Source organism: Butyricimonas sp. BSD2780061689_150309_C8 (assembly GCF_015560935.1).
GTDB classification, from domain to species: Bacteria; Bacteroidota; Bacteroidia; order Bacteroidales; family Marinifilaceae; genus Butyricimonas; species Butyricimonas paravirosa.
On sequence record NZ_JADMSV010000020.1, the window covers coordinates 57,672 to 101,480 of the forward strand.

The 43,809-nt window shown below is 41.0% G+C and carries 28 protein-coding genes and 1 tRNA gene; 26 read left to right on the forward strand and 3 right to left on the reverse strand.

The features are described 5' to 3' along the window. Nucleotides 1–3 precede the first annotated feature (3 nt). The 4 genes from I2I33_RS14440 to I2I33_RS14455 all read left to right on the forward strand — a co-directional run bounded on the left by I2I33_RS14440 (nucleotide 4) and on the right by I2I33_RS14455 (nucleotide 5,906). A complete protein-coding gene (locus I2I33_RS14440; RefSeq protein ID WP_087419413.1) occupies nucleotides 4–993 on the forward strand; it encodes a hypothetical protein in 990 nt (329 codons plus the stop codon). Nucleotides 994–1,335: 342 nt separating this feature from the next. Continuing rightward, nucleotides 1,336–2,259, forward strand: a complete 924-nt coding sequence (locus I2I33_RS14445) for an ABC transporter ATP-binding protein (RefSeq protein ID WP_087419414.1) — start codon at nucleotides 1,336–1,338, stop codon at nucleotides 2,257–2,259. 26 nt (nucleotides 2,260–2,285) lie between these two features. After that, a complete protein-coding gene (locus I2I33_RS14450; RefSeq protein WP_087419415.1) occupies nucleotides 2,286–4,700 on the forward strand; it encodes a Gldg family protein in 2,415 nt (804 codons plus the stop codon). 117 nt (nucleotides 4,701–4,817) lie between these two features. Then, nucleotides 4,818–5,906 (forward strand): TlpA family protein disulfide reductase, encoded by a 1,089-nt coding sequence (locus I2I33_RS14455; protein WP_229128311.1) that lies wholly within the window; start codon nucleotides 4,818–4,820, stop codon nucleotides 5,904–5,906. A gap of 270 nt (nucleotides 5,907–6,176) precedes the next feature. Here the strand turns inward: I2I33_RS14455 and I2I33_RS14460 are convergent, their stop codons facing one another. Then, nucleotides 6,177–6,842 carry a recombinase family protein gene (locus tag I2I33_RS14460; protein ID WP_087419416.1) on the reverse strand — a complete coding sequence of 222 codons (666 nt, stop codon included), beginning with the start codon at nucleotides 6,840–6,842 and terminating at the stop codon, nucleotides 6,177–6,179. Between the two features lie 383 nt (nucleotides 6,843–7,225). Here I2I33_RS14460 and I2I33_RS14465 point away from each other — a divergent pair, with 383 nt between their 5' ends. From I2I33_RS14465 to I2I33_RS14555, 19 genes are all read left to right on the forward strand, one after another. Continuing rightward, complete coding sequence (locus I2I33_RS14465; RefSeq protein ID WP_087419417.1) at nucleotides 7,226–7,810, forward strand: DUF3575 domain-containing protein; 585 nt, start codon at nucleotides 7,226–7,228, stop codon at nucleotides 7,808–7,810. An 11-nt stretch (nucleotides 7,811–7,821) separates the two neighbouring features. Next, nucleotides 7,822–9,099 carry a hypothetical protein gene (locus tag I2I33_RS14470; protein ID WP_087419418.1) on the forward strand — a complete coding sequence of 426 codons (1,278 nt, stop codon included), beginning with the start codon at nucleotides 7,822–7,824 and terminating at the stop codon, nucleotides 9,097–9,099. A 55-nt stretch (nucleotides 9,100–9,154) separates the two neighbouring features. After that, on the forward strand, nucleotides 9,155–10,267 hold the full coding sequence (locus I2I33_RS14475; protein WP_087419419.1) for a hypothetical protein: 1,113 nt from the start codon (nucleotides 9,155–9,157) through the stop codon (nucleotides 10,265–10,267). Between the two features lie 23 nt (nucleotides 10,268–10,290). Further along, on the forward strand, nucleotides 10,291–11,241 hold the full coding sequence (locus tag I2I33_RS14480; protein ID WP_087419420.1) for a FimB/Mfa2 family fimbrial subunit: 951 nt from the start codon (nucleotides 10,291–10,293) through the stop codon (nucleotides 11,239–11,241). Nucleotides 11,242–11,261: 20 nt separating this feature from the next. Further along, the gene (locus I2I33_RS14485; RefSeq protein ID WP_140402532.1) at nucleotides 11,262–12,737 is read left to right on the forward strand and encodes a hypothetical protein; all 1,476 of its coding nucleotides are present in this window, start codon (nucleotides 11,262–11,264) and stop codon (nucleotides 12,735–12,737) included. A 25-nt stretch (nucleotides 12,738–12,762) separates the two neighbouring features. After that, the gene (locus I2I33_RS14490; protein WP_087419422.1) at nucleotides 12,763–15,048 is read left to right on the forward strand and encodes a fimbrial protein; all 2,286 of its coding nucleotides are present in this window, start codon (nucleotides 12,763–12,765) and stop codon (nucleotides 15,046–15,048) included. A gap of 6 nt (nucleotides 15,049–15,054) precedes the next feature. Further along, the gene (locus tag I2I33_RS14495; protein WP_140402533.1) at nucleotides 15,055–18,093 is read left to right on the forward strand and encodes a hypothetical protein; all 3,039 of its coding nucleotides are present in this window, start codon (nucleotides 15,055–15,057) and stop codon (nucleotides 18,091–18,093) included. Nucleotides 18,094–18,584: 491 nt separating this feature from the next. Beyond that, a complete protein-coding gene (locus I2I33_RS14500) occupies nucleotides 18,585–18,971 on the forward strand; it encodes a S46 family peptidase (RefSeq protein WP_087419424.1) in 387 nt (128 codons plus the stop codon). A 262-nt stretch (nucleotides 18,972–19,233) separates the two neighbouring features. Continuing rightward, nucleotides 19,234–19,809, forward strand: a complete 576-nt coding sequence (locus I2I33_RS14505) for an RNA polymerase sigma-70 factor (RefSeq protein ID WP_087419425.1) — start codon at nucleotides 19,234–19,236, stop codon at nucleotides 19,807–19,809. Between the two features lie 75 nt (nucleotides 19,810–19,884). Continuing rightward, nucleotides 19,885–21,069 (forward strand): FecR family protein, encoded by a 1,185-nt coding sequence (locus tag I2I33_RS14510; protein WP_087419426.1) that lies wholly within the window; start codon nucleotides 19,885–19,887, stop codon nucleotides 21,067–21,069. A 158-nt stretch (nucleotides 21,070–21,227) separates the two neighbouring features. Continuing rightward, entirely contained in the window at nucleotides 21,228–24,623 is a 3,396-nt protein-coding gene (locus tag I2I33_RS14515; protein WP_195666836.1) for a SusC/RagA family TonB-linked outer membrane protein, read from the forward strand. Nucleotides 24,624–24,635: 12 nt separating this feature from the next. Next, on the forward strand, nucleotides 24,636–26,171 hold the full coding sequence (locus I2I33_RS14520) for a RagB/SusD family nutrient uptake outer membrane protein (RefSeq protein WP_087419428.1): 1,536 nt from the start codon (nucleotides 24,636–24,638) through the stop codon (nucleotides 26,169–26,171). A 5-nt stretch (nucleotides 26,172–26,176) separates the two neighbouring features. Then, nucleotides 26,177–26,938 (forward strand): DUF4843 domain-containing protein, encoded by a 762-nt coding sequence (locus tag I2I33_RS14525; protein ID WP_162613687.1) that lies wholly within the window; start codon nucleotides 26,177–26,179, stop codon nucleotides 26,936–26,938. Between the two features lie 13 nt (nucleotides 26,939–26,951). Then, nucleotides 26,952–28,580 (forward strand): PKD-like family lipoprotein, encoded by a 1,629-nt coding sequence (locus I2I33_RS14530; protein ID WP_087419430.1) that lies wholly within the window; start codon nucleotides 26,952–26,954, stop codon nucleotides 28,578–28,580. Nucleotides 28,581–28,696: 116 nt separating this feature from the next. Further along, a complete protein-coding gene (locus I2I33_RS14535; protein ID WP_087419431.1) occupies nucleotides 28,697–31,021 on the forward strand; it encodes a S9 family peptidase in 2,325 nt (774 codons plus the stop codon). Nucleotide 31,022: 1 nt separating this feature from the next. Then, nucleotides 31,023–33,332: a S9 family peptidase gene (locus I2I33_RS14540; RefSeq protein ID WP_087419432.1), complete on the forward strand. Its 2,310-nt coding sequence runs from the start codon at nucleotides 31,023–31,025 to the stop codon at nucleotides 33,330–33,332. Between the two features lie 10 nt (nucleotides 33,333–33,342). Continuing rightward, nucleotides 33,343–35,661 carry a S9 family peptidase gene (locus I2I33_RS14545; protein ID WP_087419433.1) on the forward strand — a complete coding sequence of 773 codons (2,319 nt, stop codon included), beginning with the start codon at nucleotides 33,343–33,345 and terminating at the stop codon, nucleotides 35,659–35,661. Between the two features lie 188 nt (nucleotides 35,662–35,849). Further along, nucleotides 35,850–38,537, forward strand: a complete 2,688-nt coding sequence (locus tag I2I33_RS14550) for a S9 family peptidase (protein WP_229128312.1) — start codon at nucleotides 35,850–35,852, stop codon at nucleotides 38,535–38,537. A 32-nt stretch (nucleotides 38,538–38,569) separates the two neighbouring features. Beyond that, nucleotides 38,570–38,986, forward strand: a complete 417-nt coding sequence (locus I2I33_RS14555; RefSeq protein WP_087419435.1) for a lipocalin family protein — start codon at nucleotides 38,570–38,572, stop codon at nucleotides 38,984–38,986. An 11-nt stretch (nucleotides 38,987–38,997) separates the two neighbouring features. On the opposite strand, the gene I2I33_RS20345 is transcribed toward I2I33_RS14555, so the two are convergent. Then, nucleotides 38,998–39,321 (reverse strand): hypothetical protein, encoded by a 324-nt coding sequence (locus I2I33_RS20345; protein WP_229128313.1) that lies wholly within the window; start codon nucleotides 39,319–39,321, stop codon nucleotides 38,998–39,000. 264 nt (nucleotides 39,322–39,585) lie between these two features. Next, nucleotides 39,586–39,660: transfer RNA gene (locus tag I2I33_RS14565), tRNA-Val, on the reverse strand. A 281-nt stretch (nucleotides 39,661–39,941) separates the two neighbouring features. Between I2I33_RS14565 and I2I33_RS14570 the strand changes: the two genes are divergently transcribed. From I2I33_RS14570 to I2I33_RS14580, 3 genes are all read left to right on the forward strand, one after another. Then, nucleotides 39,942–40,418 (forward strand): Dps family protein, encoded by a 477-nt coding sequence (locus tag I2I33_RS14570; RefSeq protein ID WP_087419436.1) that lies wholly within the window; start codon nucleotides 39,942–39,944, stop codon nucleotides 40,416–40,418. Nucleotides 40,419–40,562: 144 nt separating this feature from the next. Next, on the forward strand, nucleotides 40,563–42,887 hold the full coding sequence (locus tag I2I33_RS14575; protein ID WP_087419437.1) for a PAS domain-containing sensor histidine kinase: 2,325 nt from the start codon (nucleotides 40,563–40,565) through the stop codon (nucleotides 42,885–42,887). Between the two features lie 206 nt (nucleotides 42,888–43,093). Further along, nucleotides 43,094–43,666, forward strand: a complete 573-nt coding sequence (locus I2I33_RS14580) for an RNA polymerase sigma factor (protein WP_195666834.1) — start codon at nucleotides 43,094–43,096, stop codon at nucleotides 43,664–43,666. Nucleotides 43,667–43,809: the final 143 nt, after the last annotated feature.

Here is a 43,809-nt window from a genome sequence, read left to right on the forward strand (position 1 = left end):
ATTATGAGATATTTTTTGATAATAATATTAGGATTGTTTTTGTGGACGGGATGTAATGACGATGACGAGAAGTTAACACCTTCGACGGAACCGGAGTTTCGTTATGTCCTTCCGCAAGGGAATCACGATTATGACACGAAGATCGTGAGCTGGTATGAAGACTGCGGGATTTATTTTCTGTATAAGTTCGAGGATAAGGATGTGTATTATAACGAGAATGACCGATGGGCGGGGTTTGTGGATGATACGATGCAAATTAATGATGGTGAGCTAGCGTTTTATAATGCCGGTTTGCGTGTGGAGTTGCCGGACGAGGAATATGTCGGTAAGCAATTGGAGTGGATCGAGAAGTTGTTTTTGAATCATTATTCCAAGGAACTTCTGAAGAAGAAGATGGTGAAAAAGGTGATTCTTGCCAAGAATGTGACTTACTGTTATCGTTTGGGAAATAAGGATCTGGCAGAACAGGAACGGGATTATTTCAGTAATATCGCCAATACACTGATATTTAGTCATGGGGATGCGTCCGTGGAGAATATGACGAATGAAGATTTGCTGGAGATGAAGAATGAGTTGCACACGTGGATGTTGACGGAGAAGTTGGTGGATGATTACCCGATGGCGGAGTTGGAGGATTTCCTTTCCGTGACGGATTATTCTAAAACCTTGTCCGCGGATTATTACGAGGAGTGGATGGCTGAAGGTTGGTTGGGACGGTTGGCAAACTCCGAGGAAGTGGCAAAGAGCGAGGATATTCGGAATTACGTGGAGATGATCATTACGACACCGAAGGAGATGCTGGAAATAGATGTGAATTCAATCTCGTATCCTGACCCGTTGTTTTGGGTAATCGGGGATTATGATTATGCCGGTTTTTTACATCCGTCGATGGACGTGGCGGGGAACATTAAGAAGAAATACGATCTTATTGTTGCTGCGTTTAAAGACTGGGGGGTAGATTTGCCGGTTATTGGTGAGTTGTATTACGAGTAGTTGAGTGGCAATAGAGAGGGAGCTGGAATATTCCCTGTTTCGGGGAGAAGTTACCAGCTGAGGCTGTACAAAAAGTCATTTTTAAACAACTACCCCCACTAACTCCCCCTTACACAGGGGGAGAAACCGCTTGGTAATTAGCTCTCCCCCTGTGTAAGGGGGAGCTGGAGGGGGTAGTTTGTAGATACTGGATAAGACTTTTTGGACAACCCCTGGCAACGAAGCTGGCGGAGGAGTTTGTAAACGAAAGTAAAACCTTGTGTTCTTGGGGAATAAAAAATGATGGCAACTTGCTGTCATGGGAGAACTATGTCTAGAATTTTATAATAATAAATCGTTTGTATGGAAAATCCAATTGTAAAAGTTGAACATTTGTATCATCGGTATACTTCCAGTCGCTGGGCGATAGAGGATATTAATTTCCAGATCGATGAAGCCGGGGTGGTCGGTCTTTTAGGATCGAACGGGGCTGGTAAGTCTACCACGATGAACATTATTTGTGGTGTGATGAGACAGACCACGGGAGAGGTGTATATCGACGGGATAAACACGTTGAAAGAACCCGTGAAGGCTCGTAAGTTAATTGGTTTCTTGCCACAGAAACCGCCTTTGTACCCGGATCTGACGATCGACGAGTATTTACGTTTTTGTGCCGAAATACAGTGGATGGATAAGAAAAAGATTAAATCGGCGATCGCTGTTGCCGAGGAACGTTGCGGCATTACTCACATGAAAGATCGGTTATTGCGTAATCTTTCGGGTGGATACCAGCAACGCGTCGGGCTGGCTCAGGCCATCCTGCATGATCCGAAGTTCGTGGTTCTTGATGAACCGACGAACGGGTTGGATCCGAACCAGATACTGGAAGTTCGCCAGTTAATCAAGGATATTGCCGAGGATCGGACTGTGATGCTTTCAACGCATATCTTGTCGGAAGTGCAGGCCACCTGTTCTTCTATCAAAATGATTGAACACGGGAGAGTGGTTTTTTCCGGTAGCACGGAAGATTTTGATAATTATATCGAACCGAACACGCTTTATTTAGAATTTGATCAGCTTCCGGTCGTGGATGAATTGATGAAATTACCCGGTATCAAACGGGCGGAAGTGTTGGACAATCATGGCGTTCGCTTGTGGTATGACGGGGAGCGGGGAACGATCAAGCAAGTGATGCGGGAGGCGGTTTCTCGGGGATGGGATATGACAGAATTGCGAAAGGAGAAGAGTTCCATGGAGGCTGTGTTCGCTAAATTGTCCGGTAAATAATCAATTAATTCTAAGAAGTAAATGTTATGAGAGCAATATACAGAATAGCTCGTTTGGAGTTATCAAATCTTTTTTACTCGCCGATTGCGTGGTTGATCCTGATCCTTTTTGTCTTTATGACTGCGATGAACTTTACGGATGTACTTTGGGCGTATGCTAGAAGTCAGGAATTCCGGGGCGGAGGGTTGTCTGATTTGTCCCGGGCGTTGTTTTTCGATGTAACGGGACGGGGGTTGTGGCCCAAGATTAGTAATTTGTTGTACATGATCATGCCTTTGTTGACGATGGGATTAATCAGTCAGGAGTTCAGCCGGGGATCGATCAAGCTGTTATTCGTGGCTCCGATTACCAGTCGTCATATCGTGCTGGGAAAGTTTCTGGGAATGATGATGTACGGGTTGTTAATGTTTAGCGTGTTGCTGGTGTACGTTATCCTTGGCGGATGTTGGATTGAATCCTTTGACTGGGCGGCCGTATTGACCGGGTTGTTGGGGTTGTACCTTCTTTTCGGAACTTACGCGGCAATCGGTCTGTTCATGTCCACGCTGACGACTTACCCGATCGTGGCGGCTATTTATATGCTGGCTTTGTTGACTTTCCTGCGTTTCGTGTCCGGGCTGTGGCAGGAATATACTTTTGTCCGGGACATCACGTATTGGCTGGCCTTGGACCGACGGGCCGGTACGTTTATTAACGGGATGATTTGCAGCGAGGATTTCCTTTATTTCGTTATCATGACGGCCATGTTCCTCGGGTTTGCGATTTTGAAATTGCAGTTTATCCGGGAGCGCCGTTCCATGTTGAGTAAAGTCGGGCGATTCTTGGGTGTGTTTATCGTGGCGATGTTACTGGGGTACGTGACTTCCCGGCCCATGCTACGATTGTATCACGATTCGACGCATACCAAGACAAACACGTTGACCGAGGCCAGCCAGGAGATCGTGTCCAAGCTGGACGGGGGATTGAAGATGACGACTTACGTGAATCTGTTCGGTAGTATTTACAATATTACTCCTGCCAAGGTGATGGCCGATATAGCACGCTATAATTCTTATATCCGGTTCAAGCCGGAGACGAAGATGGATTACGTGTTTTATTACTACACGGACACGACGGACGGGTTCTTTGCCCATCGTTTTGCCGGGAAAACGTTGAGCGAGGCCGCGAAAGAGATGGCAAAGTTTCAAGGTGTTAATGCTAAAAAATATGTTCCCTTGTCTAAAGTTGACCCGGACGTGGATTTGAGAGACGAGGGGTATCGTTTCGTGGTATTGCTGGAACGTGAAAACGGGGAAAAGACTTTTCTGCGGGTGTTCAACGACGCTCAAAGGGTTCCTTTTGAGACGGAGATTTCTGCCGCGTTAAAACGGATTGGCATGAAATTACCAAGTGTGGGTTTCCTCTCGGATCACTATGCCCGCACGATTACCGGGGATCGAAACCGGGATTATTCCTACATGGTGTCGGAAAAGCTGTATCGTTCGGCCTTGATTAATCAAGGTTTTGATGTGGCAGACGTGAAATTGAGCCGTAATCCTCAATTGCTTGATAGTTTGGACGTGCTGGTCGTTTCTGAACCGAGGGAACCCTTCTCGGAAGAGGAGTTGGATAAATTATATCGTTACGTGGAAAGCGGGAAGAACTTGATTATTGCGGGAAAACCGAGGACGAACAGTTATTTGGCCCCGTTGATGGAGAAACTGGGATTGCGTTTTGAACCGGGGATTCTGGTGCAGAAACAGGATCAGATAGCGGATAAAAATGCTGCCAGTATGCCTTCTGCCAGAGGTGCGGGTGGTGGCCCCGGAGCTTTGGGGCAGGCCGAGGAAAGGGAATATCCGGTTAGCCTGTTTCTTTGTAGAGCTACCGATGAAGCCAAGGGATTATCTAAACTTTGGGACGATTTGTACATAAAAACCAATCATCCTGAATGGCCTTACTCGATCGTGATGCCGGAGGCTTCAGCGGTTTTGCAAGTGGAAGATAAAGGTTTTAGGGTGACCCCGTTACTGGTTGGGCGTGATCCTTCGAGCTGGAACGAGTTGGAGACGATTGATTTTGTGAATGAAACACCCCTGTTGAATCTTAATGCCGGGGAGCAAGCCGGGACGAAGACCACGATGATAGCTTTGGAGCGTCAACAGGCAGGAAAGGAACAGCGAATTGTGGTTATCGGGGATGCGGATGCTTTCAGTATGGGAGAGGTGATGGCGAATCGTAGGGGGATACTTTCTATAAACGGGGGGCTGATCATGTCGATGTTTGAATGGTTGTCTTACGGGGAACTCCCGGTGGATACTTCCCGTCCCGAACCGGTTGACAATAACCTGACGATTGGTGCGGAGGCCGCCGGAAACGTGAAGACGATGTTGCAATGGATTCTACCGGTGTTGATTTTGCTGGGTGGTGTGTTATTGCTGTTCAGGAGAAAGGGAAAATAGAGAATGTATTTTGGTGCTGTTTTAATACAGTGTTTTGTGCAATAATTTTCGTGTCACAGGGCCGTGGCGGGAGTGTCTCTTTTGACATGGCTCTGTGATTTAACTAATTTGAGAATGATGATGAAGAAATTGATTTACATGGCTGTATTATTGTTTGCAGTTATTTCTGTTAAGGCTCAGGATTACGAGGCTTTTAACAAGTTTATGAGAGATTATTCCAAAGGTTGGATGACAGATTACAGGAAACCGGCAGGCAACACGATGGAGATGACTAAACAAGTGGGTGAGCCTGCCCCGGAATTTTATTTTGATAAAAAGTTAAATAGCAAGGCGTTAAAAGGGAAGTTTATCGTGATAAATTTCTGGTCCACGTGGTGTGGTAGTTGTATCAATCTGGTTCACGATTTGGACACCGTGCTGTTCCGGAATATGCAGCCTTACGAGGGAGTGCAGTTTATCGGGGTGGATTCACACGAGACGGTCTCGGAGCGTGAAGCCCAAAAATGGTGGGAAGATCGCGGGCTTCATTATCCTTGCGGTTACGGGAAAGGAGCAGATGCTTGTGCGGAGGCGTTTCATGGCAATCATCCGTCGGCTATAATTATTGATGATCAAGGGATCATTCGAGGACGTTGGGATGGGTGGAGTCCGAGGTTAGCGGAAATCATTCGAATGGCCATCTGGGCGCTTAAAATTGTCCCGGAACAGGGAATCCAGGCCGATCTGGCAACAGTCAAGGGGCTTGTAGAAGAAAAGGAGTATCTTAAAGCGCTCTATTTACTCGAAATTATGCAGGAAAATATAGAGAGCGCTGCTTTGAAATACCAGTGTAAACTGGAGGTTTCCGAAAATAGTGCTATCCGGTATTTTGATGTAATACAGGAAAAATACAGGGGAGACGAGCAATATCCTGCTGTTATGGAGAGTGTCATGCATTTGGTGCTGGCCTCTGATTCGAGAACGGATGCCGTTATCAAGAATGGTTTAGATGCGGCGGAGAGGTTATTGAGAAGTGGAAGAAACGGGGACTACCGTGTTCATGAAGCGATGGGTATTTTGTGTTACAGGTATGGCGAAAGTTTCAGACGTAAAGGTGTTCAGGCTTTGGAAAATAGTATTCCGGCAGCCAAGATGAATCGTGTGGGGGATGATGTTATCAAGCATCTGGAAGAGCAGGTGAAGATTTATCGGGAGAAATTAGATTGATTGTCGTCGATAGATGTGAGAAAATCACAACGTTCCTCCACGATTGCTCTGGGGTAGAGCTGGGGATGGGCTAGGACAAGTACCCAATAATTACACGGCACAAACATAGCAAGAACACTGGAGATTGTTCTTGCTATGTTTATGCTATGAAGATGCTGTTTTCTTGTCCTAGCCCATCGGCAGACAAAGGGATAACCATGGGCGGACAAATGGCGAATGTTTGGGATTTGTTCACGTATGTAAAGTTTGGCAGTTAGTTGTTGGGGTATTTTATGTATTAGTTTTATGATTGAGTGTCTCCGTTTTTCTATCTTTTGCTTTTTCTGCTAAAATACCGGAAATATCCGGGCATTTCTTTTTGAATTTTTCGAACGTGTCACGGGAAAGCTCGTAGTGACGGCATATCGTGATAATTGATTTCCCTTCTTTTAACATTTTAATGATCGTGTGACGATTGTCCATCAATATCTTCAATTTTGTATAACTTCCCTTTTTACGTCCGAGTGTAACTCCTTCTGCTCGCCTTAAAGCTAGGGCTTCTTTGGTCCGCATGGAGATCAGGTTACGTTCTATTTCAGCCACAAGTCCGAAAGCGAAGCATAACACTTTACTGTTGATGGAGTCATCGAAAGTATAGCCGTCCTTGACGCTGTGGAGAACAATTCCTTTTTCCAGGCATTTACCCATGATGCTCATGATGTCTGTCAGGGTTCGACTTAAACGTGAAATTTCGGTAACGATTAGGGTGTCTCCTTTTTTGAGTTTCTTCAGCAGACTTCCTAATTGACGCTCTTTGCCTGCTTTTTTTCCGCTCGCAATTTCCATGATAAAACGATCAATATTGATGTTCTTTTGTAGTGCAAAGCGTTCAATCTCAGATCTTTGATTGAGTAAATTCTGTTTTTCTGTACTGACTCTCAGATAGGCAATAATCATAATAATTTGTATTAAATAATGGCAACCAAAAGTACAACTATTTAGGTATCGTTTTATACAAATTATATGAATATTTCGTAAGTAAAATTGTTGGTTAAAACGTTGGTTTTCTGATACAAAGGTATGGATGATATATTAAAAAACAAAATATTATTGTAAAATAATGATACTTAATAGAAAACGTTTGCAATGTAGTGGATAACTGGATTGTTGTTTTTTAGCCTTTTAAGTATCTGTTTTAAACGAACGATTAAATCGGCCATTTTGGGTGTTAATCGTTTCAATATCAGATAAAAATATGATGTTGTCAATCTCTCGGCGTGTCAGATTGGGTTTTCGGTGTAGTAGAAGGATAATTATACTATAATTAAAAAGAAGGTGACATGAAGAAATCGTGTGTACTGGCCTTGCTGATACTTTTATTGTTCGGTGGGGGCCGTGTTTTTGCACAGAAAGTCGCGGTTAAGACCAATGTGTTATACTGGGCAACAACAACTCCAAATCTTGGTTTCGAGTTTGGCTTGGGTAAGAAAACCTCGTTAGAATTTTTCGGCGGGTACAACCCCTGGAACCTGGACAAGGGTGAGAACAAAAAGATGAAACATTATTTAATCCAGCCGGAATTTCGTTACTGGTTATGCGAACGTTTTCAAGGGCATTTTTTCGGGCTCCATGCCGGGTTCTCTGAATACAACGTGAGCGGCGTGCGCTTGCCCCTACCGCAGTTCCCAAAACGAATGAAGGATCACCGTTACGAGGGCTGGGGGATGCTGTTCGGTGTCTCTTACGGTTACTCCTGGATACTGGGGCGGCGTTGGAACCTGGAGGCCACGATCGGTGGCGGTTACCTCTACGGTAAATACGACGTTTACGATTGCGTGAAGTGCGGTGATTTCCGGGGTTCGAACAAGAAGAGCCGTTTCGGGATCACGAAGGCCGGCTTGACTTTAGTTTACTTGATAAAATAGGATAGATTATTATGAAAGCGAGAAATATATTGCTGGCTTGCTCGGTGGCGTTCTTGTCGGGCGAGTTAGGAGCCCAGGTACAGGTGGAAAACCCGTCGGTGAAGAAGGACCGTCGGGAGGTGGAGGTGCGTTTTGACATTCGTGATATGCCAGAGTATGCCCGTAGTCGTCAGAAGGTGGTTCTTCGTCCTTACCTTCACTCGGGGACAGACACGTTATGGCTGGAACCGGCGCAATTATACGGTAAAAACCGTTTCCGCAGGGAACGCCAAGAACATTTTTTGGCGGGTAACAAGGAATGGACTTTAACAGGCTATAACGTTTTCTTGAAAGGGGGGACGCTTGAATACTCCGAGCGAGTTCCTTACGAGCTCTGGATGAAAGAGGCTGGCTTGGGGATCGCTTATCACACGGAAGGTTGTGGCTGCGAGTGTTGTGGTGGTGATCAAGGTGTCCCGGTGGGTCCTGTTTACGTGGCGCCCGTGCCAGAAGTGACCCCGGTAGAACCGTCCGCGAAGAATTTCGAGGTGGTCGAGGCACGCAAGCGTTGGGTGTTCAAGGAAAAGGACATGAAAGTCTTCTTCCCGGTGTCGAAAACGGTGTTGAATCCCGATGCCTATAATAACAAGGTAACTCTTGACGAGATCATGGCGGGAATCCGCAAGATCGGGGACATGGAAAAATTGCGTCTGCAAGGAGTCGAGATTACAGGATTTGCCTCTCCTGAAGGAGGGTTGTCCTTGAACACTCGTTTAGGCGCGGGACGTGCCGCTGCTTTGAAAGAGTATATTCGAGGCGAGATGCCTGAATTACGTGACGAGGATTTTGTCCTGGTGAACGGGGTGGAAAACTGGGATGGTTTGCGCGCGTTGGTCGCGGCTTCAAACATGGAGTATAAAGATGAAGTGTTGGCCATTCTTGATGATAGCACGCTGGGTTCGGGGCGTAAAGCCGCATTGATGAACTTGAAGAATGGTAAACCTTATCGCTACATGTTGAAGGAGTTTTACCCGGAATTACGTAATGCGTGTTACGTTTCTGTCTTCTACGATGTACTGGCGGACAAGGTGGCCGATGCCGTGAACGCCGCGAACGAGTTGATTCGTGCCGGGAAGTATGCGGAGGCGTTGAAGTCCTTGGAGGCTTACAAAAACGACGACCGGGTGTTCAATTCCATCGGTGTTTGTTACATGATGATGGAGGAGGAAGAGATCGCTATCGAATGGTTCGAGAAGGCAATTAAGGCGGGACACGCTGAGGCTGAGAAGAACTTGAAACAGTTGAAATAGTAGATATAAATATAGTTTGAATAATTTTTAGTCCGCAATTAAAATGTTGAAGTTTATGAAATTAAACAAGTTAGTTATGGTTGCGCTAGTTGCTCTAGGAGCAGTAGCCTGTGAAAAAAGTGATAAGGGAATTGATGATCAAAGTCCCAAGAGTGTGACAATTAATTTAGCCAATGTACAGGCTGGCTCTCGTTCAATGGGAGACCCCCTTGAAGAAACAGATAAGGTTGTTCTTGAACGTTTTCAAGTTTTTTTTACTGATGGTACGACTTTGTACTTGGGTAAGAAAGCAGATGGAACTGCTGAATCTGAACACTATTTTGAATCACAGCAAGGAGAAAGCTTGGATCTTACTCCAGCAACGTTCCATTTCTTACCGGCGAATGTGAGTAAGGTTATTGTTGTAGGTAATATGGATAAGATAGATGTAATAAGTGGCGTGACAAAAGTTGAAGTATTAGAAGAAGAGCTTGCCATTGAGACTCAACAAGAAGAACAAATTGGAGCATTGAGCCTTTACGGAGAAAAAGGTTTAACAGAAGCTCAAGTTGATGGAGAAGGACATATGCTTTATACCGCAAATGTAGAAGTTGCTCCTCGTATCGCTCGTATTGAAATCGCAAACTTTACTTGTAATTTTGCAGAGGCAGAGGCGGATCGTGAATATAAGGCATTTACAATTAATCATGTCGCTTTGAATAATTATTACACGAAGACAATTTTGTCTACAGCTGAGGTTCAAGAAGATGATTTAGAGAATACAGTTATTAATAGTGGTTCTGTTGAACCTTTCTTTGAAGGATTGGAAGATGGATGGAATAATGATAAATTTGCTGCTCCTTTAGAATTAACATGGGATGCAAACACAAAAGCCGTGGGTACTGTTGATGAAGTTTTGGCTTATAACTTTTTCCCGGGAGCAAAACCTCAGATTGTTGTGAGAATGACAGGAACAAAAAATGAGGAAAATGCACAACCAGCCCCGACTTTTCTTGCTACATTAAATTTGAAGGATGGTAATACACCTATCGCAGAGTTTGTAGCAGGTACAATTTATAAAATCGATTTCGTGTTTAATGAAAGCGATCCGGATCAAACTGAAAAATGTATTGATGTTACTGTTACCCCGGTAAATTGGTCTGTTGTTACTGTAACTCCTGAGTTTTAATATACAGTAAAAGGGCTAGACGAATGAAAACAGAAGAGGTGGGAGGTTTCGGACTCCTCCCTTCTTCTTCAAACTATAAATATGATGTAAAACATACAGATATGAAGATATTCAATAAATTATTATTCATGCTGCTGGCGGTAGGGATGTTTAGTAGTTGTATCAAGGAGGATATGGATGATTGCCCGAAATACAGCGTGAACACCTTGTCGTTGAGTTACAAGGGCGACGGTACTGCCGAGATTTTTAACGAGAAGATCGAGCGCGTTGTGATGTATGTTTTCGACAAGAACGAACAACTTGTAACGATGAGAGAGCTAACTAAAGATGAGTTAGCACAACGTAGTGTTTGTTTACCAGAGTTGGAACCGGGAACATACCGGGTTACCTGTTTTGGAAACTTGATAAAAGATCAGGTGAATGACCTGTATTGCGGGGATTGTGACAAGATTTATTGTGCAGCCCCAGAATATTTTAAGAAAGAGACAATATCCAGTAATGATCCGCTTTACTATTCATCGTTGGAATTGACGGTGACGGAAGAGGATCAAAATAGAGAACTTCTTTTTGCGAGTTCGCATTATAAAGTGCTTGTGGAAGTGGCTGGAGTTCCGGCTGAGTCTAACCTGTCGATAGAAGTGTGCGGTGTTTTACCCTATACGAACTTCGAGAATAAGGCAGGTGGTAATCCTGTGGATTATAAACTTGATACAGAATATAGTGATGGGCAATTTAATGCCCTATCCAATATAATGCGTCATTCGGATCATTCGGCCGTTGACGTGTGTGTGCGGGATGTTAATGGAAATGAGATTGCTAAAATAAATTTGGCGGAATTTCTAAGAGCAAACCCGAAAATTGATTGCAGTAAACATGAGGTGGTGATTCCGATTCATTTCGAATTCAAGTCGGTTGGTGTGGAAATTGGAGTGCCGGATTGGTTTGTCGTTCCGGATGTTAAACCTGAATTTTAAAAGAGATGATTATGCAAAATATGAAACAAATATTTTTAACCGTATTGCTTGGCGGTTGTCTCGGTGGTTTGTTCTCGGGTTGTACTGATGAGGATATGTCCGGAAAAACAACAGAAGATACACTTGGGGTGCGTGTGAATCTTGGTTCGCGGGCCAAGCTAGACGGGAGTGACATTGAAATTTCCTCACTGAAAGTGTATGCGTTCTGGGGAGAGGAGCAGGTCGGGTATCATGAATTAACCTCTTCTGAGCAGGAAAAGGGTAGCTTTATGATGGATGTAGTCCAAAAAACGATGAGTGAACAAGAAATGGCGTTTTACGCTATTGCGGATGATAAAGTTGTGGAGTATGAACGTGGGCAAGGTTTTAGTAAGAATATGTCTCGGGCAGATTTGGAGCAGATAGCGTTTACTTCTGTCATTAATGATGAAAAACTTCCGTTGACGTGTCGAGGAGAGGTCGAGATTACCGTGAGCGGTGGTGTAGAAAATGGAGCAGAAGGTCATGAGGGGCATTTGATTGTTAATAAAGATAAGCCAGTAGAATTAAAATTGTCTTATCCCGCGGGAAAATTGGAGCTCTATTTTGCGAAAGGACCGAACGTGAATTCCGATGGATTGGTGGTGAAGAGTGCCAAAGTATTGCGAAATGGTATGCGAGAAAAGAATTATGTTTTTCCGGTGTCACTTGATAAGTTACAGGCTGTGGGTCGTTATCCGGCAGATAAACCGATTAATTTGAAAAATAATGGTGTTGTAGCTAAAACTTTGGAGAACAAAACAACTAATGCGGATGATTACGAGTTACTCATGGAGGGTAATGTTTTTCTGTTTGAAAATCCTTATGGGAGCAAGGATAATAATGTTGATCAACCGGGTGATAATGATGGAAACGTGATAGAGATCGTGTACACGGTGAATGGTGGAAACGAGAGGACAAAGGAAGTGTATTTGCCAGCAATCGAGCGAGGAAAGTGTTACCAGGTATTATGTTGGGTGGATTACCGAGGGACAGTAATTGTTACGTATAAGGTGTTACCTTGGGAAACTGAAGATATTTATGAGTTGGATGGGGGGGAACATCCGTCATATAATTGTACTCTTGATGGTGATAAGGATAATACGGATGTATGGGTTTCTGTAACAGATCCCGTTTTGCCTCGTGATCGAGAAGGGGCGGTGAATTTTCGATTCAAGATGAATAGTAAGCAACAGTGGACACCAACTTTAAGAAATTCCGTGGGATTCAAGATGGCTGTAATGCGGGTAACCGATGAAATGTTGATGCCCGATAGTGCTATTGATGAGGGGGAGTATATTATTACGATATGGCCGACGGAGGATTCCAAGGTGGGCGACGTGACATATTTAGAAATTACTTCCCGTTCTTTAACCGGAGAATTTGAACCTTTGTTGATTAATACTGATAAGAAGTGGGGATCGGATTCTCAAACGTTGATTAAGATTGTGCGTGTTGAGCAACAATCGACGAAGTAATGTATTATGAATAAGGCAAGATTGTATGAATAGAATCAGTAATCATATTATCAGTATATTGTTGGCAGTCGTGTTTCTCGTCGGCTGCGACAAGAGCGGGGAACAGTTAACTGTTTCGAACGATGGAAGTGATCGTATTATTTTGAGATTTGCTTCGGATAAGGCAATAGAATCTAGAGCATCCGAAGATGGAACTAGTGTCGAAAGTAAAGTAGAGAAATTGGATGTATTTATTTTTGATGAGGGAGAACTTTTTTATTATGAATCAGTGGAACCCCATGGTGCTACCGTGACATTAGAAAAACCGAAATCTGCTTTTGCCAAATCTAATTATTCTATCTATTTGGTTGCAAATAGTACAAATCCGAGTAAACCATTAAGTGAGATAAAAAATCTCACGGAGTTACGACAGGTAACGGAAACTTCAACAACAGAGAATCCGTTAAATGAGATAGATCCAACAAAAGAAAATGGAAGTTTCTTGATGAGCGGGAATGTGGATGATGTGAGATTGAATGATGGAAATGCAGATGTTAACACGGAAATTAATATTAATTTGGCACGTGCGGCTGCTAAAATTGAGGTCGTGTTGATCGAGGGGGCTAACAAGGGTGGCGATTGGTTCCAGTTTGCACCGCAAAGTAATTCAAATACTTTTCGTTTGAATAATTGGCAAGGGGTTTCTTACGTGTTACCGGATGCTGATGTGGTTGTATTACCTAGTGTGGATTTGAAAAAAGCTGATCCTTATGCGGGAAATGTGAAGTTTGGGAAGGAAACTGTTGATGGAAAAGAGGTTCAGACAATTACGATGACAACTTATTCGTACTCGAATGATTGGTCAACAGGTGGAAATGTATATGAAAAAATGACACACTTGGTTGTGCGAGTTCCTTATATGAAGAAGTCTGCGGATGGTGGAGTTGATGAGGTCGTGGACAAAAATTATTATACGATACCTGTTTCTAAGACAAATATGTTGAAGCCTAATCATCTTTACCGGGTGCGGGTGACACTGAAAGGGACAGGTGCGGAGAATGAGGGTGAGGATACGAATTTGGAAGATATTGAATACGAGGTTGTGTCATGGGAGGATTTAGATATTCAGATTGGTGCTGATGCTTTACCGCATTATCTTACATTGAATCGAGACGAGTTGGAATTGCATAATATGGCGGATGATAATACTTCTATTGCTTTTTCATCATCAAGTGAAGTGAAAATAGTTGATGGATCCCTTAAAGTTTATTATTATAATAAGTATGGAACAGAAACGAGAGTGACGGATCGACAAGTTCTCAATGAAATTAAGATTACCCCGGATGAAGGTCTTAATGGCAATCTGAATATAAAGAGTCCTATACCGACGAATAATTTAATTCGTTATATTGAATTTAAGGTATGGAATGGGGATGAAGAATGTGAGCCGATTACCGTGATGGTTAAGCAATATCCACAGGAATATATTACATATTATTTTGGATGGTACTCTTATAGAAAAGATTTTGGTTTTAATTATGAAAGTGAAAATAAAGGGAATGGATATGTGACAGCAACAACATACAATAGTAATAATGATACTTGGGGATATGATGATGATTATAATCTTAGAAGTAAGTATTTTGGTTCTAAAGTTGCTGAACAACCTTCTGCAGAAGGTTATGGAAACCAATCTAATTATGATATTTCATGGTATTATTGGGGGTGGGGGGAAATAAGAGAAGCTACTATTCGGAGCGAAAAAAATCCGCGGATGTATCATGTTCAAATAACTTCATCGGCTTTGCCGAAGTTTCCAGAAGATGAGGAATTTGATAGGATCCATCCGAATGTGACCTATCAATTGGGTATCCCTCGTAAGGATGCTTTGGGACGGACAGAAAGGGATGAGGCTAATAATAATTTAGTTTCTCCATCATTTATGATTGCATCTCGTTTAGGTTTTATTTCGGGAGATTTACCAGAGGATGATGATGAAGTAGCTTATAAACAAGCAGCGAGTCATTGTGCGAATTATGTAGAGGTTTATTATCCCCGGGATGAAAAAGGACGTCGTTTGAAAGATGCGAGTGGCCGCGAATTAGAACCAGTGGTTTTAGACGATTGGAGATTACCGACTAAAGCTGAATTGTTAATTATCATGCGTTATCAAGGAACTTCAGATCAAGGAACAGAAGCAATGGAATATTTATTAAATGCTCCAGAATATATGAGTGCAGGAGGTTTTGTTGTAAATCCTCACTCTACGTCTACAGGCAATGCTATCCGTTGTGTTCGGGATCATTACGTGAATAAAGAAATAAACAAATAGAAGACTATGATAAAGCGAATAATATGGAAATTTGCTGTTTGCTTACTAGTAATGGTAACAGCGGCGTGTTCTCGGGATGAATTGGAGGGCGGTTCAGGAGAACAACAAGTACCAGAAGGATATTTGGCGATTCAGTTTGGAACAAACGTTCCTGATATGCAACAGGTATCAACACGTAGTGTGGATTCTGATGGGCGTGGAATTCAAGATATGGTGTTGTATTGTTTCTCGGCATCAGGGGCTTTTATTACAACCGTTGAGGCGAAAATTGTAACAGATCCTATTGATCCTAATGTTAATGCCTCGTTAAGTGGGTCTTTTAGTGCAATCGTGCCGGATTACACGAAAATTATACACTTTGTGGCGAACCAGAACTTGACGGATTTTAATGAATCTGAAATGGGTGGAAAGCACGAGTCGGATTTGATGGCGACCTTGATTGCTTCCTCTGGACGAATGATTTATTGGCAACGAGTGGCATGTGAGGAGGGAGAGGATAATATGGCCGTAGCTTTGGAACGAGAAGGAAAAAAGATTGTTATGGTCCGTAATCAAGCACGAGTTACGGTGAAAAATCCTCAGAATGGCTATGTTAATATAGATGCTTTCACAACGCATAACACGCATGCTTTCGGTACGGTAGCTCCTTATAATTCAGAAACACATGATTTTGAATGGACGCCGGGGGTAAAAGGTTACCTGTCTTTGCCGGCTAATGACGAACAGATTCATCTAGAGGGTACTGAGGATGGTTCGTTTAATTTGGATGAAAAGTATATCCTGGAGTGTGAGAACGAGCTTTCGGATCCTGTGAGTGTCATATTGCATGGTGAGAATGGAAAATATTATCGGATATTGTTGTTGGATGAGGAGTCGGAGCCTTTACCGATCCGGCGGAATCATTCGTATAATATTGAGATCGTAGGTCCCTTGTCTTATGGTTATGATTCTTTTGCAGAAGCATTGGATGGAACACCCACCAATAACGTGTGGATCTCTGTTCCGGATGATATTAACGAGGTAAGTGATGGGACTCATCGATTGATTGTAGATGAAACTTTTGTAGTTTATTTAGGTACGACTACTCGTAGCGTGGATTTGACATATAGATATGAGGTGAAAAATGGGGATGGGGAGTATGGACCAGAGACAACTGGTCAAGTGCTTGCTACTTGGGTTGGCGGAGGTACGACCGTGGCAACCTCTGAGATTAAAAATGTATATGATAATAATACCGGAATAGGTACTTTGACAATTACATTGAATCAGTTGGGACAGAACGAAACGAAACGTGAAGGAATAATTCAGGTAAAGGCCGGTAAATTACGGCGTACAATTAAGGTAATTACTGTACGAGAATTTAAATTTGAACCCACATGGACTTCGGCTCAAATTTATGGTAACGTGGAGGGACAGCCGGTGACATTGATGTTCACTATTCCGGAGGATTTTCCTGAAGAGTTGTTACCTTTACGGGTGAAAATTGGTGCCGATTGGTTGAATATTCGGCAATCAACAGGACAACAGTTGGCAACAATTACATCTATTAGTAATCCTGATGAATTTAGTGAAAACGATCCTTGGAAATTTAAATTTGTTTACGAGGCAACACATACAGGGGTACAACGTGTTTATTTTAATACCGTGTTGAAACCTGAAAAGGAGGGTGATGCTTATAAAAATGGAACATTAACCATTGAAGCGGAGCATTTTATTACTTTAGAGAAGGTATTCCCGTTTAGTGATCATAATTATTATATTTCAATTGGAGGATTGATTGACGTGAATGGTTCGAACCTAGGAGATGAAATGCCGGATGGGGAAACCGTGTATTATTGTTTGGTACCACAAAAGGTGAGCGCTCCGGTAACTTTTGATGTGCAATTGAGAGAAGAGAAAGAAGGAAGAGGTAATGATCCTGTTGTTTCTGACGAGAATGATGTATTTTTGCTTTATTCTCAGTACTTAACTCGCTATGATGATGAGGATATTCCTGGCGGTGCGGGTAATAAGGAGTGTGATTTTAAACCTATTGATGAGGGAACGTGGGGGACTGGTGGACGAGTATTTTCATTTACTCCGGTTCAAAAAGGAAAGAGCGATTATAAGATTTATTTAAAAACAGATAGACCTAATAGTGCAGAAGTAATTCGTATCGCGTCAAGTGAGTCGAATCCAGAAGCTGGTTATGAATATAAAGGAAATCATTATCGTTCGATTACTTTCGAATTGGCAAATAATGATCCATTTAAGTTCTCAGGAAAGTTGAAGAATGGAAACTTAACGATAAATGCGAATGAATCGGGAGAGTGGAGTTACGAAGTTGGGCAGGAGGTTGATTTGGAATTTGACATTACGAGTTTCCGTGGTACTGATAACAAGTCTGCAGATCCTTTTGGAACAGAATTTAAGGTTTATATTGATGCTCCGATGCTGGAGATTGATGATAATAGAAGGGGAAGCGCCTATCCGGAAGAGATATTTAAGGAGGATCCTAATGTTGAGGGACGATTTATATATGTTGTAAAGGCTAAACGGGATGAAAATCGGAATGGTACAGATGATGTAGCCATTAAAGATGTTGATAATGGTAATGTACAGGTGAATCCGGGAGTGGGACCTGCAGATCAAACGGGAGAACATAAAGTGTTACCATTTAAAACGAAGTCTATCGTGAGTGCAGGAGAAATCACCATATCTGCGGATGAAAATGTCGTGATTTTTAGTGATGAATCATTTACAATTGCTAATACGCCGATTACAGGAACGATAGAATTCAGTGAAGATGGTAAGTCATATTCTCCTGTACCCAAGGATGGTTTTGTCACTTTTGAGGTGGAAGGAGGATCTCCCCGTATTGGTAGTATGACGATTACTGAAGATGGCAAATACACGTTACGTTTGCGTAAAGAATACCGTTACGATTGGGAAAGAACGAAAATTTGGGTTCATTATCGTGTAGATGATAAGATTTATCATGCAGATGTGAATAGCTTGAAGGAATTGTTTGAGAATGGTACTATTAAAATGAACTTAGAACAATAGAAGGGAGTTTCTTTCATACGAAAGTAATTATTCAAAGAACAAAGTAGGAATATATCTGAGGCGAGATGAAATACAAACCTACTTTTCATATTCAATAAATGCAACCAGTTGGGGGTGTCTAACGAGTTTAGGCACCTCTTTTTAATTTACAAAGTTGGTAGAAAATGATTTTTCTCGATTAACCCGTCTAAGGAGGTTTTTCAGGGGGTGATTCCGGAAATTGTTTGGTTGTAGGGCGGTTATTAGGCGACGTTTAGGTGCTATCTCCCGATTATCACTACTATTTTAACAGAGCGCTTTAAATCTTTATCTATGTATAAAAGTGTAAGAACGGGGGCTTTGAGGACGTAGATGATATAGACAATATTTTCTTACTTCGTGGTTTACTAGATTTTCTTTAATGGTGCTTTAGGTTTGACAACAGGCTTGTAGATACATTATCTCGGGATCGTGTAAGGTGAATTATACTTTAGATAGTAAAATTGAGGAGAATGCTACGAGATAGATTTTCCAAAGAATTGAAGATTATTTTTTTACGAGATTTTGCTGATTTTGTATCAATAAACGATAAATTATTATCGTGTTTTTGTAGAGCGAATTTCACGTCAACGGGGAGCGTGGCAGATGAAAATGTTACTTTCGGGGCAGTGAGAGGGTGTGAGATGAATGAATTATCATATCGTTATTACACAACTATGGATGGTATGTATAATAAGTATTTGAATAATCCCAGTGATTCGGAGTACTATCTTTCAAAGAAAATGCGGGATTTGTATCAAAAACAAGATTATGGGCGTTATGGTGATAAAGATGGACGATTGAGAGTTTGTTTCTTGATGGATGCACTACTACTAGTGGAAATTCCGGTAGTGCTGTAGTGTAGGTTAAAAAAGTCTGGGTGTGAATTTTAATATTGCACCCAGATTTTCTCTATTTATAGACTTATTTTTTTTATATGGAGAAGACAGTACGAATCATTTTCATAAAAAGTCATATTATCCCAATAAAACGTAATCTATATGATTATGAGTTAAAATTCATGGAGATAAGAATGCTAGGAATTTGTGTTGTGATTGTTATTCTCATTTTTTTCTCTATTTTTGTTACCTCAAGAGAGTTTTTGGGGTAAATGGAATAATCATGTCTGATAGTGATCAAAATAACGATGATAAATTATTTGAATCCATTCGTCAAGGTAATATTGATGCCTACGAAATGCTTTTCAAAAAATATTACTTGTCCATGTGCATGATTGCTCGTCGTATTGTTGAGGATGAGGATGTGGCGAAGGATCTTGTTCAAGAAATATTTATTCGCTTGTGGGAGAAAAGGGAAACTTATGATTTTCGAGAGACGGCAGATATATTTTTATACGTGTCTGTCAGGAACAAATGCTTTGATTATTTGAGGAGCCGGAAAAATTTACCACTTCAGGAAGGATTAAGTGCTGCCGGTAACGAGTACTTTTTTCGCGATATTTTAATAGAGGAGGAAACCTACAGGATCGTGATGGAAGCTATTGACGCCTTGCCTGCCCAGAGTGGACGGATTATAAAGTTAAGTTTGGAAGGAAAACAGAATAAAGAAATTTCCGAAAATTTGGGTATTTCTGTAAATACAGTCAAGTCGTTGAAATATAAGGCAATGGATACTCTTCGTGAGGTTTTAAAGGATTACTTCTATCTTCTTTTGGTGTTTTTAGCGGAAAATAATTAAAAAAAAGCGGGAAGCTCACTCATCCTTTAAGATGAATTTGTCGTTCTATGTATAGAAATGTAATAAAACGTTTGTATGGTAGAGTGTCCTAAAGATTATAAAATATCCCGTTTAATAGCTAAAAAGTTAATGGGAGTTATCCTGCCCGAGGATGAGGAAAAACTGAATGCTTGGCTGGAGGAGGATGCAAGAAATAAGGATTTATATCAGCGCATTCTTGAGGTAGAAAATTTTTCTACCAGGGATATGTATGCGAAGCGTTTAGATGTAGAACATACGTGGGATGCCTTGAAAGAACAATTAGCCGGACAAAGAAAGCGTAGATCTTTATTCTCTTCTTGGCAGATTGGTGTGGCAGCTTCTGTGATATTGCTTGTAGGAATAGGATTGTACTGGGGTTTCAATAAAAAGCCGAAGGTGAAACAAGTAGAGGTGGCGGCTCATGTGGAGATGGGGGGAGCTAAAGCTATTTTAGTGACTTCCCGGGGGGATGAGATTGTTCTGCAGGATAGTTCTGTACAGTTGATCACGTTGGGAGGGGGAATGGTTGCCAAGAACGATGGAGTTCAAGTGTCTTACAAGGAGAATGAAGGGGCAGGGAAAGAAGATGTGTTAGAATACAATACGATTCGAGTACCTCGGGGTGGGGAGTATAAATTGTTTTTGTCCGATAACACGGAGGTCTTTCTGAATTCTGATTCAGAAATTCGTTTCCCGGTGAAATTTGGTAAGGGGAAACGTGATGTCTTTTTACGAGGAGAAGCTTTTTTCGTAGTTACTAAAGATGCTTCACGTCCTTTTGTTGTGAATGCAAACGATAAGATGTCGGTGGAAGTTTTGGGAACACAATTTAATTTGCAGGCTTATCCGGATGATGCTTTCGTGGAAACGACTTTGAACGAGGGAGCAGTACGGGTATTTAATGGCAAGCAGGGTGTAAGACTTCGTCCGGATGAGCAAGCTGTTTATGATGAGGGAAAATTCACCGTTCGTAAAGTTGATGCCAGTAGTTATTCTGCATGGAAAGAGGGGAGATTCATGTTGTTGAATCATTCGCTGGAGAATATCATGACCCGTTTGGCGCGTTGGTACAATATTGATATATTTTGGGAGAATCCGGAAGTGAAAGAGTATCATTTTTCTGGAGAGTTGGCCCGGTATGAGGATTTCACGGAAATATTGAGAATGTTGGAGTTGGCAACCCGGGTACATTTCGAGGTAAAGGATAGGACGGTATTCGTGCGTAAAATTGAAGAATGATGAATCTAAATAAAAAAGAGCAGAAAACATTGGCACTATTTTCTGCTCGTGAGTGAGTCTAAATAACGATTAAAAACAGAATTATTAATCATTAAGCATGTAAAAGTATGAAAAAAAACGGAATCGAAGTCTTTGAAGGAGTTCAAAGATTAAAAAAGATGCGATTTATTTTAAAACGCAGCCTTCTTTTTCTGTTTGTGTCAGTCTTTTTCTTACAGGCCGAGGCGGCCTCTCAAGTGATAAGATTGACGTTAAATTTGAAAGATGTTACGATTGACGAGGCTATCACGGACATGAGTCAGAAGACAGGGTATCGTTTTTTGTATCAGATGGAGGAGGTATTGAAGTATGGGAGACGTGATGTGAACGTGAAGGATGCGACTTTGGACGAAGTATTGAAAGTTTTGTTTAAAGATACACGTTTATCCTACGTGATTCAGAATGATGTGATTATCATTACTCAAGTGAAAGACGAGAAAAAACAAGAACAATCCCGCCAAATTAAAGGTAAGGTAATTGATACGAAGGGAATGCCGTTACCGGGAGTTACCATATTAATCAAGGGAACTAAATTGGGCGTGATAACGGATATAGACGGAAAGTTTAAAATTGAGATCCCGAAGCTGGATAGTACAATTCTGGTATTTTCGTTTATTGGAATGGAAACTGTTAATCACCAATTGAGTAATGATCGAAAAAATGATGAAAAAGAGCTGGTGATCACGATGAAGGATGACGTGAAAGAGATGGACGAGGTGGTCGTGACAGGGTATAGCAATATCAGAAAAGAGAGTTTTACCGGTAGTTCTATTTCCGTGAAACGGGAAGATTTATTGAAGGCATCTGCCACGAACGTGATTCAAGCACTATCGACGTTTGATCCGTCATTCCGTATACAACAAAACAATAAGTGGGGATCGGATCCGAATGCTATTCCTGAAATATATATACGCGGACGTTCCGGTATCGGGGTGAAAGAATTGGATAAAGATGCGTTATCCAAGTCTTCTTTGAAGAATAACCCGAATCTTCCTGTTTTTATCATGGACGGTTTCGAGGTGAGCGTGCAGAAAGTGTATGATATGGATCCGATGAGGATTGAAAATATCCAGATATTGAAAGATGCTTCAGCCACGGCGATGTATGGTTCCCGGGCTGCCAATGGGGTTGTAGTGATTACTACTGTCGCTCCGAAACCGGGAGAGGTGACTATTTCGTACAGTCTGACAGGTTCGGTTTCTATGCCTGATCTTTCGGATTATAATTTGGCTGATGCAAAAGAGAAATTGGAAATAGAGCAAAAAGCCGGAATTTACACTCCGCAATATTATATGACTTGGAAACAGGCTTTGGATGCTTATAACGAGCGACTATTGCGTGTAAAGGAAGGGGTGGACACGGACTGGCTATCTATTCCTTTACGTAATGCCGTTAATCATAAGCATAGTTTTTCGATAGAGGGGGGTAATGCGGATCTGCGTTATGGCCTTGATCTTTCTTATAACAAGAATAATGGTGTGATGAAAGATTCTTACCGAGATGTCATGAACGTGGGTTTTCACGTGGATTATCGACTTAAGAATTTGCAGGTAGTGAATTATATCGAGTATAATTATACCAAGGCTCAAGAATCTCCTTATGGCGATTTCTCTGATTATGCTCATTTGCAACCTTACGATCGTCCTTATGACAAGAATGGGACGTTGATTTCAGGAGAATTGGAATTTTCAAAACGGACTCATACGGATTATCGTGTAAATAATCCTTTGTATGAAGCTCGTTTAAATAATTTTGAATACGAGAAAGGGGATGTGTTTATCGACCGATTGATGGCTCAATGGTTCCTCACGAATTATTTGCATTTAAAAGGTCAGATTGCCATAACGAAAGAATTTACTAAAAAAGAACGTTTTATTGATCCTCTTTCTTCCAACACGACGGCGAAAATTCAGAAAGAAGAAGAATTGGAGGGGGATCTCTATTTGACGAAGGGAGAATCTACGAATTGGGACGCTCAAGTTGGTGTATATGTATCAAAATCATTTGGTGCGCACGCTCTAAATGCTTCAGCGGTAGTTAATGCTACATCTCGTGAATCTGAAAGTACTTCCAGTCATTACCGGGGATTTCCTTCCGGGGAGTATCATTCTCCTAATTATGCCGCGGAGATCAAGGATAAACCCTCAAAATCTCAGAGTACTAGTCGACTGGCCGGTTTTTTGTTTTTAGCGAATTATACTTGGAATGACATTTATTTGGCAGATGTGTCCGTGCGTTTTGACGGTTCATCCGAGTTCGGTCTGGATCAAAAGTGGGCTCCATTCTGGTCGTTTGGAGCGGGTGTCAATTTGCATAACTATGCTTTTTTGCATGGTAGTAAGGTGATCAATCGCATGAAATTTCGAGCTTCTTACGGGCAAACCGGTAAGGTGAATTTCCCGTCTTATAGTGCCAGAACGGTTTATCGGACGTTTGATCGTTGGTATGTTGCCGGGTTTGGAGTTGGTTTGAAGGCATTGGGAAATAGGGATCTGAAATGGGAGACAACGAATAAATTGAATGTCGGTACGGATATGGAATTTTGGAATAGTCGGATTTCTTTGATTTTTGATTACTATTACAATAAAACGGTAGATTTGATCACGGATGTAACTTTGCCGGGATCTGCCGGTTTCTCTTCTTACAAGAGTAATTTGGGTGAAACGTTGAACAAGGGATTCGATATCCAGTTCCGTTTCGATGTAATGAAAAACAAGGATTGGAATGTTGCCTTGTGGGGTAATCTGAATCACAATAGGAATGAAATTCTGAAAATTTCAGATGCGTTGAAAGCTTATAATTCTCAAGTAGATGATTATTATGAACTTGCGGAAGAAGATCAAACATCAAATTCGTCATGGGTTAAGGCCAATAAAACATACTCGGATTTTATCAAACCGATCATGAAATACGAGGAAGGAGCTTCGTTAACAGCAATCTATGGCGTGCGTTCATTGGGAATTGATCCCTCAAACGGTAAAGAATTATATCTCTATCGAAATGGGCAGGCCAGTCACAAATGGAAAGCAACTGAAGAAATCGTGCTTGGGGATTCGGAGCCAGAGGCCAGTGGATCTTTTGGTTTAAATGTTACTTACAAGAATTTCTCGTTGTTTGCTTCTTTTGGTTATGAATGGGGAAAACAGACGTACAATGAGACCTTGATCATGAATGTCGAGAATGCGGATATTCAAGGAAGTAATGTTGATAAGCGCGTGCTGACACAGCGTTGGGAAAAACCGGGCGATATCGCTCCCTTGAAGGATATAAAAGACATGAACAGTGTTACCTTGCCTACTTCCCGATTCGTGCAGGATGAGAATGTTTTGTCTCTGGATGCATTGACATTGAGCTATGATTTTGATCCGCTATGGCTTCGGAAAATATACTTGAAGACACTGCGCTTGGAAGTAAGTACGAGCGAGTTGTTCCGTTTGTCTTCCATCAAGCAGGAGCGAGGAACGAGCTATCCATTCGCCAGAACGGTGAACTTTTCTTTACGTGCAACTTTTTAGTAAGTCAAGAATATGAGAAATAAATTATTGTATTTAATTTTTGTTTTACCGTTCTTTATGTCATCATGTAATGAATGGTTGAATGTGGAACCGGAAGATGAGATTAGTGAAGAGAAGTTGTTTTCCACGGGTACAGGTTTCCGGCATGCTTTAAATGGTGTTTACTTTACCATGGAGTCAAGGAATTTATACGGAAAACATTTAACTTGGGGGATCGTGGATGCATTGGGGCAGGTGTATAATTATGGAAAAGCCGCTGGTGTAAACGAGATGCAGTTTGGTGCCGATGAATATGCATGGGACCATTATGCCTTTAAACCTGTGCTATCTTCCATTTGGACAGAGGCTTATAATGTGGTGGCTAATTGTAATAATATCATACAACAGATAGAACATGCCGATCCCGAAATATTTAGTTGGAAAGAAAAGGAGAAAGCTATGATCTGGGGTGAGGCCTTGGCATTGCGGGCATTTATACAATTCGATATGCTGCGTTTATTTGCTCCCGCTCCCTCTACGAATCTGGGTGACCGTAAGTTTATCCCTTATGTAAATACTTACCCGTCCTATATTTCTAATCCCAAAACGGTGAATGAGTGTTTGGAGTTGATAGCCAAGGATCTGATCGACGCAAAGCAATTATTATGGAAATTCGATACAGCGAAATCCTTTAGGCGGTCGGACAATTTTGAAACTGCAGGATCCGGTGAGACTATGTTTTTAATACGTCGGGGATTTCATCTTAATTACTGGGCAACTACCGCTTTGTTAGCTCGCGTGTATCTGTATGCACAGAAAGAAGAAGAGGCTCTGAAACAAGCAGAGGAGGTGATGACTTTTGCTGCCCAAAAAGGAGCCTTTGCTTTAGCAGATAGATTTTATTACGGAGATCGGAAGTGTTATTCCGACGTGATATTCGGGTTACATGTTATTGATCTGTTGGATTATAATAAGGAGATCAATAATATGGAAAATGAAAAAAATGCCAAGTATTTATCAATCTTGGAAGTAGAAAAGAATTATTTTGGTAAAGATCTGACAACTTCCAAAGGGGATAACGGGACTATAATGACAAGCAATGATTATCGTTTCAAGTATTGGATCGAAGATATGGACAATGAACATAGCTATTATCGATTTATGAAATACGATGCATCGACTTCAGGAGCAACGGCTGGGGTAATAGAGGTTTCTGAACATATCGTACCTTTTATTCGGATGAGTGAGGTGTACTATATTGCTGCAGAGATCTTGTGTAAGCGGGGAGCGGAAGGATTGACGAAGGCTAAATCTTACTTATCGTATATAAAAGGGCAACGTGGATTGAAAAAGACGGATGTGACCGTACAAGAAATTACGAATGCCCAATCTGATGAATTTATGGATTTGTTGATTAATGATATGCGTCGGGAATGGATAGGAGAAGGACAGACGTATTTTCTTTATAAACGTTTGAATAAGAATATTCCGAAGGAAAACGGAGGTTTTGTTGTTGCTTCTGAGAATGTATTTGTGGTACCACTTCCGGATGTTGAAACTAATTTGTGATGATTATGAAAAAAAATATATTGTTTTTATTTGCATGGATGTGCATGTTGGTTGCTTGTAGCGAGAAAGGAATCATGGAATATTCCGATAATACACTTTATGTATATTTTGCTACAGATGCAACGAAAGATAGTACAACGTATTCATTTAAAGCTTACCCTAGTGGAGAGATTCACGTGAAGATACCGATGAAATGCGACGGTGTTTGGGCGAGAGAGGATCAAGAATACACGGTGTCTGCAGACGAAAATTTTACTACGCTACCTTCCGATTTATATATATTGCCGGAGAAATGTGTTTTTCCGGCAGGGCAATTGCAGGACACGATTGAAATCGTGTTGTTGGATGGTGATATACTGAAAGAGAAAATGTGTCGGTTGATGTTGAAAGTGGACGAAACGGAATTTGTGAAAGAGGGAGAGGTTAATTACAGTCGTGCCATATTCTTGGTTTCTTCGAAGTTAGTTCGTCCTGTTTGGTGGACCGTGTGGGATGGCGGTTACGGTGGACCGGAGAATTTTTATAACATTGCGGAACAGATTTATTTAGGTGAATATTCGGAAACAAAATACACGATGTTTTTGGAGGAATTAGCAAAGGATGGGGTGGAGTTTGACGGCCAAAATAAATTGGTGTTGAAAAAGTATTCCTTACGATTGAAACGTCGAGTAGAGGAATTTAATAATGATCCCGAGAATATCGCTAATGGCAAAGTTCCATTAAAAGACGAGAATGGTAATAAAATAGTTATTCCCGCAGTTGGGTAAAAATGGATAGAGTATGAAAAAAAGTTTGATATATATTTTTATTCTGTTGTCAGTCATGGCTTGCTTGGATGATAAGAGCAACTATGACTACAAGGATTTGAATGACTTTGAAAATTGGGATCGTAATGGAGTAAGTAATGTCGCTGGTAGTTACACGTTATATCCCGGTGAAGAGATATTGCTTGAGCCGAAGGTTCGATTTTCTATTGATACGTTAAATCCAGATGCATCGTATGCTTGGTATTTGGGTGAAGAAGAGGAAATGACCTTATTGTCAGATCAGTTAAACTATACTTATAAGGCAGATCAGATCGGGAAATTTACTTTGTTGTTTTGTGCTACTGATAATAAAACGAATGTTACATTTACGAAAGAGCTTACCGTAAGTGTGGTTGCTTCATGGAAAAACGGTTGGATGATATTGTCTAGGTCTGCCGGTAATGAATCCCAGTTATCCATGATCCTGTCAAAAAAGCAGAGTATAAGCGAGATTGTTGATGGTAAGGAAGTATCCCGGGATACTGTTGTTTATGTGGGAGAAAATATAAATGTGGTACCGAGTTTGGGGCGGGGGCCTCGTAAGTTGGTTGAGAATTTCATCTATCCGACAGCAATCGGGATGCAGGTTGAAGATGAGGTCATGGTGTTGCAGGAAAGCGGACCGGTGGAGTTGGACGGAAATGAATTGACCCCGGTGGGATATGCAAGAAATGAATTTTTTGATGGGATTCCGGATCGTTTTGATCCAGTGGATGCCGTGTTGACATTTGACGGGAAGTGGCTTCTGAATTCTGATAATTACATTTATATGGCTAATCTTTCCGTTGCGATTGATCTGCATTCAGGATTCTATTTGAAAGATCCGTCGTTAAATGGGAAAAAGGTGAAGACGTTATTGCCATATTATAAAGGTGAAGATAATTATCTGATTGTTGGTATCGACGAAAATAATACGTATTTCGGGATAGTGAATGATGGAGAATGTATTTATAATACAACCGATTATGTGATAGGTCCCTTGAATAATGTGGGAGCTTGTGCGGAGTTTAGGGAGGATTACGAGAATGATCTTTTAAAAGAGGTAAAAGGAGATTTTATTTTTCATGCTTGGGCTAACGAGGCAAATTATTATACTCCGCCAGCCTATTTTTCAATTCTTGATCAAGATGGTGTGTATTTATGGCATTATTATGAATTGGATTATCGGGAGGAAAATGATAAATTCCGTTTGATGGAGGAAGGTAGTGAATCTGGTCAAATACCTGCTTCTATCATGGTTGATTATAAATGTATGGCTCTATTCCCTTGGCATGAATGGTTGCTTGTGGCTTCCAGTGATCGCTTACACTTTTATGATTATTGGGAAAATAGAATAATTAATTTGTCTTCTTTTCCGCACTTCAATTCGGAAATTGTAGGTCTTGCCGTGAAGGATTATGATTCATACTATGGTACGGTGAATGCTCATTTGGCGGTAGCATTGAAATCCGGGGAGGTTTATGTTTTTGAAGTAAAGTATGATAGCGAACTAGAGGTAATGGAATTAGTGGAGTTGTATCATAAAGACGGCTTCGGGGAGATTGTAGATATCGAATATAAGTTTGGTCAAGGAAATAAGCCGGGCGCATCTAGTATGTATTAAGCATGTTGTTTTAGTCGATAGAATTTCAAAGGGAGCTATGCTCCCTTTGGGTTCTCTTTTGTTGTTTGTAAAAGCGAGTGTGTTGCTAGTTAATCGTATGTAAATCATTTAATTGTATGAATAAGATATTGGTTTTGTTGTCATTATTATTGTTTACTTTGGGGGGAGAAGCTCAGCAGAAAGCAAATTATAAATTGGCAGAAAAGTTACGGAATGTTTCATTTGGTAGTTTAATCGGGAAGTATAGTATGAGCGTGTTTCCCAAACAGATTAACGATACGGATAAGTTCTGGTTCGAGTTCACCACAGAAGAGGGAAAGAATTTCTATTTTGTCGATCCGGCAAAAGGGGAGAAACGTTTGCTTTTTAATAATACGGATATTGCACAGGGGGTTAGTCTGATTACCCGGAAAGGCTATAATGAGAAGGATTTGAGAATCTCCAATATGGAATTTTCCAAAGATTTGACCAAAATGACCTTTTCTATGGATGGTCGTTATGAATTTGACTTTAAGACAAAGAAAGTACAGGCCTTGGAGAAAAAAGATCATTCAGAGGAGGATGACGAAGTGATTTATTCTTGGATGAGCTTTTCCCCGGATCGGAAATATATATTGTACGCGAAAGGTCATAACTTGTATATACGAGGTAATAAAGCTAAAGGCGTGGATACCACGGAAGTTCAGTTAACAACTGACGGGGAAAAATATTACTCCTTTGCCCGGGATCCGGAAGATGATCAAAAAGATGAAGCGGAAACAAATGCTCGTTGGTTTAAGGATTCCAGACATATTTACGTGGTACGTGAAGATAGCCGAAAGTTGAAAGATATGTTTGTTATTAATTCTTTGACTAAGCGTCCGACGTTGGAAACGTATCGGTATGAGATGCCGGGAGAGAAGGATTTATGCCAGTACGAATTGTGGATTATTGATATCGAGAAAAAAACTGCCAATCGGGTTTCGGCTGATAAATGGACAGATCAGTATATTCAGGTTCTCCAACCCGGAGAAAAAGGAGACAAGCTTTTCTTTCAGCGTTTTAAACGTACATGGGATGAAGTTGATATTTGCGTGGTAAACCCGGAGACATTGGAGGTGAAGGAGTTGATTCACGAGGTAGACAAACCTTACCGGGATTATCATATGCAGAATACGGTAATATTGAACGACGGGAAAGATATTTTGTTCCGTTCGGAGCGCACGGGCTGGGGACATTATTATCATTATGACGGAGAAGGACGTCTGAAGAATGTTATAACTTCAGGCCCTTGGGTGGCCGGACAGGTGGCTGCTATCGACACCGTGGGACGTACTATTTATTTGTATGGTTTCGGACGGGAGAAGGGGGTTGATCCTTACTATTATATGCTTTATAAGGCAAGTATCGATAAAGAAGGGGTTACCTTGCTGACACCGGAGAATGCTCAACATGGGGTTTCATTCTTATCTTCTAAACGTTATTTTGTGGATACTTATTCACGGGTGGATATGGAACCGAAAATTGTTTTGAAGAATAATCAAGGAAAGGTGATCATGGAATTGGCAAAACCCGATACCCGGCGTTTGAAGGAATTGGGATGGAGAGCCCCCGAACGTTTTACCGTGAAGGCAGCTGACGGTTTGACGGATATATATGGGATTATGTGGAAACCTGCTGATTTTGACCCGAACAAGAAATACCCGATTATTTCTTCCGTGTATCCCGGTCCGTTTTTCGAGTACGTGAACACTTCTTTCCGTGTGGATGATAGTTATAACATGAGGCTGGCTCAACTCGGTTTTATCGTGGTATCTATGGGACATCGGGGAGGAAGCCCGATGCGGGGTAAATTCTATCATCGTTACGGGTATGGAAAATTACGGGATTATCCTTTGGCAGACGATAAGTATGCCATCGAACAGTTAGCTGATCGATATGCTTATATTGATCTTTCCAAGGTGGGTATTTTCGGTCATTCCGGGGGTGGATTCATGTCAACTGCGGCACTCTGTACGTATCCGGATTTCTACACGGCAGCCGTGTCTTCCGCAGGAAATCATGATAATAATATTTTTAACCGGGGATGGTCTGAAATATATCACGGGGTGAAGGAAGCGGTCAAGACAGTGAAAGGGAAAGACGGGCAGGATAGTACGGTGTACACCTATTCATGTAAGGTCCCGACGAATATGGAATTGGTAAAACGTTTGAAAGGACATTTGTTGTTGGTGTCAGGAGATATGGATAAAAATGTGCATCCTGCTAATACATTGCGTATGGTGGATGCTTTGATTAAGGCAAAGAAGAATTTCGAAATGATCGTGTTGCCGGGTAACGGGCATGGTTTCGGGGGAAAGGCAGATGCTTTCTTTGAGCGTAAATTGTGGTATCATTTTGCGAAATATTTGTTAGGGGACGAGAGTACGATGGAAGATGTAGAATTGCAAATAGAGAATTAAGATGAACAAGATAATAATATGCGTGGTGTTGATTGTCGGTTCCTTGTTGGCGAACGGACAACAAAAGGCAAATTATGAGTTGGCGGAACGATATAAGAAACATGAAATCGTGGGAATTTCAGGTAATAGCATGGCGATCCATCCTGAATTTATCAATAATTCCGATCGTTTTTGGTATTCTTTCTCGGATAGTAACGGGAAAAGATATTATTACGTGGACCCGGCGAAGAAACTAAAACGATTGTTGTTTGATAACGATGATTTATTGGCCCAGATAAGTAGAGAAACTCGTAAGGCATACAATTCAAAGGATTTATCCTTACATTCTATCGAGTTCGATAAGAAGGAACGTTCATTTACCTTTGAGTTTGATGAGGCGAAGTATCAATACACGATCAAAACCGGGAAAGTGGAAAAGATTGATTCCTTGAAACCATGGTCCGGTTGGGCTTCGTGGATGAAGTATTCTCCGGATAGTTTATATATCTTGTATTGTAAAAATCACAATTTGTACGTGATGGGCAACAAGAATAAGGGACAGGATTCCACGGAAGTACAATTAACTTTTGATGCAGAAAAGAATTTTACTTTTGCTAAAGAGATGGATGAATCCGATGAAGAGGTAGAAGCTGTTGCTGAATGGTTTAAAGATTCAAAGAAAATCTATGCGGTGAGAGAGGATGCTCGAAAGGTGAAAGACTTGTATCTGATTAATAGCCTGTCACAACCTCGTCCCACGTTGAAAACTTACAAGTATGATATGCCGGGCGATAAGGAAATATCGCAGAGTGAGTTGTTGGTGATAGACGTGGAAACGAAGAAGATTACCAAGTTTAATATTGACAGATGGCTGGATCAGTATTTTGAAGTGCTGTATGCAAGTAAAGATTCGGAAAGAATTTATTTTGAACGGACAAACCGAGCGTATAATGAAAAAGAACTATGTGTTGTAAACGTGCTTACCGGGGAAGTAAAGGTGTTGGTTCATGAGGTTGACAAGCCGTTTATGGATTTTAAGATGGTGAGTATCTCCATCCTAAACGATGGTAAGGATATCGTGTACCGCTCTGAACGTAGCGGCTGGGGACATTATTATTTATATGACGGGGAGGGGAATTTGAAAAATGAAATTACTTCCGGGGATTGGGTGGCCGGTCCGATATGTGAGATTGACACGGTAGGACGTGCGCTCTATTTTTACGCCTTGGGTAAGGATGAGAATATAGATCCGTATTACTATACATTGTGCAGAGCCAGTTTGGATAAACCAAATTCTGTCGAGCAACTGACATTTGATAATGTAACTCATACTGTGGATTGGTCTAAAACGTTTAATTATTTTATTGATACTTATCAACGGGTAGATTTGGAACCTCACGTAGTTCTGCGTAACAAGCATGGGAAAAAGATCATGGATTTGGAGAAGGCCGATATTTCCCGAATGCAAGAGATGGGGTGGAAAGCTCCGGAACGTTTTAAAGTAAAAGCGGCAGATGGCGTTACGGATTTGTACGGCGTGATGTGGAAGCCATTTGATTTTGATTCCACGAAACATTATCCCATAATATCTTCCGTTTATCCGGGTCCTTTTTACGAGTATGTGCCAACTCAGTTTGATTTTATTCATGGTCGTAATACTCAATTGGCACAACTTGGATTCATTGTTATTGCCGTAGGACACCGGGGAGGTTCACCAATGCGGGGAAAATATTACCATACCTATGGTTTTGGAAACTTGCGAGACTATCCTTTGGCGGATGATAAATATGCTATCGAGCAATTGGTCGATCGCTATTCTTATATTGATGCTACGCGAGTGGGGATTTTTGGACATTCGGGAGGTGGTTTTATGTCGACGGCAGCCATCTGCACGTATCCTGACTTTTATAAAGCAGCTGTTGCAGCTGCCGGTAATCATGATAACTACATTTATAACAAATGGTTTACCGAAACACATAATGGTGCGACAGAGGAAAAGAAGGTGATCACGGATAGCGTGAATGGAGATCGTACGGAGTACACGTATAAGTTCCGGGTGAATACCAATATTGATTTGGCAAAGAATTATAAAGGCGGTTTGTTGCTTGTCACAGGTGATATGGATGACAATGTACATCCGGCGCATACTTACCGTATGGCAGATGCTTTGATAAAAGCTGGGAAGAATTTCGATATGTTGGTTTTGCCGGGACAGGATCATGGATTTTCCGGGGCCGCAGAGCTATTCTTTGAACGGAAGTTGTGGGCTCATTTTGCAAAATATTTGTTGGGAGATTCTTCTGCGGATTACAAAAGTTCAATTGGAAATTAGGACATAGAAAATGAATAGGATAATTATTTTATTGGGATTCATCGCCTTTCATGTTACGAGTTTTGCACAACAAAAGGCAAATTACGAATTGGCGGAACGTATGCGGGAAATTACGCAAGCTCCGATCTCAAAGAATACATTGCTTATAAGACCAACTTTTATAAAAGGGAGTGATTGTTTTTACTACTCTTTTCAAACAGGAGAAGGGAAGAAATATTATTGGGTGGATCCGAAACGGAAAGAGAAGAGGTTGTTGTTCGATAATGCTGAGCTGGTGTCTAAGGTGAGTGAGATGACGAGAAAGCCTTACAATCATAGAAATTTTGACATCGAGGTGAAGTTCTTGGATGAGGAAACGTTTAAATTTTATCTTGATCGTCAGGATTATACTTATAATATTCGGACGAAGGAGTTGAAGCTTTGGAAAGCGAAAAAACAATTTACGTCAGATCCTTATTGGATGTATTATTCTGCGGATAGTGCTTATATGTTGTTTGCCAAACGTCATAATTTGTATTTGGTGGGTAATCCGGCGAAAGGTAAGGATACGACAGAAGTGCAGCTTACGTTTGATGGCGAGAAGAATTATTCATTGAACCGGGAAGATGAAGGGGAATTGGATGGGCGTTTCCTTTGTGAAGCTAAGTGGTTTAAAAGGGGGAATAAATTTTATGCTTTGCGAGAGGATTCTCGTAAAGTGAACGATATGTGGGTGGTGGATGTACTTGCAGAACCTCGTCCTAAGTTGGAGACCTATAAATACGAGATGGCAGGTGATAAACATGTTATTCAATATAGCCTGATTATCGGGGATGCCGATACACGGCAAGTGCGGGAGATTGATATTAATCGCTGGCCGGATCAATATGTAGATGTTGTTTATAGCAGTAATGACGGGAAACGTCTTTATCTTCAGAGGTATAAGCGCACGTGGGATGAAGCAGATATTTGTATGGTGAACGTGGAGACCGGGGAGGTAAAATCGCTTATCCATGAGAAAAATAAACCTTATTTGGATTATCAGATGAGGAGTATTACTTTCTTGAATGACGGAAATGAGATATTATTCCGTTCGGAACGTAGTGGTTGGGGGCACTATTATTTGTACGACAAGGATGGAAATTTGAAAAATCAGGTTACCTCGGGAGCTTGGGTTGCTAGTCCTTTGCTACAAGTGGATACGGTTCGCCGTCAGATATATTTCTATGCGTATGGACGGAAGGAGGGGGTGGATCCTTATTACTATATCTTGTATCGGGCAGATTTGGACAAGGAGAATGCATTGACTTGTTTAACTCCGGAAAATGCGACTCATAATATAACGTTATCTCCTTCTTGCGATTATTACGTGGATGGATATTCACGGGTGGATATGGAACCGAAAAACGTTGTTCGAAATCGGAAAGGGAAAATTATCATGACGCTGGAGGACCCGGATTTGGATCGCTTGTACGAGATGGGATGGCGGGCTCCGGAGCGTTTTTCGGTGAAAGCTGCTGATGGGGTTACCGATTTGTACGGGGTGATGTGGAAACCTGCGGATTTTGATTCTACAAAATTGTATCCGATTATTTCCTGCGTGTATCCCGGACCATTTTTCGAGTATGTCCCGACACGTTTTACCATCAATGACGAGTTGAATACCCGATTGGCACAACTTGGTTTTATTGTTATCACCGTGGGACACCGGGGATGTTCTCCCATGCGAGGCAAATATTATCATACTTTCGGGTATGGCAATCAACGGGATTATCCTTTGGCTGACGATAAGTACGTGATAGAGCAGTTGGCTGATCGTTATTCTTTTATTAACCGGAAGAAAGTTGGTATTTATGGTCACTCCGGGGGAGGTTTTATGGCAGCTGCAGCCATTTGTACGTATCCTGATTTTTATTCGGCAGCTGTTGCGTCTGCTGGTAATCATGATAATAACATGTATAATAAAGGATGGGTCGAGATTCATTATGGCGTGCAGGAACGTAAAAAAATGGTGAAAGATTCTCTTGGTAATGAGCATGAGGAAATTACATATTACACGTCCAGCAAAACAAATATGGATTTGGCTAAGAATTATAAAGGAGGTTTGTTGCTTGTGACAGGAGATATGGATAATACGGTTCATCCTGCACATACGATGAAAATGGCAGATGCCCTTATTAAAGCGGGAAAGGATTTTGATATGCTGGTATTACCCGGTAATAGACATGGATACCGGGGTATGGCGGAATATTTTTATGAACGGAAATTATGGCATCATTTTGCCCGGTTTCTTTTAGGGGATTCGTCTGCCGATTATCAGACAGATTTGGATTATTTTATGAAGAGATAAATTCGTATTGTATATTTAAATGTAAAACACAAGATATTTTATTGTGAGGCTAAAATTTAGTCATTGTTTTCATGAACTTTTTGCTCGTGCAGGAAGTTTTTGCTCCTTCTTCTATGGCAATAATCTGGAAAAGGGAAAAACATGAATCGGTCAAGGAGTTAATAATCTTTTTAATGAAATAGTATATGATGAAATTTGTAATAATTTTTTTGTTGGTATTCTCCGGTAATGTAGGATGGTCTCAAAAAAGAGCTTTGGATACAGCGGCATATAAGTTATGGCGAAGGGTAGATGCTCCTAATATTTCGGAAGATGGGAAATGGGTGACTTATCATTTCGTACATATTGACTCAAAATATGATACATTACCTCGGGTGACTTATCTGTATAACCCGGAAAAAAATATCAAGGTGGAACTGCAACACGTGGTTAGACCTTCATTTTTCGCAAACGGGAAATGGTTGCGCTATACGGTAACGGCTCCAGAGGCGGATTCCTGTGCTTGCGATTCGACCTTTTTGTTGCGTTTGCGGGATATGAAAAAGATATATTGGGACCGGGAATATGATTTTAACGAATATAATACTTCGGAGTTGATCACGTATTCTTACCCGATAGATAAAAAATCCCCGAAATACAGGCGATTTGTCATTAGGAATATTGGGAACTGCGACTCTATCGTGATGGATAGTGTGGAAAATTGCACGCTGTTGAGGGGGCATAAAGCAATGGTTTATATCAAAAATCATGGAGAGTACAAATCTTTGTGCTATCGTCCCTTGAAAGGAAAATCTGTTGTTATTTTTTCTGATAAGAAACTTTTATTAAAAGATTATTCATTAGCACATGATCAATTGGGAGGAACGTTCACGGTGGCCTCGGATACATCAAAAATGAATAATCCCGATCTTTTTTATTCTTTTTCTATCCCGAAGGGAGAGTGTCGGCTTTTGGTGGATTGGGATGATGTGCAATTCCCGAAAAATTATGTTTGGCGAAGTAGGGCTTATCGTTTATCCAATGACGGAAAGCGTGTTATCTTGGATGGGGATACGATTTTGCCGGTACCGGAGAAAAAACGGGAAAAAAAAGATACTCGTTTCGAGCTAGAATTATGGACTTGGAATGATGAGATTTCATCTTTGCAGCAAAGAGAAGGAAATTATAGGTCCAGTAACGTGAGACTCGCCTATAATTTGGATACAAAAATTTGTTGCCGGGTGACGAGTCAGAATATGGAAAAATTGATTTTGCCAGAAGGAAATAAGTACGACTATGCTTTTGCATTGGACAAAACTCCTTACAGACGTTTTTCGGACTGGAAAAATGATATTAATGCGGATATTTATCTGATTGACCTAAATACGGGAAAAACTATTCTCTTTGAGCGAAATTCCTACACGGAACCGGAATGGAGTCCGAACGGTAAATATGCATTATGGTATAATGCTTTGGAAAAAGTCTGGTATAAAATTGATCCGAGGACCTGTCAACGGGTAGATCTCTCGAAAGAGATAGGCTATCCTGTCCACAATGAATTACATGATTTGCCGAAACCAGCGGAAGCATACGGCATTGCGGGATGGTCGAAAGATGGTAATCGGGTTGTGCTGTATGACCGCTATGATATGTGGGTAATAGATTTGGCGGGGGAAAAGCCTGTTTATTCGTTGACAGGCGGTTATGGAAGGGCTACAAATCGGCAATTCCGTTGGTTAAAAGATGATTATGGGGATAAAATTATTGATTTCGAAAATGGATTTCTGATGACTTCCGTGAATTTAGAAAATCGGGATGAAGGAATTTATCACTTCCAGTCTAATGGGAAATTGAAAAAATTGATGGAAGGTCCTTATTCAGTCACGGTGAATCAAAAATCAGAAAATCAGAAATACTGTATATTTACTCGGCAGGGGTACACGGAATTTCGGGATTTGTGGTGGAGTGATTTGGCATTTACTCGCCCGGTAAAGATAACAAATACTAATCCGCAACAGGAGAATTATTTTTGGGGATCGGTGAAGTTGGTCGAATGGACAAACTTCGAAGGAAAAAGAAATCGGGGACTACTATATTTGCCGGAGGATTACGACCCATCGAAACGTTATCCGGTTATCGTGAATTTTTACGAAACACACACGGAGACTTTGCATAACTATATCGTACCGTTTTGGTGTAGTGGTATGCTTAACGTGATTTCTTACGTGAGCAATGGTTATGTGGTATTCATGCCGGATATCCATTTTACAGTGGGCGCTCCGGGTGAGAGTAGCTATAATGCTGTCGTTAGTGGCACTGAAATGCTTATTGACCGGGGAATAGCTGATAAGGATAGAATCGGGATACAAGGGCATAGTTGGTCCGGTTATCAAGTGGCTTACTTGGTGACTCGTACAAATATGTTTGCCTGTGCCAGTCCGGGGGCAGCCGTGTCCAGCATGGTTTCTGCCTATACAGGAATTCGTACGGGAAGCGGGATGCCTCGAATGTTCATGTATGAGGAAACGCAAAGCCGTTTGGGTAAATCTTTGTGGGAGGACAAAGAAATGTATCTTCGTCACTCGCCCATTTTGAATGCGGATAAGATACAGACTCCATTATTGATTTTTCATTGTGACGGGGATGAGGCTGTCCCCTATGCTGAAGGATTGAATTTATTCCTTGCCATGCGACGTTTACAGAAGCCTGCTTGGTTGCTAAATTATAAGGGAGAACGCCATTTCTTATTCAACAAAGCTGCAGAGGTGGATTGGACAATTCGTTTACAACAATTCTTTGATCATTATTTAAAAGGAGATCCCGAACCCCGATGGATGAGGGAAGGGATTCACGCTAACGAGCGTGGAATAGATCAAAAGTATGATTTGGTAAAATGATTTTTGAAATAGTAATTTTAATTTAGAATAGTATGAAAAATTTGTTTTGTATAGGTTTAATCTTGTTATGTTTAGCTTGTGGCAGTGATCCGCAAAAAGAGATGGAAAAGAAAATTGTTGGAGAATGGTGTAATCCTTATACTTACGAGTCGACAGGAGAGCTGAAAGGTTTTCATTTCAAAAAAGGGGGAGTATGTGAAGCGATTAATATTCCTTCGTTGGATCTGAAAACATGGAGTATTCAAGATGGTTATTTATTGATAAAAGGTTTTAGCCTTGAGGAAGATGGGAAAAAAGAGGTTTACGAGACGAAGGAAAAGATCGATCTTTTAAGTCCCGATACGTTGAGTCTCGTGGCACGTGAATCCAATCCTCGCCTTATCTTTCTTTATTTGAATACGAAGATTATTAAAGAACGAGTTGCTGTAGATACGATGTCTTGGGAATAGTATTTCTTGTATTAACGATAGACGATAGAAAAGAAGTTCAAAATGTTGTACCCTTGAAAAGTTCGTGTTCGACTTTTTGGGGTACAATCCCTCTCGTGGAGTCGTATAGAAACGTGGGAGAAATTACACCCGGTTTGAAGTTCGAAGACCTTACCGCCATGACATACTCGACGACCACGAAAACCGTTACTCACGTCACCACGTGTCTCGTTATGAAGATCACGTTCCGATAACATTAAACTCTCTAAACCTTGTTTGACCAAGCCTTGTAAACCTAGTTCCCCGTTTGTGATTTCGGAAATTATTTCCGAGATTTGTTCATGTGTAAATTCCATAATAATTCATTTTTGAAAATTGCATTACAAAAATAATCAATTCGGAATTTACACACTTTTTGAAACACTATCTCATGACAGCTTTTTGCCAAAGAGTAACCTCATTCTAGCAAAAAATGCCGGGGTTACTTTTAAGTTACTTTCTCCACGTGCAAATGGGCATTATTCAGTCAAAAATTGGCGGGGATGAAAGAAAAAAGTCTTGTAAACCCGATGATTTACAAGACTTTGGCATTTTTTTATCGCCTTTTGGCGTTTGTTCCGTGGGCGCTGAGGGATTCGAACCCCCGACCCTCTGGGTGTAAACCAGATGCTCTGAACCAGCTGAGCTAAGCGCCCGTGTTGCTTGATTGCGGATGCAAATGTAGTGCAATTTTTGAACTCTGCAAAAGATTGACAGATTTTTTTCGAAAAAAATGAAGTTACTGGTAAACTTGAAGACGAAGAGATATTTTTTTTAATGAAATTGTGGTATTTTGGAATTGTAATATGCTGTAAATCATTATTTATAAATTTATTAAATCTATTTATAAAAACAATCAATTTGATTTATATTATTATATATTCTATATTTGTATCAGAAAAATAAGGAGAATAGTAATAAATAAAAATCAAATAATATGAAAACACTAAATTTAATCGGATTAGACAAAGAGAAATCAAAAGAGTTAGTAAACCATTTGAATGATTTGTTGGCAAATTACCAAATATTTTACCAGAATTTGAGAGGATTCCACTGGAACGTGAAAGGAAGTAACTTCTTCGAGTTACATGCTAAGTTTGAAGAGTACTATAATGATGCTATCGAGAAGGTGGACGAGATTGCTGAACGCGTGCTTACGTTGGAGGGTACCCCGTTACATTCGTATTCCGCTTACATGAAACAGGCTGAGATTAAAGAGGTAACAGGGGTTTCCGACGGGAATCGTTGTGTGAAGGAGATTGTGGGGAATTTGGGGATATTGATCAGGAAAGAACGTGAAATATTGGCTTTGGCCGCAGAAATCGGTGATGATGGAACTCAAGATATGATTAATCCTTACATTTCCGAGCAAGAAAAGAATTTATGGATGCTACGTGCATATTTAAGTGAATAAGTTTAAGTTTTAATTTGTACCTAGGGAGCCGTGCTGTTATCAGCACGGTTTTTTTATTTCGGCTATAGCCCGATGAAGGGATTGTTTGGTGATTTATTATTGTTATATTTGCGATATATTGCGTAAAAATTAAATCATATTGTCATGTGGGGATATATTATTGCCGGAGTAGTGATTCTAGGAAACCTTGTGTTCTTTTTTTCTCGTAGGAGAAAAATCTCTATTTCACGAGAGAATATGGAAAGTATTATGGCAGAAAAGGTTATTGCCTCTGTCCCCGACATGATTTTCATGGTAGATAACCAGTTTAATATACAAAAAATTTATAATGCAGATCCTGTGAAACTTTCTTTACCGGTGGAGGCATTGATTGGTCGGAATTTGAAGGATTGTGTTGATCCCCCGTTTGTAGACATCGTGATATCCAATTTGCGGGAAGCGTTGATTTCGGATAAAGTGTACGAGGTGGAGTATACCGTGTCGGTTCATGGTAAGATAACCTATTACGAGGGGCGGTTCAAGCGTGTACAGGAAAATTTGGTGGCTTGTTTTGAACGGGATATTACGGGACGAAAAAAGAACGAGGTCGCGATAAAACAGAATCAGCGATTGTTGAATGCGGTGCTGGACAATATGCCAATGCCTCTGATCATAAAGGATATAGATGATGATTTGAAGTATGTTTTCTGGAATAAGCAGTGTGAGTTACAGGGTGGATACTCTCGGGAAGAAATTATCGGTAAGACTGATATAGAGGTATATGGAAAGGAACGAGGCGAGCATTACCGGGATGTTGATTTTAAAATTATTGAAGAAGGAAATTCTTATCAAGTGCAAGAAGTGTACGAGACTCCTGACGGCGGGAGACACGTTTCTATCGTGAATAAAAATGTGGTATCCAATGATGTGCATCATTGGTTGCTGGCTACTCGCTGGGATATAACAGATCTTATTCGTATACAAGAGCAACTTCAAGAGGTGAATCAGCAATTGCGGATGGCTTTCTCGGTTACGAACACGGTTCCGATGGTTTGGGATTTGGAAGAAGACTTAATCCGGTTTAAATATCCTGAATTTAAGGTTGGAAATAAAGGTTTTTGTAAAGAACGGGATGGTCAGTCCTCGTTAGAGGCTGTCGGTAATATGCATCCGGATGACCGGGAAGTTATGTCTCAGCTTTTTGCGGATATAAAGGCCGGGAAAATAGATAATTTGCATCGGGAGATTCGTTATGATGTTTTGGGGCTATATGAAGATTACTATGATTTGTATTTGACGGTTGAGAAAAAGGATATTGCAGGAAAACCTCTGCGGGTTGTCGGGACGTTACGAAATATAACCGAGAGTAAGCTATACGAGAAAACCTTGATGGAAGCGAAACAAAATGTGGAGAAGATTCAGGAGATCAACCAGCTTATTCTTGATCATTCAAATAATGGATTAGTATATCTTCACCCGGATTACATGATCGAGTGGGAGAACTTGGCCCAGTATTCCGAGCATCCGCTAGCCGGTAGGTATAAAGCCGGGTTGTGTTGCTACAAAAGTGTAATGCATCGGGATTCTCCTTGCCCGGGTTGTGTGATGCAGAAGGCGTTGGAGACGGGAAAACGGGAAATGAAGGAAGTTACTTTTGATGACGGGTTTACGGTGGAGATCACGGCCACGCCTGTTTATGATATAAAGAACGAGAGGCAGATTCGGGGAGTTGTGTTGAAATACGAGGATGTTTCCGAACGCACCCGGGTTGCTAATGAATGGAAACGGGCGAAGGAAGCGGCAGAGATGTCCGATCGATTGAAGTCAATGTTCCTCTCTAACATGAGTCACGAGATTCGTACTCCGTTGAATGCTATCGTGGGATTCAGTGAATTACTGGTTAACACGGATGATCCGAAGGATAAAGAGGAGTACATGGCTATTATTAATCGAAATAATGAGTTACTGTTACAGTTGATTAGTGATATTCTGGATTTGTCAAAGATTGAGGCGGGAACGTTGGAATTTATTTATGATATGGTCGATATAAACGAGATGCTGCGGGGATTGGAAATGAGTTATCGCCAGAAGATCGCGGAACATCCCGGTATTGATATTTCTTTCACTTCCCATGTGAATGAATGTGTTGTTTACACGGAAAAGAACCGGGTGATGCAGGTGATTTCGAATTTTCTGAATAACGCGCTTAAATTTACCAGCGAGGGACACATCCATTTTGGTTATGAAGAGCAAGCGAATGGATTGCGTTTCTTTGTTTCAGACACGGGAAAAGGGATTCCGTCAGAAAAACAGGCTGAAATCTTCAAACGTTTTGTCAAATTGGATAGTTTTACCAACGGAACGGGGTTGGGGTTGGCTATTTGCCAAACAATTGTCCGTAAGCTGGGGGGTGAGATCGGGGTTCTTTCCGAGGAAGGCAAAGGAAGTACTTTCTGGTTCACTTTACCTGTTAGGCCGGGAAACAGTTAGTAGCGACGTTCCCCAAATATCCCACGTGCTTTCTCTGCGTGATCGTTTTTCTCTTTTATCCCGCATATAAATAAAAATTATCAGAGACAAAAGTGAGGTTAAAAAGGAAGTTTTGTTTTAGATTTTATTATTTTTGAAAAATCAATTTAATGGATGCGATAGGTGGTTTTTAAGTAGGGAGTATTTTGTATTGTTAAGCTAATACGATGGAAAATAGTCAGAAATATTATGAAATAGAAATATTGACTAGAGAGCTAAAAGAAGGAAAAGAAGCTGCCTTTGATTACCTTTTCAGAACTCGCTACAAAAACCTGTGTCGTTTTGCAGCCACGTTTGTCGTGCAGTTTGACGTGGCGGAAGACATTGTGCAGGAAGTTTTTGAAAAGATCTGGAAAAAAAGTACTCAGATAGACGAGAGGGAGTCTATTGATAGTTATTTGTTTGTTGCCGTGCGTAATGCTTGTTTTACATTTTTGAAGAATAAACGGGAACGTGTTGATCTGGAGGATGTGAAACAAAATTTAAAGGTTTCGGAAGAAGTCGTAGAATTTGAAACGCCGGAATTGAACCGTTTGTGGGGAGAGATTGAGAATTTACCTTTGCAATGTAAAGTTGTTTTTAAACTGGTGATTCTAGAAGATATGAAATACAAGGACGTGGCTGACTCGTTAGGAATTTCGGTCAACACGGTAAAAACACAAATGAAAATCGCTTACAAGACCTTGCGGGAAAAATTGAAACAGGAACAATTCTCTTTATTACTGGAAATTCCAATGTAATTGACCCCTAGAATCCAACTTAAATTGCCCCCCTTTAAATTTTCCCCAGAAATAGCCAGATCATCCCTTTATACACGTGCATAAAATTCTACAGGTATGCCATTATTATTATTAAATTTTATTCACAAATATAGTGATTTTAT

Bases quoted from the DNA above. Each gene is read 5' to 3' on its own strand.
- I2I33_RS14465 (WP_087419417.1), top strand. From the start codon at position 7,226: ATGAAGAAATCGTGTGTACTGGCCTTGCTGATACTTTTATTGTTCGGT.
- I2I33_RS14480 (WP_087419420.1), top strand. From the start codon at position 10,291: ATGAAAACAGAAGAGGTGGGAGGTTTCGGACTCCTCCCTTCTTCTTCA.
- I2I33_RS14540 (WP_087419432.1), top strand. From the start codon at position 31,023: ATGAACAAGATAATAATATGCGTGGTGTTGATTGTCGGTTCCTTGTTG.
- I2I33_RS14485 (WP_140402532.1), top strand. From the start codon at position 11,262: ATGAAACAAATATTTTTAACCGTATTGCTTGGCGGTTGTCTCGGTGGT.
- I2I33_RS14545 (WP_087419433.1), top strand. From the start codon at position 33,343: ATGAATAGGATAATTATTTTATTGGGATTCATCGCCTTTCATGTTACG.
- I2I33_RS14475 (WP_087419419.1), top strand. From the start codon at position 9,155: ATGAAATTAAACAAGTTAGTTATGGTTGCGCTAGTTGCTCTAGGAGCA.
- I2I33_RS14515 (WP_195666836.1), top strand. From the start codon at position 21,228: ATGCGATTTATTTTAAAACGCAGCCTTCTTTTTCTGTTTGTGTCAGTC.
- I2I33_RS14495 (WP_140402533.1), top strand. From the start codon at position 15,055: ATGATAAAGCGAATAATATGGAAATTTGCTGTTTGCTTACTAGTAATG.
- I2I33_RS14550 (WP_229128312.1), top strand. From the start codon at position 35,850: ATGAAATTTGTAATAATTTTTTTGTTGGTATTCTCCGGTAATGTAGGA.
- I2I33_RS14525 (WP_162613687.1), top strand. From the start codon at position 26,177: ATGAAAAAAAATATATTGTTTTTATTTGCATGGATGTGCATGTTGGTT.
- I2I33_RS20345 (WP_229128313.1), bottom strand. From the start codon at position 39,321: ATGGAATTTACACATGAACAAATCTCGGAAATAATTTCCGAAATCACA.
- I2I33_RS14570 (WP_087419436.1), top strand. From the start codon at position 39,942: ATGAAAACACTAAATTTAATCGGATTAGACAAAGAGAAATCAAAAGAG.
- I2I33_RS14555 (WP_087419435.1), top strand. From the start codon at position 38,570: ATGAAAAATTTGTTTTGTATAGGTTTAATCTTGTTATGTTTAGCTTGT.
- I2I33_RS14500 (WP_087419424.1), top strand. From the start codon at position 18,585: ATGCTACGAGATAGATTTTCCAAAGAATTGAAGATTATTTTTTTACGA.
- I2I33_RS14445 (WP_087419414.1), top strand. From the start codon at position 1,336: ATGGAAAATCCAATTGTAAAAGTTGAACATTTGTATCATCGGTATACT.
- I2I33_RS14450 (WP_087419415.1), top strand. From the start codon at position 2,286: ATGAGAGCAATATACAGAATAGCTCGTTTGGAGTTATCAAATCTTTTT.
- I2I33_RS14530 (WP_087419430.1), top strand. From the start codon at position 26,952: ATGAAAAAAAGTTTGATATATATTTTTATTCTGTTGTCAGTCATGGCT.
- I2I33_RS14575 (WP_087419437.1), top strand. From the start codon at position 40,563: ATGTGGGGATATATTATTGCCGGAGTAGTGATTCTAGGAAACCTTGTG.
- I2I33_RS14460 (WP_087419416.1), bottom strand. From the start codon at position 6,842: ATGATTATTGCCTATCTGAGAGTCAGTACAGAAAAACAGAATTTACTC.
- I2I33_RS14505 (WP_087419425.1), top strand. From the start codon at position 19,234: ATGTCTGATAGTGATCAAAATAACGATGATAAATTATTTGAATCCATT.
- I2I33_RS14520 (WP_087419428.1), top strand. From the start codon at position 24,636: ATGAGAAATAAATTATTGTATTTAATTTTTGTTTTACCGTTCTTTATG.
- I2I33_RS14455 (WP_229128311.1), top strand. From the start codon at position 4,818: ATGATGAAGAAATTGATTTACATGGCTGTATTATTGTTTGCAGTTATT.
- I2I33_RS14510 (WP_087419426.1), top strand. From the start codon at position 19,885: ATGGTAGAGTGTCCTAAAGATTATAAAATATCCCGTTTAATAGCTAAA.
- I2I33_RS14470 (WP_087419418.1), top strand. From the start codon at position 7,822: ATGAAAGCGAGAAATATATTGCTGGCTTGCTCGGTGGCGTTCTTGTCG.
- I2I33_RS14535 (WP_087419431.1), top strand. From the start codon at position 28,697: ATGAATAAGATATTGGTTTTGTTGTCATTATTATTGTTTACTTTGGGG.
- I2I33_RS14440 (WP_087419413.1), top strand. From the start codon at position 4: ATGAGATATTTTTTGATAATAATATTAGGATTGTTTTTGTGGACGGGA.
- I2I33_RS14580 (WP_195666834.1), top strand. From the start codon at position 43,094: ATGGAAAATAGTCAGAAATATTATGAAATAGAAATATTGACTAGAGAG.
- I2I33_RS14490 (WP_087419422.1), top strand. From the start codon at position 12,763: ATGAATAGAATCAGTAATCATATTATCAGTATATTGTTGGCAGTCGTG.